The 57,671-nt window shown below is 40.8% G+C and carries 41 protein-coding genes; 11 read left to right on the top strand and 30 right to left on the bottom strand.

Features of this window, described 5'->3' with window-relative positions; translation table 11 throughout:
* Positions 1 to 69 precede the first annotated feature (69 nt).
* From prfC to DP117_RS08555, 3 genes are all read left to right on the top strand, one after another.
* On the top strand, positions 70 to 1,704 hold the full coding sequence (prfC, locus tag DP117_RS08565) for a peptide chain release factor 3 (RefSeq protein ID WP_169217897.1): 1,635 nt from the start codon (positions 70 to 72) through the stop codon (positions 1,702 to 1,704).
* Positions 1,705 to 1,727: 23 nt separating this feature from the next.
* Positions 1,728 to 4,004 carry a zinc metalloprotease HtpX gene (locus DP117_RS08560; RefSeq protein WP_169217896.1) on the top strand — a complete coding sequence of 759 codons (2,277 nt, stop codon included), beginning with the start codon at positions 1,728 to 1,730 and terminating at the stop codon, positions 4,002 to 4,004.
* A gap of 840 nt (positions 4,005 to 4,844) precedes the next feature.
* Positions 4,845 to 5,345, top strand: coding sequence for an RNA-binding protein (locus DP117_RS08555; protein WP_169217895.1), 501 nt, complete (start codon positions 4,845 to 4,847; stop codon positions 5,343 to 5,345).
* A gap of 72 nt (positions 5,346 to 5,417) precedes the next feature.
* Here DP117_RS08555 and DP117_RS08550 read toward each other — a convergent pair whose 3' ends face one another.
* The 4 genes from DP117_RS08550 to hetZ all read right to left on the bottom strand — a co-directional run bounded on the left by DP117_RS08550 (position 5,418) and on the right by hetZ (position 9,360).
* Positions 5,418 to 5,810: a hypothetical protein gene (locus DP117_RS08550; RefSeq protein WP_169217894.1), complete on the bottom strand. Its 393-nt coding sequence runs from the start codon at positions 5,808 to 5,810 to the stop codon at positions 5,418 to 5,420.
* A gap of 827 nt (positions 5,811 to 6,637) precedes the next feature.
* Positions 6,638 to 6,886 (bottom strand): hypothetical protein, encoded by a 249-nt coding sequence (locus tag DP117_RS08545; RefSeq protein ID WP_169217893.1) that lies wholly within the window; start codon positions 6,884 to 6,886, stop codon positions 6,638 to 6,640.
* A 310-nt stretch (positions 6,887 to 7,196) separates the two neighbouring features.
* On the bottom strand, positions 7,197 to 8,177 hold the full coding sequence (locus tag DP117_RS08540; RefSeq protein WP_169217892.1) for a PatU: 981 nt from the start codon (positions 8,175 to 8,177) through the stop codon (positions 7,197 to 7,199).
* The gene (gene hetZ, locus DP117_RS08535) at positions 8,170 to 9,360 is read right to left on the bottom strand and encodes a heterocyst differentiation protein HetZ (protein WP_169217891.1); all 1,191 of its coding nucleotides are present in this window, start codon (positions 9,358 to 9,360) and stop codon (positions 8,170 to 8,172) included. Before hetZ ends, DP117_RS08540 begins: the two co-directional genes overlap by 8 nt.
* A gap of 205 nt (positions 9,361 to 9,565) precedes the next feature.
* Here hetZ and DP117_RS08530 point away from each other — a divergent pair, with 205 nt between their 5' ends.
* The gene (locus DP117_RS08530) at positions 9,566 to 10,039 is read left to right on the top strand and encodes a hypothetical protein (protein WP_169217890.1); all 474 of its coding nucleotides are present in this window, start codon (positions 9,566 to 9,568) and stop codon (positions 10,037 to 10,039) included.
* A 111-nt stretch (positions 10,040 to 10,150) separates the two neighbouring features.
* Here the strand turns inward: DP117_RS08530 and sds are convergent, their stop codons facing one another.
* Positions 10,151 to 11,122 carry a solanesyl diphosphate synthase gene (gene sds / locus DP117_RS08525; RefSeq protein WP_169217889.1) on the bottom strand — a complete coding sequence of 324 codons (972 nt, stop codon included), beginning with the start codon at positions 11,120 to 11,122 and terminating at the stop codon, positions 10,151 to 10,153.
* 1,187 nt (positions 11,123 to 12,309) lie between these two features.
* On the opposite strand from sds, the gene DP117_RS08520 reads away from it, so the two are divergent.
* The gene (locus DP117_RS08520) at positions 12,310 to 12,492 is read left to right on the top strand and encodes a hypothetical protein (RefSeq protein WP_248277588.1); all 183 of its coding nucleotides are present in this window, start codon (positions 12,310 to 12,312) and stop codon (positions 12,490 to 12,492) included.
* Positions 12,493 to 12,548: 56 nt separating this feature from the next.
* Here the strand turns inward: DP117_RS08520 and murI are convergent, their stop codons facing one another.
* The 5 genes from murI to DP117_RS08495 form a co-directional block, all read right to left on the bottom strand.
* Positions 12,549 to 13,409 carry a glutamate racemase gene (gene murI, locus DP117_RS08515; RefSeq protein WP_169217887.1) on the bottom strand — a complete coding sequence of 287 codons (861 nt, stop codon included), beginning with the start codon at positions 13,407 to 13,409 and terminating at the stop codon, positions 12,549 to 12,551.
* Between the two features lie 126 nt (positions 13,410 to 13,535).
* Positions 13,536 to 15,548, bottom strand: a complete 2,013-nt coding sequence (locus DP117_RS08510) for an N-acetylmuramoyl-L-alanine amidase (protein WP_169217886.1) — start codon at positions 15,546 to 15,548, stop codon at positions 13,536 to 13,538.
* 804 nt (positions 15,549 to 16,352) lie between these two features.
* Positions 16,353 to 18,311, bottom strand: a complete 1,959-nt coding sequence (locus DP117_RS08505) for an N-acetylmuramoyl-L-alanine amidase (RefSeq protein ID WP_169217885.1) — start codon at positions 18,309 to 18,311, stop codon at positions 16,353 to 16,355.
* A gap of 1,976 nt (positions 18,312 to 20,287) precedes the next feature.
* Positions 20,288 to 21,712, bottom strand: coding sequence for a cation:proton antiporter (locus DP117_RS08500; RefSeq protein ID WP_169217884.1), 1,425 nt, complete (start codon positions 21,710 to 21,712; stop codon positions 20,288 to 20,290).
* A 159-nt stretch (positions 21,713 to 21,871) separates the two neighbouring features.
* Positions 21,872 to 22,288, bottom strand: a complete 417-nt coding sequence (locus DP117_RS08495; RefSeq protein WP_169217883.1) for an EVE domain-containing protein — start codon at positions 22,286 to 22,288, stop codon at positions 21,872 to 21,874.
* Between the two features lie 514 nt (positions 22,289 to 22,802).
* Between DP117_RS08495 and DP117_RS08490 the strand changes: the two genes are divergently transcribed.
* Positions 22,803 to 23,558 (top strand): SIMPL domain-containing protein, encoded by a 756-nt coding sequence (locus DP117_RS08490; protein ID WP_169217882.1) that lies wholly within the window; start codon positions 22,803 to 22,805, stop codon positions 23,556 to 23,558.
* Between the two features lie 163 nt (positions 23,559 to 23,721).
* Here DP117_RS08490 and DP117_RS08485 read toward each other — a convergent pair whose 3' ends face one another.
* On the bottom strand, positions 23,722 to 24,078 hold the full coding sequence (locus DP117_RS08485; RefSeq protein WP_169217881.1) for a single-stranded DNA-binding protein: 357 nt from the start codon (positions 24,076 to 24,078) through the stop codon (positions 23,722 to 23,724).
* Positions 24,079 to 24,407: 329 nt separating this feature from the next.
* Here DP117_RS08485 and DP117_RS08480 point away from each other — a divergent pair, with 329 nt between their 5' ends.
* The 3 genes from DP117_RS08480 (at position 24,408) to mreD (ending at position 26,964) form a co-directional block, all read left to right on the top strand.
* Complete coding sequence (locus DP117_RS08480) at positions 24,408 to 25,451, top strand: rod shape-determining protein (RefSeq protein WP_339381098.1); 1,044 nt, start codon at positions 24,408 to 24,410, stop codon at positions 25,449 to 25,451.
* A gap of 76 nt (positions 25,452 to 25,527) precedes the next feature.
* Positions 25,528 to 26,346: a rod shape-determining protein MreC gene (mreC, locus tag DP117_RS08475; protein WP_169217879.1), complete on the top strand. Its 819-nt coding sequence runs from the start codon at positions 25,528 to 25,530 to the stop codon at positions 26,344 to 26,346.
* Between the two features lie 3 nt (positions 26,347 to 26,349).
* The gene (mreD, locus tag DP117_RS08470; RefSeq protein WP_169217878.1) at positions 26,350 to 26,964 is read left to right on the top strand and encodes a rod shape-determining protein MreD; all 615 of its coding nucleotides are present in this window, start codon (positions 26,350 to 26,352) and stop codon (positions 26,962 to 26,964) included.
* A gap of 241 nt (positions 26,965 to 27,205) precedes the next feature.
* Here mreD and hepA read toward each other — a convergent pair whose 3' ends face one another.
* The 19 genes from hepA to DP117_RS08375 all read right to left on the bottom strand — a co-directional run bounded on the left by hepA (position 27,206) and on the right by DP117_RS08375 (position 53,242).
* Positions 27,206 to 29,074, bottom strand: a complete 1,869-nt coding sequence (gene hepA / locus DP117_RS08465) for a heterocyst formation ABC transporter subunit HepA (RefSeq protein ID WP_169217877.1) — start codon at positions 29,072 to 29,074, stop codon at positions 27,206 to 27,208.
* A gap of 184 nt (positions 29,075 to 29,258) precedes the next feature.
* On the bottom strand, positions 29,259 to 30,125 hold the full coding sequence (gene hepC / locus DP117_RS08460) for a heterocyst development glycosyltransferase HepC (protein ID WP_169217876.1): 867 nt from the start codon (positions 30,123 to 30,125) through the stop codon (positions 29,259 to 29,261).
* 1,618 nt (positions 30,126 to 31,743) lie between these two features.
* Positions 31,744 to 33,978: a polysaccharide biosynthesis tyrosine autokinase gene (locus tag DP117_RS08455; protein WP_169217875.1), complete on the bottom strand. Its 2,235-nt coding sequence runs from the start codon at positions 33,976 to 33,978 to the stop codon at positions 31,744 to 31,746.
* Between the two features lie 24 nt (positions 33,979 to 34,002).
* On the bottom strand, positions 34,003 to 35,103 hold the full coding sequence (locus DP117_RS08450; protein WP_169217874.1) for a glycosyltransferase: 1,101 nt from the start codon (positions 35,101 to 35,103) through the stop codon (positions 34,003 to 34,005).
* Between the two features lie 158 nt (positions 35,104 to 35,261).
* Positions 35,262 to 36,023 (bottom strand): PIG-L family deacetylase, encoded by a 762-nt coding sequence (locus DP117_RS08445; protein ID WP_169217873.1) that lies wholly within the window; start codon positions 36,021 to 36,023, stop codon positions 35,262 to 35,264.
* Positions 36,016 to 37,224, bottom strand: a complete 1,209-nt coding sequence (locus tag DP117_RS08440) for a glycosyltransferase (RefSeq protein ID WP_169217872.1) — start codon at positions 37,222 to 37,224, stop codon at positions 36,016 to 36,018. Before DP117_RS08440 ends, DP117_RS08445 begins: the two co-directional genes overlap by 8 nt.
* Before the next feature lie 185 nt (positions 37,225 to 37,409).
* Positions 37,410 to 38,720, bottom strand: coding sequence for a Gfo/Idh/MocA family oxidoreductase (locus tag DP117_RS08435; RefSeq protein WP_169217871.1), 1,311 nt, complete (start codon positions 38,718 to 38,720; stop codon positions 37,410 to 37,412).
* Positions 38,721 to 38,916: 196 nt separating this feature from the next.
* Positions 38,917 to 39,468, bottom strand: coding sequence for a dTDP-4-dehydrorhamnose 3,5-epimerase (gene rfbC, locus DP117_RS08430; RefSeq protein ID WP_169217870.1), 552 nt, complete (start codon positions 39,466 to 39,468; stop codon positions 38,917 to 38,919).
* 153 nt (positions 39,469 to 39,621) lie between these two features.
* Positions 39,622 to 40,473, bottom strand: coding sequence for a phytanoyl-CoA dioxygenase family protein (locus DP117_RS08425; protein WP_169217869.1), 852 nt, complete (start codon positions 40,471 to 40,473; stop codon positions 39,622 to 39,624).
* Positions 40,474 to 40,498: 25 nt separating this feature from the next.
* Entirely contained in the window at positions 40,499 to 41,512 is a 1,014-nt protein-coding gene (locus DP117_RS08420; protein WP_169217904.1) for a glycosyltransferase family 2 protein, read from the bottom strand.
* 164 nt (positions 41,513 to 41,676) lie between these two features.
* Positions 41,677 to 42,609, bottom strand: coding sequence for a glycosyltransferase family 2 protein (locus tag DP117_RS08415; RefSeq protein WP_169217868.1), 933 nt, complete (start codon positions 42,607 to 42,609; stop codon positions 41,677 to 41,679).
* 432 nt (positions 42,610 to 43,041) lie between these two features.
* Entirely contained in the window at positions 43,042 to 43,944 is a 903-nt protein-coding gene (locus tag DP117_RS08410; protein ID WP_169217867.1) for a glycosyltransferase family 2 protein, read from the bottom strand.
* 225 nt (positions 43,945 to 44,169) lie between these two features.
* Entirely contained in the window at positions 44,170 to 45,195 is a 1,026-nt protein-coding gene (locus DP117_RS08405; RefSeq protein ID WP_169217866.1) for an SDR family oxidoreductase, read from the bottom strand.
* Between the two features lie 180 nt (positions 45,196 to 45,375).
* Entirely contained in the window at positions 45,376 to 46,317 is a 942-nt protein-coding gene (locus DP117_RS08400; protein ID WP_169217865.1) for a glycosyltransferase family 8 protein, read from the bottom strand.
* 125 nt (positions 46,318 to 46,442) lie between these two features.
* Positions 46,443 to 47,660, bottom strand: coding sequence for an L-2-hydroxyglutarate oxidase (gene lhgO, locus DP117_RS08395; protein WP_169217864.1), 1,218 nt, complete (start codon positions 47,658 to 47,660; stop codon positions 46,443 to 46,445).
* A 98-nt stretch (positions 47,661 to 47,758) separates the two neighbouring features.
* Complete coding sequence (rfbF, locus tag DP117_RS08390) at positions 47,759 to 48,532, bottom strand: glucose-1-phosphate cytidylyltransferase (RefSeq protein ID WP_169217863.1); 774 nt, start codon at positions 48,530 to 48,532, stop codon at positions 47,759 to 47,761.
* A 954-nt stretch (positions 48,533 to 49,486) separates the two neighbouring features.
* Complete coding sequence (locus tag DP117_RS08385; RefSeq protein ID WP_169217862.1) at positions 49,487 to 51,673, bottom strand: tetratricopeptide repeat protein; 2,187 nt, start codon at positions 51,671 to 51,673, stop codon at positions 49,487 to 49,489.
* A 67-nt stretch (positions 51,674 to 51,740) separates the two neighbouring features.
* Positions 51,741 to 52,520, bottom strand: a complete 780-nt coding sequence (locus DP117_RS08380) for a PP2C family serine/threonine-protein phosphatase (protein ID WP_169217861.1) — start codon at positions 52,518 to 52,520, stop codon at positions 51,741 to 51,743.
* A gap of 47 nt (positions 52,521 to 52,567) precedes the next feature.
* Positions 52,568 to 53,242 (bottom strand): VWA domain-containing protein, encoded by a 675-nt coding sequence (locus tag DP117_RS08375; RefSeq protein WP_169217860.1) that lies wholly within the window; start codon positions 53,240 to 53,242, stop codon positions 52,568 to 52,570.
* Positions 53,243 to 53,860: 618 nt separating this feature from the next.
* On the opposite strand from DP117_RS08375, the gene DP117_RS08370 reads away from it, so the two are divergent.
* Positions 53,861 to 55,279, top strand: a complete 1,419-nt coding sequence (locus DP117_RS08370; protein ID WP_169217859.1) for a response regulator — start codon at positions 53,861 to 53,863, stop codon at positions 55,277 to 55,279.
* A 415-nt stretch (positions 55,280 to 55,694) separates the two neighbouring features.
* A complete protein-coding gene (locus tag DP117_RS08365) occupies positions 55,695 to 57,344 on the top strand; it encodes a GMC family oxidoreductase (RefSeq protein WP_169217858.1) in 1,650 nt (549 codons plus the stop codon).
* Positions 57,345 to 57,671 lie beyond the last annotated feature (327 nt).

Below are 57,671 nucleotides of genomic sequence, written 5' to 3'. Positions count from 1 at the left end.
AAGATGAAAAGACTTACTAAAGTTGGAAAAAGTTAAGTTAAGTTAAGTTACAAACCATCAAATAACATTATGTCTACTGAACTTCAGTCGGAACTGCACAAAGCAGTTGATCGCCGTCGCAACTTTGCAATTATTTCTCACCCAGATGCTGGGAAAACGACACTGACAGAAAAATTACTACTGTACGGAGGAGCCATTCATGAAGCTGGCGCAGTGAAAGCAAGACGGGCACAGCGTAAAGCAACCTCTGACTGGATGGCAATGGAACAGCAAAGAGGTATTTCGATTACTTCTACAGTATTGCAGTTTGAGTATCAAAATTGTCAGATAAATTTGTTAGATACGCCTGGACACCAAGATTTTAGTGAAGATACCTATCGTACCTTGGCAGCGGCAGATAATGCTGTGATGCTGATTGATGTGGCAAAAGGTTTGGAACCTCAGACACGGAAGTTGTTTGAAGTGTGTAAGCTGCGTGGGATACCCATCTTCACATTTGTGAATAAGTTGGATCGTCCAGGAAGAGAACCTTTGGAACTGTTGGACGAAATTGAACAGGAATTGGGCCTCGTAACTTATGCTGTTAATTGGCCTATTGGTATGGGCGATCGCTTCAAAGGTGTGTATGCTCGTGAGAAACAACAAATACACCTGTTTGAAAGAAGCGCCCACGGTAGTCGCGAAGCCCTAGATACAGTCGTTGACTTAGGCGATGCGAAAATAGAAGAACTTTTAGAACAAGACCTTTACTACCAACTCAAAAACGATTTAGAACTTTTAGAAGGAGTGGGACCAGAATTAGATTTGGAATTGGTTCATCAAGGCAAAATGACACCCGTTTTCTTTGGTAGTGCCATGACCAACTTCGGAGTAGAGTTATTCTTAAGAGAGTTTCTTGAGTATGCTCTCAAACCAGGTCCTCATAATAGCACCGTTGGTGAAGTTACCCCAATATACCCGGAGTTTTCTGGGTTTGTCTTCAAACTCCAAGCAAACATGGATCCCAAACACCGCGATCGCGTCGCCTTTATTCGTGTTTGTACTGGTAAATTTGAAAAAGACATGACTGTCAATCATGCCCGCACTGGCAAAACAATCCGCTTGTCTCGTCCACAAAAATTATTTGCCCAAGAACGGGAATCAATAGATGTTGCTTATGCTGGTGATGTGATTGGTTTGAACAATCCTGGTGTTTTTGCAATCGGCGATACTATTTACACCGGACAAAAGCTAGAATATGAGGGGATTCCCTATTTCTCGCCTGAGTTATTTGCAGTTCTGCGTAACCCCAACCCTTCTAAATTCAAGCAGTTTCAAAAAGGTGTTTCTGAATTGCGCGAAGAAGGAGCTGTGCAAATAATGTACTCCGTAGATGAAGCCAAACGCGATCCGATTTTGGCAGCAGTCGGTCAGTTGCAATTTGAAGTGGTACAATTCCGCTTACAAAACGAGTATGGAGTCGAAACTCTGCTAGAAATGTTGCCTTACAGTGTCGCCCGTTGGGTAGAAGGCGGCTGGGAAGCGCTGAATAAAATAGGACGCTTATTTAATACAACTACAGTCAGAGACAGCATGGGGCGTCCAGTGTTATTATTCCGCAATGAATGGAACTGTCACCAATTACAGGAAGACCATCCAGAATTGAAACTCAGTAATATTGCCCCCGTCGTTTCTGGACAACAACCGACAGATTCAAATAGTTAGTTGTTAAGAGTGAGAGAATATTTATGCCTTCACATCCTGAACCATCTTTGGAGGCAGGGTTATCCGCAGTCAAGCAAGGAGATTACCAAAATGCGATCGCCACTCTAGAAGCAGTCGCCGAAAGAGATGGTAACAGTAACATTGGGTTACAAGCACAGATTGCCTTAGTTGTAGCTTATACGAAAAGCGGTAATCTCCCAAAGGCGATCGCTTTATGCGAAACTCTCACTCAAAGTCAAAATCTCGAAGTACAACAGTGGGCAAATCTCACCTTAGAGCAGTTGACACTTCCCCGTCAAGTTAGTAACGTGACGAGTTTAGTGCCTCCTGAAAAGGAGAAAAAGACAGAGGAAGCAGAGGAAGCAACAGACAAGCAGACAAATCAATTCAAACTTCAAAATCGTGTAGCGTTGCCAGCCAAAGCCGCGAGGCGAAGCCGTGGCGGGAAGCGACGCAATCTCAAAATTCAAAACCTGGAATCTTCCTCTACTTCCTCATCTTCCTCCACTCCCTTAACTCACTCTCTTCCTCCTTCATCTTCCTCTACAAATGATGAAAAATCTCAACTACTGACAATTCATTGGCGACAAGCAACAAGAGCAAAGACTTGGCAACAAAAGCAAAAGCTGAACTTAATACCCTTTCGGCTGCTGATACTAGGAACGTTTATTGCTCTGTTTTGGGTGATACGAGAACTCGTTGTCTTAATAATATCTTTTCTCAACACTATCCTCGTAAAACTCCCGTATTTGGAACCGATACAGCTTTTGTACGCTAATCCTACTTTATTCTTGCTGCTTGTCCTGCTTATCTTATTAGGTTTTTCTCCGTGGTTGCTAGACCGAATATTGACAGATTTCTATGGTCAGCGAAAACTGGAAACAGACATATTAAATCGGTATAGTCAAGAAGCTGTCGAAATTTTACAACGCCATTGCCAACGACAAGGTTTGCAGTTACTTAAGCTGGGTGTTTTGCCATTAACGGCACCTTTGATACTGACTTATGGTAACTCACCTCGTACTGCTCGAATTGTGGTGAGTCAGGGGTTGTTAGAGCAACTTGCAGATGATGAGATTGCTACAGTGTATGCCAGTCAATTGGGGCATATCATTCATTGGGACTTTATTGTTATGTCTTTGATATTAGTTATAACAATCCCAATCTATAAAGTATATCAGTTTTTTTATCAATGCGCAGACAGAACAACAGTAAGAATCTGGCGTTGGGTTGTGGGTATTATGGCAAGCCTCGCCTATGTCGTTTGGTGTTTGTTGAGTGGAACTGGATTATGGTTGTCTCAACTGCGGCTCTACTACAGCGATCGCTTGGCTGTTGACATCACTGGTAATCCTAACGCTCTTGTCCGTGCTTTACTGAAAATTGCGATCGGTATTGCTGGTGATATCCAAAAACAAGAACACACCAGTTGGCAGTTGCAAAGCTTAAATATAATATCGCCTGTAGGGTATCAGCAAAGTATTTGTTTGGGTAGTATTGCTCATAACACCACCTTTGAATCATTTTTGATGTGGGACTATCTCAATCCCTATCGCTGGTGGTTTGTCCTGAACAATACTCATCCTTTGATAGGCGATCGCCTGCAACGTCTGTTATCAATAGCCCGCTATTGGCATTTAGAAACAGAATTGAATTTGGTAAACCAAAAGCCTTTGAGGATTAAGAGTCAATCTTTTTTCATTCAAATTGCTCCCTTTTTAGGAATTTCTATAGGTAGTGTGTTTGCCATTCTCATCTGGCTTGTTTGGCAAACGACATATACACTGAAGTTTTTGAACTTAAAGTGGATATACGATGATTGGTCTTTTCTGACAGGTTGCTTCTTGATTGGATTTAGTATCGGTACATTAGTCCGGATCAATTCTTTTTTCCCAGATATAAAACCTAGTACGATTCAAACAGATGAGCGATTGCCTGAGTCGTTATCCAACCCAGCAGTCTTTCCATCTGATAGTATCAGCGTATGTCTTGTCGGTAAACTATTGGGTCGCCGAGGGACAACTCACCACTTGGGACAAGATTTTATCCTGCAATCCAGTACAGCTTCGGTAAAATTACACTATATCTGGTGGCTGGGAAAACAGGTCAATCCTCAGGACTTAATTGGTCAGCAAATTACGGTAACAGGTTGGTTACGACGAGGAGCAACACCTTGGATTGACGTTCACACTTTGCAAACTCATAACGGTACAACTATCTACAGTCCTCATCCCATTTGGTCTACAGTTTTAGCTGTTGCAACAGAGGCTTGGGGAGCTTACATCTTGTTAAAAGGTTAGTCAAGGGCTAGGAACGGTTAAGAGTCAATTCTCAGTAGTTATTTTACCAAGAAAGAACGAAGACGTCAGTCGCTCCTAAGCTGTGAATGACCTAAGGCTCGCGCCTTCAAAATCTTCTGCCCGGCAAACTTCACTAGTGTACGACGTCTAGACGAGTCAGATCTCAAAAAAGCGAATTTCTTCGTAGAAAAAACGAAAAGCGGAGAATTATAATTCCTGACTTGGTGACTTGGTGACTCCTGAATTCTGACTCCATAACTTCGCACAGCGATTTGTAAATAAAAGTGGCGCAAATCTCAATAAAATGTTACTATTCTTAATGAATGCAGCCAGAATTGATATACTTTGGTTACCAAACTTAGTGATCGCTGCGGCTGCTTGTGCCTATATATACTCTTTTTCTCCCCAACACAGCACTTAATCAGCCATCAACTGGCTGGTTTTTGTTTATGTAACACTAAACTTTAGAAAAAGTGTATTTTATGCTACCATGTTATGATGCTATTGCTAAAAATGTCTAACCTGAACTAGCTGCGTGTAAAATAGCGTGATAATGTAGGGAATAGTGTTTAATTCTTTAGAGAAAAAGTGTAGAAGAACTTTCCAATTGTCAGCAGTAGGCTGTAGAATTCAAAATTCTTAGAATAAAGGTGTCATTAGAGTTGTGCGCTTTTGTATTAAGCAAGCTTTATCCTGGTAAAAAACTGTATTGTATAGGTTAACAGTTTGGAGAGAAAAATTGGTTGATGGCAGCGTTGGTCAATAATATCTATCGAAAGCCAGAGCCAAGCTACTGTTTTTTGCCTGGTCGTTTTCACTTAACTTGTGGAGGTGTCGTTCATGTCCGTTCGCCTATACATAGGTAATTTGCCCAAAGAAGAAATAGATCGTCAAGATCTGCAAGCAGTTTTTGCAGCAGAAGGCGATGCTGTTACGACTAAACTGATTAAAGACCGAAAAACCGGCAAATGTCGTGGATTTGGTTTTTTGACAGTAAACAATGACGAACAAGCAGACCAAATTATTGAAAAGTACAATGGTCACTTGTTCAAAGAGTCTCCGATCAAACTCGAGAAGGCATTGCCTCGTACAAAAGGAGAGGAAAATAGCGAGGAGCAACCTGCTAAAGTTACTAGTCATGCCACAACTAGCAACCCTAGCCCAGCTCCAACAAAAGAAAACAACCGTAAAGAGAAAAACTCTAAGAAGTCTCGTCGTAGTGGCGGTGCCAGAGAAAATACACCAGCCGCGAGTACGGATGAAGCTATTCGTCCAGATCCAAGGTGGGCTAATGAGTTGGAAAAACTCAAGCAAATGCTCGCTGCACAAACGACGAGTTAATCCTTATGAAGGAGAGATTAAAAATTAAAAATCAAGCTTTTTTGATTTTTAATTTTTAGTCTAGATATCTCTTTAACTGTTAAAGGGAAGCTGTAACCATAGTTGTAAGTGCGATCGCAACTGTTGGGCGAAATATGACCGCTGAGTATACTTTTCTGTGCGAATAGGCTTGCGTTCTGGATCGAGCGTCCATCCATAATCGCTACTCAGACGTAGTTTATCTTGCCAGTCTGAAATGGAAACAACAAGTCCAGAAGCAGGACTATTGTCTATACCTTGTACATGAAATACATAGTTAAAAGTATTTTGTTTACCAGGTGCGACAGTGGAAGGTTGACCGCATTCTACCAACAGTCGCGATCGCACCTGTTCAACCAAACCTGGTTTTTCCAATTCTTCCAGAGTGCGAACTGCTAAAGTTAAGACAAAGTAAAATTCTTCAACAGGAACAAATTCTAGTAGCATAGAGTATCTTTCAGAAGATTGTTACAAACTAGAGTCGTGACATCCTCCCCCACTATACCTGCAAGGCTATAGTGGGGATTTTGATCTGTTGTTAGAATATCTGGGTTTTGCGAGATTTACCAAGACAGAATCTTGCACAACCAACCAACAACGAAAGATTGATCAGCATTTGGAGAATTCGCCTCCGTTAAAAGCAGTGAGCCTGAATACAATAAAGGCAGCGGGAGAAAGAAGGAAAAATACGATCAGTTCACACAGATATTTGTCACAGGCGATACAGACTGCAAGTTAGTTCTATAAATTGGTTAGCAAATTGGAGTTTTTTTTTAAATTAGTTTTTATATGTACTACTATAGATAGAGGTACATTGTCAGCTTTATAAGCTAGCGATAAACAAATTAACTGCAGTAAGCGTAACTTCTTGATTTTTCTGTGTCTCCTAACCGGAAGCCTGAGAACAATCTAGTGCATGAGATTGTCACCCAGTACCAAAATATGGAAAGACTGCATTTGTCTTTTCAAAAAAGGTGGATTCAGCGGAGTTTGTACAAGTCTGGTACGAGTTGATTAATCAACGCTGATGTCAACGGAAGTTTGAGTATTGGACACAAAGTCATTCCTAACTTTATGGAGGGAATAGAGGGTAATTTCTAAAAATAACAGCAGCACTGGGGCGGATGCAAAAGTATAACTCAGCATAGCGGCAACACCAAGCAATACTAACCTGATAACATATGGAGTATCCCGAGTCTTAAGGGCAAGGCGTATCAAAACTAAACATTTGGAGTTGTCATGAATCACTCCATTTGGGTTTGCCGCGTGTCATTTCAATCACCAAAAATCGCCCCAAGAGAACCCAGTGCTGCCAAAATTTCTATGGAAATACAGAACTGAACCGAGACATTAGAACTGTGGCGACGATAGTAACTCCAAATGGCGTTTACCGTCCAAAGCGGTAGCAACCAAAGACTGAATCTAGTTTCAGTAACAGTGCTCGTCGCCACAGTTCTTACACATACAATGACCAACGCTAGCACAAGCACCTGCAAGGTAATCGAACCTTTCAGTTCCATCAATAGCGACGTTTCCTGCATATTTTGCCGCTAGAAAAGACTTGCAGGTAGACGCCAACTTAATCCTGGCTCCTGAATCTGTTGAACATCTTAATGAGAAAGCAGTCTATGGGTATGTAAGTCAAGCAATGATATGGACGCTACAGATACAAAACGAGTCGGTCAAACCACACTCGCAAGTATTTTTCTCACAACAGCTTTCTGTAGACGCCCTAATGATCGCTTATGTAAAAATGAGGGTTTTTCAAAACCAGGACATTCATTTGATATTAATGGCGTTTATCAACGTGATTGCTAGCGATGGCAAACTTATTTACACGGTGGGAACAATCACAAATAAAAGCGACCGTTGGTCTATTTCTTTTAACTGAACTTCCAAGGTATAAGTCTGATTTGGTTGCGTGTTATGTAATTCCACACTCAAGCATCCTGGGCTGGATGACTCAGCTATTGCTTGCGAGGCATCTCCTTGGAGCTTTACAACCGCTTTAGAAGGCAGCTCAGTTTGAACTCTAAGCTTCGTTACTTGACCTTGAGTTTTATATTCTACCTTCAGGGTAATAATACCTAGACTCGTTAGCCATTGCCTTTCGACAACAGGATTGCTAACTGAAACTGGTAGAGTAAGATTTTCTAGCAGTTGTTTTGCCGCTAGCAACGAAAGCGCCATCTGTTGCCGTGGCTGTAAATCTGAATAATCATTCTCTAGATTCGGCATAGTTTCTAGAGTATCCACAGAACGAGAAGGAGTTCTTAGCACTAATCCTGCTAAGTCATTCAATGTTTGAGAATCTTCAGGGAAGAGGCTGTCTACAGCCTGAACAAGTTTTGCCCCTAATGGCATAGAAGAGGCAATCATCGCCTGACATTTCTCGAGCAAATGCTGGAAAATTTTTTCTGGTAGTGGAACCGGCAGATTCAGCTTAGATAGCTGTGCTGCCCAGCTCCAAACCGGAACTAACTCAACCAGCGGTTTGTCTACGCACTCAGGATAGTCTGTAAGTTGCGTTTCCCAAGGGAATAACGGTGGGTGGTTTTGAATTTGAGTTTGTAGCCGACGCTTAAGGACGGCTTGAAAACGTTCTTGCACAGTAGGAATTTCTCCCAGTTGAAAGGTTTGGGGTACGCATTTTAACTCAAAAGCGCCACCGTTTGAGGTGGCGGCTGTTTGATGAAAATGTTTTCCCCCTTCATTGTCCTCACAATTGACCAATTTTGGATCGTTAGTTTGGGCATTTTTTGCCAACAACCAAGCGATTAACTGGTGTTGTGAGGATTCTGAGTCACTATTCATGAGTCGATGCACCTGATCCGGAAATTAAGGAGTTACGAATTTCCCAAGCTTGTTCAAGAATTTTAAACCACTGTTTTTGCATTTGTGCCATTGATAAGCCCAAGGTTTTAGCAATTTTTTCATCGGGCTGACCTTGTTGTTTCAACTCCAGTAGAGAGCGTTGTTTATCGTCCAGTTGAGTTGTATAGACTTCCCATTGCTGAGGAGTTAAACCCAAATTTGTCTGCAAATCTGCTTCTAACCACTCGTGAACTAACTCCCAACGATGCAATAAGGCAAACCGAATTAAATGGTATTTAAAGCGCTGCTGCAAATAATCCCGCTGGCGAGCAGTTAAGCCCAATATAGACTCTATTTCCTGCGCTGATAAGTCCTGAAGGCGTAAAGCAAAGTAATCAGCACAATCTGATTGTTGCCGCTCTTCTAAATAACTTATTAGTTCAGTAATCACGACGGAGCGTAACGTGTCTTCTTGGGGTTCTGGCTCTGGTTGTGTCGCCATCGCACTTCGCAATTGTTGCACCGCAGGATCTTCCCAAGAGCCATCCGCTTCGTTACCACTACCTTCTGCTGCTTGTTCTATATCTACGCAGGTTTCTGGCGGTTGTTGTTGAGAAAATGTTTGCGCTCGAAGAATAATGAGCTGTTGTTGACGTCCTGGTAAAGGAATCCTTCTCTTGGCATAGCGTTCAGTGAATGCCATGTATTCTGCTAATTCTAAAAGTGTTTGAGGACGATAGGTTGTGCCTAGTTGATTCTCTCGTCGGCAGGCGTTTAATGCCTCCAGGTAAAAACTCTGCAAGAAATCTTCGATGACGACAAGCCGCCCTTGATAACTTAATTGCCTTTGGGGAGGATTAATGTAGCGATAAATAATCGCACTCAAAGTACTGTGTAACTCTACTCTGCCCCGATTGGAACCCAGCTCATAGTACCTCAAACACTGTTGTAATCGATGTCGGGCAAGGGTCATTGCAGAATTTTCTACAGTACCAGCAGCTTGGATACGCTTGCTTTCACTGCAAATTCTATAAACCTCGGCAGCAATTCGTGTTGCCACATCACGGCAATTTTGCTCCGAAGCTTTGGTTGATTGCTGAAGCTCCTTGAAAAGGAGTTGAAATATCGCCTCCACGCCGATAGAACTGACTCCCTGAATTGTTATGGTTGCGGCTGAATTCATAGTCTGGTGTTTAGAAAGACCCTAACATACTTGTGTACCACCTGTAAGACTGAGGGTATTGAGTCGAGGATTTTACGTACAACTCAAACGTACCTAAATCGTGTGTTATGGAATTAGGCTTAATTTACAATTGCCAAATTTCGTTTGATTGTTCGCTTTTCATAGATGTTATTGCCACTACCCATTCTTCAGTTTACAGGTCATTATGGACTTAAAAGCACAAATTCAATTGCTAATTGACAATGCACCCCAAGATGGTGTTACTCCGCAACTTGTCACTGCAATCGCTCCTGTCCTTCACGCGATCGCTCAGAAATTACGTCATTCCCAGTACTATATTCTCCAGAACATGGAACAGAGCTGGGTTTTGACTACATTGAGCAACCGCGCAAATCCACAGTTGGAAAAGCGCGTTATTTATGCTTTCCCTACAATACAGGATGTCCCACACAGATCATCTGCTGGGCTTGACCCTCAATTGATAGCTGCACCCATCCCTGTCATTCACATTTTGTTCCAATTGGTAGCAATGGAACCCGTAGATAGTATAGTTTTTTTTGAAACTTCTGGCATTCCCACTGACTCAATCGAAGTCCAACGAACCGACCTGCAACACTTAATTCAACAACAGTTACAGCAAAACCGAGTCAAAAAACAAATTCCTCCAGATATTGCCTAACAAGAGCAGTAGGAGCCATATCAGGAATTAGACTTAGCAGGTTAGGAGGACAAGGAGGCAAAAACCTCCCTTGTCCCCCAAGTCTGTCTTCTCTGGGCTTCCCCATTTCTCCTAATAAAGTCTACTCAGTACGTAATCAGCCATTTTCATCAGGGCTTGCCAAGAATCAGAAGGTGGCAGATCACAAAGATGCTCAACAGCGAGCTTTGCATGGTGAGCAGCTAAGTCTCTTGAGCGCTGAATACCTTGACTATCGTTTATCAAGGACATAGCTTGCTCTAAGTCGCCTTTGTGGGCAAACTCTCTGTCTATCAAAACTTCCAAATATGGTTTTTCTTCCAATGCGAATAAAACTGGCGCAGTTAAATTACCACTTTTCAAATCCGAACCTGCTGGTTTACCCAAAGTATCTGTCGAACTTGTGAAATCTAAAATGTCATCTACTATCTGGAATGCCAGACCAAGATGACGTCCATAGCTGTATAAATGTTCAGCTGTTTCTTGGGAAACGTTGCTCAATAATCCAGCTGCTTTTGAGCTATTAGCAATTAATGACGCCGTTTTGTAGTAAGTTTTTTTCAGGTAAGTGTCAATTGAAATATTTGTGTCGAAGCGATTCAAGCCCTGCTGAATTTCACCAGTAGCCAGATCCATAATCACCTCCGACAGAAGTTTCACCACCTCCAAATTGTCAAGATTGGCTAGATACCAGGAAGATTGAGCAAAAAGAAAATCTCCTGCTAATATTGCTATTCTGTTGCCAAATAAACTGTGAACTGTTGGAACACCGCGTCGTATCTCAGATTCGTCTACCACATCGTCGTGTACCAAGCTTGCTGTGTGAATCATTTCCGTAATCTCAGCTAAGCGTCGGTGACGAGGCGTGATGTCTTGTTCAAGCATAGTCGCCCGCGATATCAGGAGGACGATTGCCGGTCTTATGCGCTTTCCCCCAGCTCCAAATAGATGTTCGGCTGCTGCAAAAAGAATGGGATGACCGTTTCCAACTAGCTGTTTCAAATTATCTGCTAGTATTTGCAGGTCAGCTTCCACTGGGGAAAAAAGGGAGGTGGCTGGGGTCATGGATTGGCAGACTCTGGCTTTAGTTACGAAAGTTTACATATCCTACACTCATTTTAAGATAACCCTGTGCCAGCGCAAAGTTTTCATGATTGAAAAGAATACAGAATGGGTGAATATGCCCGTTTGATCACTCGTACTGAAAAACTGCAGTGGCTGATTATGCTTCGCGCCTCACCAGTCGCCTGCTGCGGAAAGCTTCTCCTGTAGCGCGCTGGACTGACTGTTATTCGCGCCACTTCACAAGTGGCGTAGTCGGTTATTCCTTTTCATAAGGACCGGAGATTTATTTACCCGCTATGTGCCTGAGTTCTTTACTTGGTCAGCAAAATTTTGATACTGTTCTTTATTTTCTATGTATATAGAAAAATATACTTTTGCGAATCCTAGTATATTCTCTAATAGTTGTGATATTTTGAGCACTTGTTGTTCAGGAATCATAGTTCTTAAGCAGTAGACAAAAGCTTTTCATCTTTACCAAAACTTCATTTTATACTGTAAACTATTTAAGTAAAGGTAAAAACTACCCCTAGAAAGTCCTACATCCTTTACTCATCACCTATGACACACGACTTATTTTTTCAAAAAAGAATTTAGCTAATTCTTGTATAACTCATACTAGAAAATTTCAAATTTAGCAGAAGAATTAGCGAAAAAGTCAGGGTCCTTGTGTTACGCTAAGATCAAGGGATTTAAATTTTTTGGGATATTCATACCACTGGAAAAAAGTACCCAATCAGTATTTTTACCTATCTAGTGTTGTGATTCTGAATAAAGTATCGCGGACTGTCATCAAGAGATATATCTCGTTGGTTAAGGTCTCGGTATCCGAACCTCTAAAGTTAGAACCATGCGCTTCTCCTTGAGGGGAAATGCTGTGTTTGATTAGCATAGCAAGAGCGCAAACCTTACGCAACAAGGTAAAGTGTTTGCGGGAAAGTGCAGACTAGGTAGACTGCTTCAACAGTGTTTCAGAATTGCTGTTTGGTAATCTGACTGCTGTTGTAAGTGTAGTTTGCAACAAAAGTTAAATATAAGTAAGTTTAGCGCAGAGAGATAAAACTCTACCTATAGTTTTGCATGGAAAAACAGCCACCAAAAATTCAGTTTGTGTTGCTGTCATTTTGCTAATGTTATTCGATTTTATATTTATTAAACAGAAGTGTTGGTAAAAAATGATTTACGGAGAAATGCCTACTATGATTTTTATATTAGCTTCCGGTTATTTGTTAGCAGTTTATCTCCTATTAGCTCTAGCAAAGAGAACGGGAAAGAAAACCACTGCAACAAATGTTTATTTGGCTTCTCAAGGAAAGTACCAGCGAAAAGCCACAGTCAGACCAAATGTGACTGAAGCAACAGGTCTTCATTAGTCATTAATCATCAGTCAAAAGTCAAAAGACTTTGACTAATAGCTAATGACTAGATGTTATTTACTAGAAACTGCCGTATTTGTTAACTGCACTGCCTGAACAACAGGGCTACAACCCAACCATTGTACAGAGGATTTCGCGAATTGCTGTGGACAACCGCTGACGGCAAAGTAAGTTGGCAAAGGTGGATAGGTGTTTCTTAAGCCCAAGATATCTAAATCTTGGGCACAAGCACCAACGACATATTCTGCTGGATCAACTAGCTTCACGTATGAAGGCAGAAGCGATCGCAAGATTGGTGCCAACAGAGGATAATGAGTACAGCCATAGACCAATGTGTCTATCTCGTGCTGTAATAACGGTTCTAAATATGAGCGTGCCACTTCTACTGTGTAGGGATCATGAATGCGGTTTTGCTCAATCAGCGGTACAAACTCTGGACAACTCACTTGCCAGACTTGGACCTGGGGATTTATTTCTAGGATAGCACGGCGATAGGCATTGCTTTTGGCTGTCGCGGGTGTCGCAATCACACCAATGCGCTTTCCACTTTGTACTGCAGCCCTTGCCCCTGGCAGGATAATGTCGAGGATTGGTAGAGAAAACTCTTCACGTACTGCCTCCAGCGCCAGTGCAGAACTGGTGTTACAAGCCATGACCACCATCTTAACACGCTGCTGTTGCAGCCAGGTGAGAATTTCACGCATAAATTGTATGATCTCTGCTTGCGAGCGAATACCATATGGAAGCCGATCTGTATCCCCAAAGTAAATAACTGATTCGTTTGGGAGTTGGCGGTAGAGTTGACGTAGTACTGTTAAACCACCTACACCACTGTCAAAAATGCCAATTGGGGCACGTTGGGGTGCTTCAGAAAAATCGTCAAGATTGCCTTCAAAAGGAGAAGATGGAAACACGGGCAAATATCGTTAATGTGGTAGTTGTTAATTGTTAGCTGCTACGAGCTTTATTCATGATTTCTGAGTAGTTAGCTGGTAGTTGTTAGTGGTTAGCTTTTCTCACGACTACCCACTACCCACTATCTATCTTTGGCGCAAGTATAGTAGTATACCATTAGCAATCGCCTCTGCCATGCGATTTTGATATTCAGGGCTTCCCAGTCTAGGATTATCCTCCTGACCACTCATGTAACCTGTTTCTACTAAAATCGAAGGCATAGAACTTCTTCTGAGAACGTAGAATCTTGCTTTGCGTACTCCTCGATCTCGCAGAGTCGGGATACTTTGGAGAATGGTATTGTGGACGACACGAGCTAGATCGAAACCGCTGTCATAGTAATAAGTCTCTAACCCATTCACGTCAGGGCGACGAGCAACAGAATTCGCGTGAACGCTGACAAATAAATCAGCATTTGCTTGAGCTGCCATGTCTACCCGTCCCTGAAGGGTAACGAAGTAGTCAGTATTGCGTGTTAGTACAACTTGTACACCATTTTGCTGTAAAATTGATGCTACTCTTGTGCCAATGGATAAAACCACATCTTTTTCCAGCAGTCCACCTAAACCTGGAGCGCCAGAGTCTTGACCTCCGTGTCCGGGGTCAATAGTGACGACAACACGCCCATTAGGTACCCGAGGGCGCTGCTGTGGCTGTGGTATGAATGAGGGATTGTTCGTGATTGGCGGTAATGGTCGTGGGTTTGATCGTGGTAAAGGAGGTAAACCGACACGAGGAGTTAACGGAGAAAACGAGCGTTGTAATTCCAAAGACAAAAGCTGACCACTCAGTTGATTGAGTAGCCCAATTCGAACTCCTGATGCTGGTTGGATGTAGACAGCAACCGTACGGGGGTCTTGTTGTTGCAGGCGGATGCGCAGAACAGGGCTACTCGCATCAAAATTTGGACCTCTAACGCTAGGAGCTAACTTAGCATTGGGAATGATGATGCGATATAAACCAGAAGCCCTATCCCAACCACTATTGGTAGATGAGAGAGGTTGATCGCCTCTAATCAGCAGTTGTGTACCAGTAGCACTCAGTTCTACAGACTCAATTGTAGATAGTGAATTACTAACTGGTGGTGAGATGAGGTTGGAGTTCCGGGGAGTGAAACTCTTAGAGTCTGGGTTAGGAAGTGAACTACTACTATTATTATCTGTACTATCTCTGGACAATTTGCTTGTGTCACCATTTGGCAGAATGATCAAGCCACCGAAACCGCCAAAACTACTCACGCTTGCTCGCCAGTCTGGGCTATTTCTGTCTACCAACAGCGTCATACGAACACCAGATGGTGTTGTGTTTAATTGAGTGAATTCAATACGCTTAATACCATGCTTATTGACTGGTCTATTTTGCTGCAAGAAACGTGGTGAGAAAGTAGCACCAAGTATATCGATGTTAATGGCACTTTTGTCAGAGCTACGAAATGTCTGGATTTGAGGATTCCCGCCATTTGTGCGAACATACAATCCATCACCAGTCACACGTAAGCTTTCAATTTGAGTTAATCCTTGAGTGTTGTTGAGCTGTGTTTGTTTTTGGGTCGGTCCATCTATAGTAGTATTGACAACTGTGTCTTCACTTGGTGGACTACTCTTGACACCTATATCTTGAGCGGTTGTCGAGTCAGAACCAGACCTCACTACGCTGTAGACATTAAAAGAAGTGTTTGGAGAAGATGAGGCGACTTGTTCAACTTGTGGTGTTGGTAATTGCACCATCCAGTTATTAGAACTTTTCCCCTCAAATTTCACCTGCTTTGGATCGAGGGTATAACCTGGACTCAGTTCAATGATTATACGAGTTGTTCGTCCATCAAACTCACTGACACGAATGGTACGAATTGAACGACTATTTACTGGCTGAATCAACTGCGAACGTCCAGGATCAGTTTCTGGCAAATCGATAACCAGTCGCGTGGGATTGAACAGGAGTTGCGCTTGAGGTTGAACAGAACCTTCGGTGTTGATTTCTAATCGGTTTTGACTCGCATCAAAACGCCAGAACTGTAGTTTTGCCGCTTGAGCTTGCGACTGTAGCATGAAAATAGTAGTAGTTGCAACAGTAATAGGTAATAACCAATTTATTTTCACAGTCTTTTCTCCTGATTCATACTTGTGAGAGCTGTCAAGATATCAAAGTTTCGGAAAATCCTCACACTATCACCGCTCAAATCCTAGCTGCAAATTACGTTGTTAGTTGGTATAAAAATGTTATCGCGCTCAACTGTGACATGCTCCTCTCAGTTTTTGTATGCCTTTATGGCACAAAAAATACAGTTTGCAAAGCATTAGGTTACACCAATTTAGAAATCATAGAATAGTCAATTTTGGTCATTCTTCCTTAACTTTGTGAGAACTTTATATGAATTTGTGTCATTCCTAGATATCTTAGAGGGTGTCAGCTCATAAGGTAAAGGAAACATATTGTCTAAAATCAAATCCAAGGTGTAGGACTTGTCCTGTTGCTTAGAGTCGCTCTGTGACTTCCTTTGGTTCCTTTTTGAACAAAGGAGAAATTTATTTTAGAAACCACCCATATATAGGCGATCGCCCCCTGTGAGTACTCCACACGCTACACCCCAGAGTACTTGTCTTTTGGACTTACGACACTGAGGTTTCCTCAATTGCATAAACAAATGACTAATGTTGTCAAAAATTATATTTAATAATCAAGCAAAAGAGTAGTTTTAGGTAAGCCAATGTTTCAGTGTCAGTTGGTAAAAAGCTGGAGACATGATGTCTTGCTTCTGAACAAGGGTCAGGATGTAAGATGACTTAAACACATTATTCCCCTACATCTCCATAAACAATGTCACAATAAAAACCGGAACTAACGTTCCGGTAAAGGAGCTGGATGAAGCCAGTACCAATTGATAGTCTGGCATTTTAAGTGCTTTACTTTTGTTTTAAGTACTGAAGAACACCACGCGCGATCGCCTCTGCCATTTGATTTTGATACAGTCGGTTTGATAGTTTAGCAGCGTCTTCTCGACCAGTGAGATAGCCTGTTTCAACCAAAATAGAGGGCATAGAACTTTTTCTGAGGACGTAAAATCTAGCTTTGCGCACGCCACGGTCTTTCACATTAACACTTCGGAGAATGCTGTTATGAACAATGCGAGCTAAGCTTAAACCGCTGTCATAATAGTATGTTTCTAAACCACTCACTTCAGGACGATCTGCACCTGCTGAGTTAGCGTGGATACTAACAAAAACATCAGCATTAGCTTGGTCTGCCATTTCTACCCGTCCTGGAAGGGTGACGAAATAGTCAGCATTGCGGGTGAGTAATACTTGTACGTTATTTCGCTGTAAAATTTCAGCAATTCGTTTGCTGATAGGCAAAATGATATCTTTCTCTCGAATTCCCCCAATACCAAATGCTCCAGGGTCTTTACCACCATGTCCTGGGTCAACAACAATAATAACTCGTCCCTTAGGAGCGCGAGGCTTCTGGGCTGGAGGATTGCTTGCTACGTTCGGTGATGTCAAAGGTCGTGGGTTTGGTCGTGGTATCGCAGGTAAAGCAAGTAGAGGTTCAATTGAACGGTTACGTTCTAATCCTAAAGACAGAAGCTGACCACTCAGTTGATTAATTTTTCCAATTCGCACTCCCGCTGCTGGTTGAACGTAGACGACAACAGTACGTGGGTCCTGTTGTTGTAAGCGGATGCGAAGAATCGGGCTACTCGCATCCAAATTTGGACCTTTGACGGAAGAAGCCAACTTCGCATTGGGAATGGTGATGCGGTACACACCAGATGACTTCTCCCAAGTCGTATTAGCAACAGAAGAGAGACGTTGGTCTGCTTTAATCAGCAGTTGCGTACCAGTCGCGCCGAGTTCTACAGACTCAATTGTGGAGATTTCGTTGCTTGTTGGTTTCTCTACAGTCGCAGTCCAAGAGTTAGCTGAGGAAGGACCAGAATCATTGTTTCTAGGCAAGTTGTTACTTGCGTAACGATCAGGTAGAACGACTAAACCACTGGAATCACCAGCACTGCTTGTGCTTATGCGCCAGTCAGGGCTGTCTTTGTCTACTCGCAACGCCATCCGAACACCAGGTGGTGTTTTTTGCAGTTGAATCATTTCAACACGGTTGACACCATGCTTATTGATAGTTCTATCGCGATCGCCAAAATTAGGTGACAAAGTGGCACTAGGAATGTCAATAAAAATGGTCTTGCGATCGCGACTGCGAATAATTTGAGTCTGAGAATTTCCACCACTAGTGCGGAGAAAAAAGCCATCTCCTGTAACTTGTAGACTCTCAACTTGAATTGTTCTTTCTGCAACAACAACAGCCTTAGAGAACTCTGGTTTTTTCTCAGGTTCAGAATCTATTGTCACCACACTGTAAATATTTCTTGGCGGCGAGATGACAACTTCTTCAGTTTTGGGGCTTGTAGTTTTTGGGCTGGAAGATGGTGGCGAGGAGGCGATGCCCTCAGCTTGTGGTGTTGGTAATTGTACCGTCCAGCGACTTGCTGTTTTCCCTTCAAATTTTACCTGCTTGGGGTCAAGGGTATAACCAGGACTCAGTTCAACGACTATACGAGTTGTTTGTGGGTCAAATTGACCAACACGAACAGACCGAATTGCACCGCCTACCGACTGGGTTAACTGTGGACGCCCAAAATCAACTCCTGGCAAATCAATAACCAATCGCGTAGGGTTAAAGACAAGTTGTGCCTGAGGTTGAACTGGACCTTGAGTATTAATTTCCAATCGGTTTTGATTGGCATCAAAACGCCAAGATTGAAGTTTTGCTGCTTGTGCTGCTTGAGCAGGCGACGATAGCATTAACAGACTAGTCGTTACAAAAGTACCAGGTAGTAACCAGTGGGTTTTCACAGTGTTTTCTCCTGATTCGTATTTATCAGAGCCGTCATAACTTAAAAAGCACCCAGAAAACAAAACGTAGAACTCAGCACAGCGAACAGTTATCAGTAAACAGTACACAGTGAATTGATAACTGTTAACTGTTAACTGATAACTGAATTCTAAGTTCTTTGTTGATCAAAGTTTCGGTAAATTCTCACACTATCACCGTCCACATCTTAGCTTTAGTGGCATAAGCATCATTTTCTGCTCTTATCAAGACACAGTTATAGTGGTGATTTTTGAGATGCAATCTGATTTTTGTGATAGGAAAGCGTATCATTTACCTAATACTTATTAAGGTTTTACCATTAGGAGTAAAAGTTGTTCTGTATTAATCTTTATCAGGAACTCAAATGCATGAGTAGCGTCAAATTCTAGCACACTGCCAATAGTTTTTCTTGCCGTTATGGCATTTTTGATTTGTTAGGTGTTTGATTTTAGATGATCGATGATCGATTGTTGATTGACTTATGAGTTACTAATTTTTTGGAATTTTCACGCTTTGTTCTTCAATCACAAATCTAAAATCATTAGTCACTCCGAGTCAGTACCTGAATCAAAGAATAAAGTATGAAAGATACAGGCAAAAGATTAAGAAAGACTTTGTACTTTACTTTATACTTCATACTACCCTTTGCAGAGCTCTTTGGAGAACACTTGTACAGGCCTGACATGAGGAGGGAGTTCATTGCCTGGAGTTTGTTCAACCCCAATACCAGTCTGCACTCTTACGAGAAGCCCAACGGGAAAACCGTCATTCGGGCTATTTCATCCCTGCCTTGTCTATAAGTAGGGCATTTCCTCCGTGGTGACACATGAGCCTTTGGAATTTTCCTGTTGATGCTCAGCTCTAGGAGGATTTTCCTCTATAGGTGAGTACATGTCTCCTAAGGCACATAGTGCCTCAAGAAATCAAAGCGCCTTGGTGGTTTTACTGTGGGCGTAGTCGGGTATTCGTTTTAATAAAGCGCTTTGATTTATTTTTTTGGAGTTCCCTAACACAGAGCGTACAGTACAGGCAAAGCCGTACCCGAAACATAAAGCTTCAAGCAGGATAGCAACTCCCGTTAAAGTGTTTGTTGGTAGCCAAACACTTCATCCTCAAAAAGGGATTTTTTACAGAGTCTAATTTGGTGGTAATAAATACACCAACTGATAACACTGCTACTGTTTCCTGATGTGATGTTGACTGATAAGCGCACCTGTTTCACTGCTAATGAAATAGCCAAGATTGAATGAATGAACAAGAAAGAACTTTGAGCAAAAAGAACATTCCCAATCTTAGTGGTGTTTTAGAACAAACTCCTTAAAATTTTAATTTTAGAGGACGAAGATTTAAGGATAAAAGTTTCCATTAGTCATAGCAAAGTTACACATTCTTCATATTCTAGAGTTGAAATTAAAGACTGACTTGACTCTAGCAATTGCAACAGGGAACTGCGGCGAGAAATTAGACAGATTCAGGTAAGTAAGTTGGCGTTAAACAATCAAGTTATGTAACAAAATGTAAAATTACCAAATAGCATAGAAATGCCTCATTCCACAGTTTTTACAAAACTCAACATACATTGGATTGATCATGCCAACTTACTTACACCTCTAATACAGTTCGGATAAGCAAGGGAAGCACGGGAGTAGGGGGAGAAAAAACGTTGATCACCAACCGTATTGACCCATAGCCAACCTGCCTAGCGTACGATGCCCTGAAGGGGCATCACATCCCCATAAGAAATAATACGGATATTAGATGAATGTGCCCGGAAATATTGGGGATTTTTCGCCGGTACAAACTCCAATAATCGCAACAGAAATAAAGCCATTGATGGAGTAAACTGTTGCCACAATTGATGGAGGAAAATAGACTGAAAACCTCAATCGGAGAAAATAAGAACTCAGTACAGAGCTAAATACAGACGCTGTAAATCATGCGTCTGTACTTTAGATTTTTATTTATCGTCTTGAGAATCTGGTGGTTGCATGACTAATGATTTTTCCGAAGAATCGTCTAAAACCAGTTCCTCTGTGACTGTAGCAACACTTGGTTCTGGAAATACGAACCGCAGAAGGGGAGGTGCGAGAAAGGTTGTTAGGATGACCATCATAATAATTGCGGCTTCCAAAGGTTTCGAGAGAATGCCAATGGAGGAACCGATACCGAGAAACACCAATCCAACCTCGCCTCTAGGAATCATACCCACACCAATTGCCAAGCGGTTTATTTGAGGTTGACCAAATACACTCAAGCCAGTGACAACTTTACCCAAGATGGCAACAACGATCAGAAAAATCGCCATCACTAAACCTTCGCGGTTACTGGGGATTGCTGGATTTAAAACTCCTAAATCAGTTTTTGCACCAACAGTCACAAAGAAAATGGGCACCAGCATATCGGCAATAGGGACGACTTGTTTTTGCAGTTCTACACGTTCATCTGTTTCGTCTAAGACTAAACCAGCTGCAAAAGAACCTAAAATTGCCTCTAATTGAATAGTAGCAGCAAAGTATGCCATCACAAAGGCAAAGACTAATGCTGGTATCACTAATCCACCACGAGTTTTTAACTTGCTAGCAATTGCTACAAAGGTATTACTGAAAAGATTTCCTAGAACAATTGCCCCTAACAGAAAGCTACTCGCACTAATGATCAGATAAATGACTTTGCCTACATCCACTGAACCTTCTTTTGCAAGACTTGCCACTACTGCTAAAACGATAATTCCCAACACATCGTCAATAACAGCAGCGCCTAAAATAATTTGCCCTTCTTTTGAGTTGAGACGCCCAAGTTCTGATAGTACCTTGGAAGTAATACCAATACTCGTAGCAGTCAAAGCTGCACCAGCAAAAATTGCTGGTACTGCTGGAATGCCAAACAAAGTCATTAATCCTACAGTACCAGCAGTAAAAGGTACCACTACCCCCACTACTGCGACTACAGATGCTTGGATACCAACAGCTACTAAGTCTTTGATGTTTGATTCCAAACCAATTTCAAACAGCAGAATGATGACACCAAGTTCTGACAATACTGAAATGACCTCAGACTGCTTTGTAAAAACAGCATCAGCAGCGTCTGGACTCAGACCTGCAGTGCTTTGAAGGAAGGTCATGATTAAAGAGTTGGAACTATCTGCCCCTCCTTCTGGAAAGACTAACAGATGGAGGACAGAGATACCAACTACTACACCTCCTACCAATTCCCCTAATACTGGGGGTAACCCAAAGCGGTTTGATAGTTCCCCACCAACTTTACTGGCAAGGTAGATGACAACTATACTGAGCAGCACTGCTGCTAGTACTAGTGAACTATCTGCTGTTTCTGTCGCTGTTGCGAACAAGGGAAATGAGAAGGTTATGAGATTTAACTGCATTGGTTATTTTGGAAAATCCTTCCCTTTCAATTTACAAGTTTGTTGAAAATAAGGTTGTTGAAACTACTTTTTCGGAGTTTACGTCCTGGAACTCAGTGGCTTTGTTTACCTTGCTCGTTCGCCAATAGCCGTAACATACGCACTCTCGCGGGTGATAAATTAATTTATGCCACTTGTTAATTCCAGAAGGCGTTGCCAGTGAGATTCTGACACAGGTACTACAGATAGTCTCGTCAGGCGTAGTAAGTCAAAACCTTCAAAATTTCTTCCATCCTGCTTAATTTGGGTGAGGGTGACTGGCTGAGGTAATCTTCGTACAGCTCGTATTTGGATAACGACTCGTTTACTATCATCTAATTTTGGGTCAGGATAAGGTTGAGTGACGACTTCTGCTAGACCAATGACTCGCCGCTCTTTGCCTGTGTGATAAATAAGTACCAAATCACCAATTTCCATCGTACGCAGATGCTTAAGAGCCAACGGATTGCTCACTCCATCCCAAACTGTACTGCCATCCCGTTCTAAATCGCAGTAAGAATACTCTTGTGGTTCTGTTTTCAGCAGCCAGTATGGCACAAATATTCTCCTTTATTTGTTTGTAGTTAACAATTGACTTTCAGTTCACTCAAATTCAGAATATGGCACTATGTCCAGAGGACATGCTGCTTTGTTGGTGTAGCCTGCACTTTGCGCATACGTGCCACGCTGCGCGCTTCACGCATTCGCAATCCGAAGAAATTAGTCGGGTAAGGTTCGAGCGTCGCCGCTCTTCCCTCCCCGCGCGAACCGTGCATGAGACTTTCGCGCTCACACGGCGAAAGTCCTACTTCAAGCGAGTTGACTTGGATTTAGTTTCTAAAAATGTAACTGCTCAGACTTTTGACAATGGTCGTGTCAAAGTAAAAAGATACCACCCGTATAGATGCACTGCTAGCTGTGTCTTCAAGAGTGGATAGGGAGTGTAAGTTGTTAATTGTGTATTGTTTTTTGTTAGCGATGAAAGGTTAGTTGTTGATTAGAGCTAACCTCTCGCGACTTCTTACAATTTAACCAAATCCCCATAAGTTAATAATTTTTAGAGGAGTGTTTTGTGAATACAAATGCTGTATTTGGTTCTCAGGTAAATACTGGGAACTGGTTGAAGTTTTTATCTTTAGCATTGCTTGTATGTGTCAGTTGTACGCAACCTGCGTTGGCGCAGCAGAAAGAGAGAATGTTGCGTACTCTAACTGTTAATGGTCGCGCAATGGAGGCAATTCCTACAACGTTGTCTCAAGTCAGTTTGGGAGTGGAGGTTCAAGGGAAAACAGCACAACAAGTTCAACAAGAGGCTGCTCGCAAATCATCGGCTGTAGTCGCTTTACTCAAGAGCCGTAATGTGGATAAACTACAAACTACTGGCATTAGTCTTAACCCAATTTATAATTACGACAATAAAGTGCAGCGTATTACAGGGTATGCGGCTTCTAACGTTGTGAGTTTTCGCATTCCGACTGAGCGCGCTGGGACTTTGTTAGATGAAGCTGTCAAGGCTGGTGCGACTCAAATTAGCAGCATTAGTTTTGTTGCTAGTGATGAGGCGATCGCCGTTGCTCGACAGCAAGCTTTAAAGGAAGCTACTCAAGATGCTCAACAGCAAGCTCAAGCTGTTTTGAGTGCTTTGGGTTTTCAGTCGAAAGAAGTCGTCAGTATTGAAGTCAATGGAGCCAGCGCACCTCCACCGCCACCAAGACCTGTTTTGCGTGCTGAATATGATGGTAAGCTGGCAACACAAAATGCTTCCACCCCCATAGTTGGTGGTGAGCAGCAGGTGGAAGCTACGGTAACGTTACAAATTAGTTATTAGTCATTAGCTTTACCTATTTTGACCAAGAAAGGGGTGTAGGGGTATAGGGGTGTAAGGGTGTAGGGGACCCAGTACTGCAGGAGCGTCTCCCTCCGTAGGTACCTGGCGTGGGGGAGAGGATTATCTAGCCCGTGACCCCCCTAATTTTTGACGCTTGACTAAATTAGAAGTTCTCAGGGCTGAGATCTACGTCTGCTTCATCCCGTTTAGAACCTAATAATTGCAGTTGCTCCACAATAATAACGGGTGTGGAGCGATTTGCTCCTGTTGCGCGATCGCTCCAAGTGTCAAATTTTAAGGAACCTTTGACAGCAATTTGTTTGCCTTTACGCACGTAATCACCTGCTATCTGCGCTGTTTTTCCCCATAATTCGAGATTAAACCAATCAGTATGTTCGTTGTCTCTTGTGCGCCGATTGACAGCAAGTGTTAACTTACACTTTACACTACCTGACTCGAAATATTTCATATCCGGGTCAGTTCCTACACGACCGATGAGGGTGACGATATTTATACTCATGTGCTTATTTAGTACAAGTGTACTTAATTGTCATTATCATAATAGCGAATTGCTAAGCTACGAGTGGAGCTTCAAAAAAAATAATGACAATTACTGAAACAAATGATATATATTGCTCTGTAAAAACTCTAAAACAATACGGATAAGCTGACACACTTAGAGAAAATAGAACAGTAGAAGCTTGAGACTGGTCAAAGATTACAAAAATATATATAACAAAACTAATCTAGTTTACTAGACTCAGGTTAAAAAACGTAATAGGATTCTGCACAATTCTCACTTCGTGTTAATAGTCAAAAAATTATTGTAATAAGGGGGCGTAGAGACGCGTGGGTCTTTTTAGTAAATTTTCCTTTTCGCGGGATATGGGTATTGACCTTGGTACCGCGAACACCCTCGTTTATGTATCTGGTAAAGGCATTGTTCTGCAAGAACCTTCTGTGGTGGCGATTGACCAAAACGATAAGGTTGCATTAGCAGTTGGCGAAGAAGCAAAAAAAATGCTTGGTCGGACACCGGCGAATGTGATTGCGTTGCGCCCTTTGCGCGATGGTGTGATCGCTGACTTCGATACGGCTGAGCTGATGTTAAAAAGTTTTATTCAAAGAGTCAATGAGGGCAAATCCCTAGTATTACCTAGAATTGTGATTGGTATTCCTAGTGGAGTCACAGGTGTAGAAAGAAGAGCTGTCATGGATGCGGCTTCTCAAGCTGGGGCAAGAGAAGTTTATTTGATTGATGAACCAGTAGCAGCAGCTATTGGGGCAGGATTACCTGTGGCTGAACCAACAGGCAATATGATTATTGATATTGGTGGTGGCACAACAGAAGTTGCTGTGTTGAGCCTGCAAGGGACAGTGCTTTCTGAATCAGTGCGTATTGCTGGAGATGAGCTGACTGAAGCCATTATGCAGTATATGAAAAAAGTTCATAACTTGGTTATTGGGGAACGTACTGCTGAAGACATCAAAATTCGGATTGGATCGGCATATCCAACTCATGATGATGATGACGCCATGATGGAAGTCCGAGGCTTACACCTGCTTTCTGGTCTACCGCGAACTGTTACAGTTAAAGGACCAGAAATACGTGAAAGTATGTCAGAACCGTTGTTGGTGATTATCGAAGCGGTAAAGCGGACTTTGGAACGCATCCCGCCAGAATTGGCAGCAGACATCATTGACCGAGGAATTATGCTAGCTGGTGGAGGTGCGCTGCTCAAAGGGATAGATACTTTAATCAGTCATGAAACTGGAATTGTTACACACATCGCTACTGATCCATTGTGCTGTGTTGTGATGGGAACAGGTCGTGTGTTGGAAAATCCCAAGCAGCTAGAAAGGGTTTTCAGCGGACGCTCTCGCAATATGTAACACAACCAGAATGAAATATTGGGTTCTTTATAGAATCCAATATTGTAAATTATATTACAGCTAGAAAAGGTTTCTTATGTTTACGGCACGTCGCTGGTGGGAGCGCAGAGGCTTACAAATAGGTTTGGTAGGTATTATTGTTGGTGGTGCTTGGGTTCTTCGACAAACTCAAGGTGTACTTTTGTTTGAGATGTATCAAGAGATAACTCGTCCAATCCAAATGTTGCAGACACCACCACCTCAAGAAGATCGTCTGAAGGATGCTCGATTTGCAGAATTGCAAACTCAAATTGTAGAACTGCAAAGGCAAAATAAAAAGTTAAAAGAATTATTACGCTATGTGGAAAAAGAACCCAAGTCATCGCGCCCAGTTCTGGCGCGTGTGATTGCACGTGGTGCTGATAATTGGTGGCAACAAGTGACTCTCAATCGTGGAAGCCTTGCAGGACTTCAGGAAGGTTATGTTGTCAGGGCTGAGGGTGGATTGGTGGGTTTAATAGAAAGTGTGACTCCCAATACCAGCCGCGTGCTGTTAATTAGTGACCTTAAGAGTCAAGTTGGTGTGACAGTGAGTCGCACAGGGGCAAAAGGTGTTTTGCGAGGAGACTCCTCAGCAGAAGCTGTTCTGGAATTTTATGAAAAAGTTCCAAATGTAAAACCAGGAGATGTAGTTGCCACATCTACCTATAGTCAGAAGTTTCCTTCGGGATTAGCTGTGGGACGAGTGAAGTCACTGGATCTCAAGAAACTTCCAGCATCAGTTGCGAAAGTGGAAGTTTTCCCGTCAATACGCTCTCTAGATTGGGTAACAGTATATCCTAAACCAGAAAACCCACAGTCAGAAAATATCGGTTCTGCAAATCAACAGTCAGAAAAATCAAAAAAACCTAATTAAACAATGAGGATTCCTCAATTACATAACAGTAGACAAAAAAAGCCAAAATCGCCAAGACGAAAATCCAAAATTCAAATGACTCCCCTTTCTCGTTGGCACCCGCGCCTACGTCAACTCACTGATTGGGGGATAATAGCAGGGTCAGTCATGTTATGCTTACTGATGTTGCTAGTTCGAGTTCCCGGTATGGAATTATTGGGAATTGGACCAAACTGGCCAGTGATTTGGGTGGTTGCTTGGAGCGTTAAGCGTAGTGCTTTAGCTGGCGCATTGGCAGGAGTTGTTCTAGGTCTACTGCAGGATGCAATGACATCACCAGACCCAACTCATGCTCTAAGTTTAGCTGTGGTAGGAAGTCTAACTGGTTTGCTACAAAAGCAGCGTTTCATACAAGAAGACTTTATTTCTATTGCCTTAATTGTATTTGGTATGGCTCTGTGGTCAGAGACAATTTTTGCATCGCAGTTAATTTTAATGGGCGATCGCAATCCGGCAGATGTTTGGACATATTTCCAGAAGGTGGCTCTTGCTTCTGCCATTCTCAGTAGTCTCTGGGCACCTGTGGTTTATTTTCCCCTAAATCGTTGGTGGGAGCAGTTAAAAATAGCCCAACAATGAGCCAAATTCAATGCTTGTCGGTGAAGGGGAAAAGGGGAAAGAAAAAATCTTTAACCCAAACCCAGTAACAATTTTCCAAGTTAAGTTGAAAGTTCAAGGTGTAAAACCCTCCCAGTTATTGATATCAAACTATCGCTGTGTTAGCGCAACGCCTCACTCCTCAAAGGAGCGAGGCGCGCTGTAGCATAACTCTCAACCAGAAACTTGTCTGTTTATGATATAAGATAAGTCGTGTACTTTTTCAGCTTGTCTGACCCAACTCATGCTGCATTTGGTGATATCTCCAAAGCTTACCGCGTTGTTGCAACAATTCTTGATAATTTCCTTGCTCAACAATATGTCCCTTCTCAAGCACGACGACTTTATCTGCTTTAGCAATTGTTGAGAGTCGATGGGCGATCGCAATCACTGTTCGTCCAATTGAAAGCTTTTCTATCGATTCCTGAATTAACCGTTCTGATACAGAATCTAAAGCGCTCGTTGCTTCGTCTAAAATCAAAATTTCTGGATCGCGTAACAAGGCGCGAGCAATAGCAATCCGCTGTTGCTGTCCTCCTGATAACCGACTTCCGCGATCGCCTAATATTGTATCAAAGCCTTCCGGCATTTTTTCAATAAATTCTAGTGCATTTGCTAGTCGAGCTGCTTCTCTAATTTTTGCTTCTGTTGCTCCTTGTGTACCGTAGGTAATATTCTCCCAAACAGAAGTATTGAAAATAAATGTATGCTGACTAACTATAGCCATTTTGCGACGTAGAGAGTTAACCTCAAACTGCCGCACATCAACTCCATCAATAAAGATATGCCCTTCTGTGGCATCATAAAATCGAGGAATTAAATCCACTACTGTTGTTTTACCAGCACCAGAGGAACCCACCAGTGCCGTCATTTTTCCCCGCTCAATTGAGAGGGTAATATTATGTAACACTAAATGAGTGGGGTCGTAGCCAAAATCAACAGATATTAAGTCAATCGAGCGCTTGAAGCCCAAAAATTCAATATTGCCGTTCTTAAAGTATACTTTGTTCTCCTCTGTCAAAAGTTCTTTAATGTTTTCTAAAGAACCACTCAATGTGCTGAGATAGGCTAGTGTTCCGTTCATGTCTTGAAGCTGTGGTGCAACGCGAACAAGAACAAACAAAAATGCCAATAATGAAGCAGCTTCTAATCTCAATAGAGTGAAAGAGATAATGATTATACTGATAAGAACCGTAGTGACTACACCTTCAGCTATTGGTTTCACCAGTGTCCAAGCATACACAACTTTGATAGAAGCATTCAGTAAGTTTTGACTTACTTTGTAGAAACGCTGTCTCTCAAATTCTTGTGTTCCAGATGCATGTACAGTACGAATTCCATTAATAAATTCTAATGCTGTTGAGTTAAACTGACCGTTAGCTTTAGAAATTCCAAAACTGGTTTCTCGTACTCTAGAATTTAACGTTGTTAAGCCTACTGCTAAAAGTGAGAATACTGGAACTGAAATGATAGATAACTGCCAAGATATGGCAAACATAGAAATAAAGTAAACAGTTACCATCACTAGCCTAGTAAACACGAAAGCTACTCCACTGAAACCCTGTTTCAGCCTCTCAATTTCTGTCGTCATCGTATTCACGATTTCGCCAGACCGAGCTTCGGTGAAGTAACCTAATGGTAAAGCTTGTAACTGCTCAAAAATCTGCTGACGTAAGCGGTTTGCAAGATTTAATTGAGCAGATTCTGTATAAATTCCTGCAAAGTAATTAAAGCCTGCACGAGTCCAAGTACTCAATAAAATCAAAACAGATATTACAGAAACCTGTATCTGCTTTATCTTCTGAGGATCAATGTTTTCTGCATTTAAAGATTTTATCCAACTATCCAACCAGATAAAACCTGTTGTGGGTGAGGCAGCATTACCCGTTAAGCTTTGTAAAAAGGAAAGTAGAAGCCCAACACTGAAACCCTCAAACGTCGCTGCTAGGAGGGTAAATACTATAGCCAATAGAGTTAACTTACGAAAGTGTAGTAACTCTCGTAAGATTAAATGGTTTTCTTTCCAGAATTTAGTCGTCTGGAGCAGACTTTTGAACAAATTACGAACTGGTCTGGAAATTGTAACATGCATTGGTATTGTTCAATAGTAACGTAGCATAGTAAAAGATTATATTCAATGACTCTGACTTCTTGGGAAAACGAAAAACTGTAAGTTGTGTTTGCCAATATATGCTCGTAGATAGTATTGCTGTCATTAACAAAATTTTGAGACATTTTTTGTTGCTAACAGCTCATACTTACTACGCACTAGTCGATCACAATATTTGGCTATCCAGGTGTAACAGCTTCGACTCTGCTTCAACTTCCCATGACCTCACTATTCCTGGTAGTCTGTTGAGCTGTCGTTGTGCTTCTGGACTTAGCCGTACTGCATCTTCCAAAGTCCAGCAACGAGGTCCAGTCAGACTCATTTCACCGCGTAGTACATTCAATAGCTGTGGCAGATTATCCAATCCATACTTACGCATCCATCGTCCTAGTGTTGTCAAATTCTGACTTTTTTGCCCATCACACAAAGTGTCTTGATAGGCGATCGCCTTTTGGCTAACTCCTAGAGGGAGCATAGCTTGATCCACAATTGCTTTTTTGGTAACTTTAGTTGTGCGAAACTTGAAAACCTTAAAAAGTCTTCCCCGCTCTCCAACACACCATTGGCTGGAAAAAAGCGAATTTTCTTTTGGTGAGGAAACACGCATCAACAAAATTAATCCCAACATTATTGGACTTACGGCAAGCAAAAATATCAACGCTGTGAGCCAGTCAGTCAAACGTTTTAACCACCACAATACTGAGTCTACTGATTTTGAGTGTTTTTCACTAGAAGGTATGCGCAGGAATATAGGTTTGTTGGCTTTTTCGCATGCATCTGCCCAAAATTTTAACCTTGCTTCACCAAGTTTTGGATCTATGCGTACTAAATTTGTGGGAGAATGTTTTAGGCACTCTACTAACGATTCTTTTCTATCCAGTGAAGGCATATAAGGTTGCTTTATCACTCCAATAGGTCTAACCAGCAACTGTCCCTGTCGCCATTGAAGCGTGCAGTACTGGGAAGGATTATCTTGTTGCTGCTTCACACTATAGTAATTCTGTAATGCCGGTATTCTTGGAGTAGTTGTCATATGTATTTTCACTCATAGTATAGTAGATTGCTAACCTCATGCTGCTCTAATATCAAAAGCTGTCAAACGTAAAAATATCGAGCGGCATTTTAAATTGCTGACTCAAAAACTGAAAGTCGTTAAGTGGAAAAAGCTAACACTAACCCCTACTAAGAATTTCACATCTCGGTTAATTTTTTTACCGCTGATGTATATGAAACAACAATTGTAGTTTTCAAAGAAATTTCAGAAACTCTACCCTTGTGTTTTTTTGGGGTATTTAATAACTAGGATATAAGATGCCGTAAGAATAACGGTTGCAGAAAAAAATTCTTTATTTACTCTTTAAACATTCAGGACTTTTTTCTGAGAATTATTAAGTTCTCGTGAATAAGAGAATTTTTGTAATTACGAAAAAAACTTCTTGTTTGTCAGATGATGCAATGATAATCAAATTTGATTTAAGCAACTCAAAAGCGAGCATCCCAATGCATGAAAAAAGACGAGTCGTGGGAGCATCTTGCTCCCACATTTTCATCAAAGCGTGCTATTAGACCAAACTGCAAAGGTTCATAATTCTAAACATTTGGGATGTACCCATTCAAAAACGCTTAATGAACACAAGTCAGAAAAATCTATAAATTTTATACATTTATTTAAATTTTTATTGATCTTTTTATTGACATTATCTTCAGAAAATGATTGGAAATCAAATAAAAAAAACTGATTCAGATATCAGACTTTTTTAATTTTAATGAAAAACAATTCCGCAACCCAGTTGTCACAATTCCTTCTTAAGAAGTTTTTTAAAAGGAATTCTGTAGAATTGGGTTGCAGAGTAAAAGGGTAATTTACAGCAGAACTCAGAACACAGAACTCAGGAGTAAAATAGCCTTCATACCTGGCGCGTGAAGTTTAGGTTCTGTACCTCACGCACGAACAAACTGCTGTATATCTTGCACTTTTGTCAAAAAGCGCGGGTTTCTTGAAAATGATGACGCAAGCCTGACCTTAATTTTCACCTCAGTTATCCGGTTTTTAGGTCTTGTTGAAAATGCTACAAGATGTCAGGTAACAGTTTCTCACCAGAATATTATGCAGATTTGGTGGTCAACAATGAGGTGGTGGTTTGAATCCCCATCTGATTGCATTCTGAGGGAAGTCACCAAATCCTCCTCCTGCGCTCAAGAGTTACTGAGTTGTATTTTCAAGTTAGTCATTCATGGGTTGGGCACTCCCCTTGGCTTGGGTGAAACCATGACAAAACAGGACTTCCTTTGCTCGCGTGTACTCATGGAGTGCTCCCACAGAACTTTAGGAGAGGCATGCATAGGCGGGTTTTTTTAAATGACTCTTGCGAATTTCCAAGTTAACCCGCCAATGAATAATGCGTCAACTCGTTTTACCCAAGTTCGTAGGCGCTTGCTTTAAAAATACACCAGAAAAAAATATGGCATATGCTACTTTAGAAGAGCATATGCCGTTATGAAGTAGCCCAACTAAACAAAGACTTAGGACGTGCAATGCCTCCTTGTATTGCTATAACTCGGTCTTACTCGGCGTCCACAGCCAGACATTCTGCTTCCCAAGGCGTATATAATTTCAGTCATGCTTAAAAGTCACGCTAGCTTCCGTAGTTTTATTTCTCCATTGCTTGTTGCAGTGCAAATCGCTGTTGATGAGCATATGGCACAAATGTACTAGTAGAGTTTGAGACTCCATTTGCCACAACTCCAAGTAAGTTTAATCTGCTGAGCATAGCTGTCGCTTGTGTCAGTTGAGCTCGAGTCACTCTACCGATGCTAGCGACCATAACCACTCCACGACAAGATGATGCCGTAAGCATCGCATCCACTAAACCAATCACTGGAGTTGAATCTACAAGTACCAAATCATAGTTGTTCTCGAATGTTGCCATTAATTGCTGCATTCGAGGTGAACTCAACAGATGAGCTGGGTCAGCAGGTGTTGGTCCTGCGGTCAAAATGTCGATGTAGGATGAGCCTGAGGATTGGATACCAATCTGATTCGGTATTGTGGTGTCACCTGCTAAGAGTGTTGAAAGCCCCTGCTCGTTGGGAAGATTCAGTTGTTTGTGCAGACTGGGAGCACGTAGGTTGGCATCAATTAGGAGGACCCGTTTATGTAAACGAGCAGCACTCATTGCCAAACCTAATGCCAGACCGGATTTCCCATCATCTGATAAAGCTGAGGTAACCATCAAAGATTTGAACGAAGAAACAGAGTTCAAAAGTTCAATGTTTTTATAAATAAGATCTAGAGATTCCCAACGCGGTGAGGATTGCAAGACTTGAATTGTCCAAGGAGCTGGAACGTCTGGCTTACCGAAAGGTAACTTGATAACTGATTCTCTGGTTTTAGCAGGTGGTAACTTGGGAGTGGTGCCCAGTATTGGTAAAGCAATCTGTTTCTCCAACTCAGCTGTGGTATGAACAGAATCATCAGCTGCTTCACGGATAAAGGCAGCAATACCTCCTAACATTAACCCAACCACTGCACCTAACATCAGGTTCTGCTGGAGGTTAGGACCTAGTCGTCCACCCATTTGGGGTTCTTCCACCATTTCCCAGTTAAATCCTCCTTTGGCAAGTTCTTGCTGTAGTCGCTGTTCTGCTTTTCTAAGCTCCTGCAATCTTTCGCGGCTAAGTTGTACTTGCGGCTGTAGGCGACCGTACTCAGCTAATAAAATGGGAAATTTTTTCAGTGACTCAGTTAGTTCTGCTTCTTTCTTCGCCAAAACCTGGTCTTTTGCGCTTAAAGACAGTAGTGTTGTTTGTGTGTCCACTAACCTCGTTGCCAGAGTCAGATCAATTTGGCTCTTCTGTCCTTGCTGTAGCAGAGAGGATGATTGACCACTGATTGGAGTAGACTCTGATCCTAAGGTTCTTCTTTGTTCTTCTTGCAATAATGCCTTTTGGCTTTCAAGTTGCGCTGCTAACTTCTGTACGTTCGGAGCGTCCTCTGTAAAGCGCACGCGTTCCTGTGATAATGCTATTTCTGTTTTTTGGTATTCGTTCAGTAATGCTTGATAGCGAGTCGATTGACTCAGACGAGCTTCAACAAGAGCGTTCTGTGGACTACTTTGAAGTAGCTTTTGTAAATTTTTATACGTTTCCTCCGCTTCTTTAAACAAGGAGCGAGTTGTGCCACGCTCTTGCTGAATTCTGATCAATTCGTCCTGTATAGCTTTTGACTGGGACTCTGGATCTATCAGTTGCTGTGTTTTGCGAAACCTTTGTAAGTTAGCCTCAGCTGCGCTAACTTCTTCAGTCGCTCCCTTTAACTGCTTTCTAATATTTCTAAGCCCTTTTTGTAAACGGTCACCCTGCTGCTGAATGTTGTAATCTATATAAACTTTCCGAACTGCTTTGAGAACTTTATATGTTTTATCTGGATCTTTCCCAGTATATTGCACCTCAAATATTTTCGTCGCAACATTATCTTCTTTGTTTTTTATTTGACTTAAAGCCAAAGAGCTTTGCAACTGACCGACACTCATATCTGGATATTCCAGCTTGAGTAGATCAACTGCTCTTTTAAGTAGACTAGAACTTTGCATTAACTTCAGTTGGGTTGCAACGTCTACCTCAACATTAGGGTCGGTAAATTGACTGTCTACGCCATTCCCACCACCTTCTTTTGTTCCTTGATAATTAGGTTCTACCAACAGCTGCATTGAGCTTCTGTAGGTAGGAGGTGTTCTTTTTGTGATCACACCTGCAACAGCAATAGAAGCCACAAATGCTGCTAAAAACCAAGGAAATCTGCGTATTAAAACCGCAAACAGTTGTCCGTAACCCGGTTCTGACTCAGTGACTGGATTTCCATATGGACTAAGACTGCTCTGAACCACTTTTACTATCCCTCAGCTAACAAATTAAATGAATAATGTATTTACAGTACAAGCTTGTCCAATAACTTGCTCGACTTTGTTAAAGAAAGCCTCTTGTGAAAAGTTTGTCACTGCATGATTACGAATGTTTTCGTAATCCCAATAGATTTCCCTGGCTTCTAATAGTGCAGCTTGCAGCGATTCGGGTGTTTGTCTGTTAAAAAAGACTCCTGTTTTACCAGGTATCTGAGTATCTAATACCCCACCCGCTCCAAAGGCAATGACAGGTGTTCCACTGGCATTTGCTTCTACTGGAACTAATCCATAATCTTCAAGGGCTGCAACAATAACAGACTTTGCTTTAGAAAACAACTGAGTGCGTTCTGTATCAGTGACGTGTCCTAAAAATTCAATATTAGATAGTGCTTGAGACTGTAACCTCTCTTTTTCTGGACCACTTCCTGATATTAGCAACGGCCATCCCAGCCAGTTAAAAGCTTCGACTATTATATCAAGACGCTTGTAGCTGATCATCCGAGCTGAGGCCAGATAAAAATCTTCTTTGGTATCTGAAAAAACAAATTTATTTGTGTCAATCGGATAGTTAATAACAATAGCTTTTTTCTTGTAGGTACTTTCAATACGACGAGCGACAATACTGGAGTTAGCAATGTAAAGGTCAGGTTCCTGTGCATAGGCAAGGTCTACCTTTCTCATCATTTCAAAGACTTGTTCGATTAATGGAGCAAAATATCGATAATCTCCATACTCACGTAAATACGTTTCTGTATCCCACAAAAAACGGGTAATATTATGACAGAAACAAATATGGTACCCCTTCGGATTCTTTCGCACTGCTTTAGCAAAGCTTGTGCTACTGCTGATAATCAGGTCGTAGTTTTGTAAATCTAAGGCGCGAAAGGCTGGAAAATACAGGGGAGCCATCAATCGAAAATACTTCGCTGCTCCTGGAATATTTTGCAGGAAGGTTGTGTTGATGATGCGCTCACCAATGTCAATGGTTTTTTCGGGGTCGTATAAGGAAGTAAAAACGTCTGCTTCAGGGTAGCGCTTACAGAGTAATTCAAAAACGCGCTCTGCCCCTCCCTTCTGGGTTAAATAATCATGCACCAAAGCAATTTTCATATGATTCCTGAATGGATTGACTCCATATAACTATCTACAAGTGGTGATAGGTTTGTTCCGAATACTGCACCCACTGTTAGCAGTTCACAGACTTTAAATGCAAATCTGACTCACGCCCCTACTTGTTCCCAAGATACTAAAACGTGATTTTTATAGTGTTAATTTTTAATAAAAATTTCGTAAGGAGAGAAGAAAGAAGTTAATAATCCTTTGGGTAAATCGGGAAGTTGAGACTTATATTGGCTAATTGCTTGCTTTTTCTGTTGATGAACTGAACTGATACACAGTCGGTAAGTGTGAGTTAAGTGCTGGAAAGAGAATTTAAAAGGCAACAAATTATACCAAAATATCCAAATCGGGTACTGTAACAGTTCTGAAAGAATTTTAGATTCAGCGATCGCCTTCTGAACTAATTCATAAGTCCCTTCATGGTCTGGGTGACCATCTTTACTGTGAGGTACGTAAATCTCTCCTGGCTGGAAGGATTTCAAAAGTCCAACTAGATGAGCAATTAACTGTTGGCGTTGCTCGCCCTCTAGCTTTGCGAGAGAACCATCGGTATGATCTAAAAAGTGTATTGCCGATTTTTCTATACCTAAATTCTTAAGAGCGCTGATCGCTTCTTGCTGGCGAACTTGGATAATTTCTTCCGGTTTCACCCATTCTGGTCTACCGTAGCGTCCGTCTGTCAGAAATATGACCGTGACAGGTATTCCTTGGGAACGTTTAAGAGCAATCATGCCTCCACAACCGATTGTTTCATCATCTTGATGTGGAGAAAACACCATGATCGGTTTTTCACTTACTGTGAGGGGCTTGCTTTTAACTCGTAAAACCCAGTTACAAACTCTACTATTGATATCTCGAACTTTGTATTCAACACGATACTTCAGCTTTCCTAATAATGGAATCTTAGACATGAACCAATACCTCGTTTTTCTGAGAATGATTTATGATAATTTTTTCTATAGTCTTTCTATAATTCTCTGTAAACTTTTCTTTGGTATGATTTTCTCTGGCAAATTCCCAAGAACCTCTTGCCATCTGCTTTAATTTTTCTTTAGGTAGGCGAGAAATTCTTTGGACTTCTTGCTTAATTTCTTGGATGGAACTGTCTTTAAGAATGATACCGTAATCTTCTTTTATATCTACACTCGCTTCATAGCTGACAATTGGTATTAAACCTGCATGCATACAATTAATCACGCTACCACCTCCGCCTTCAGAACAAGAAGGATAGACGATGCCAACGCAGTTATTCAGGATATTTACAAATTTTTGACTGTTGACATCAATCCATCCTATTGTCTGAATGTTAGGGGTTTGATAAAGTTCTTTATAGAAAGCATTGACAAAATCTTCTTCTTGACTAATTGGTCCACAAATAGTTAAATGGCAATCAGGCATTTGGGCAAAAGCTTCTAATACTAAATCTAGTCCCTTATGTACGAGACCGCCACTGCCAAACCAAAGAAAATTCTTGCGGCAATTGTCAAAATCTTTTTCTTCTAACCAAGGATAAACAACTTGTGCAGAAATAGGAACGCGATAAATTGGTTTTTTAGCATATTTTAGGGTACTGATAGTAAAGTCATTGCCAAGAACAGTAGCACAGTCAGCGTGTTCTAGAGCTTGATTGGGTAGTTCAAATCTCCGAGGACGGAGAGTGACGCCTCGCCTTTGCTGTAGTGCTAGGAGTCTGTTGGCTTCTGCTGCATTATGAAATAAAAGATGAGCTGTGTCAGCATGAAAGATTTTGATACAATCTCTATTAAGGAATGGCGCACATCTTTGCAAATTCCAACGAGTTTCTATAAAAAATGCATATTCTTTTTGAGGAAGAAATATATCGTTATAATATTGGATAACATCAACACAGTAGCCCATATCCAAGAAAATCTGAGCCATCTGGTAACATTCCCAAAAACGGGTGTGAGAATCTAAAATTGATTCGCCCGATTTTAAAACAAATGGCTCAACGGCGTATGAAATAAGTACGTTACCGATAGCAGATTTCTCTGGCTGGAGTGAAACCTTTCGGCGCATTTGTTGACGGACTTTAATTTTGTTTGATAAACGATTAACAATACTAACTGTACGTTGAACGAGTTGAGGTGGCATAAATGTACCCTTGTTGGCAGAGTAGTTAAAATTTTTTAATGTTTGGAATAACATCACATTGAAAGAAAAACCTCATAGCCTTGACATAAGACTAGAGATTCCTTACTACTCAACCTATGCTTTTTTTGCTACCGAAGTCAACCTAGTAATATTAAGTATGAGTTAACTTCGGTTAAAGATGTTACCTAAACTGCGGCTAATGTTTTGGATTGGCTGAAATAAGCGTTCTGCTCAGTTCGCAGTTTGTCGCACAGTCTACCTTCAGGCAATTCTACATCATCGTAGGTTAAAACTTGGTCTTTTGGAATATCTCGTTTCAGGCGACATCCTTCTGCTAAACCTATGGGCAAGAGGTTTTGCTGTTGAACAATCGGAGAATTTTCACACTGACCGTATGTCATGTAATATCCGATACCATCCAAGCTTTCTCCAGCTTTGAGGTCAATTTTGGCGGTGGTGATTACATCGACCAAAGGACCACCTAAAGGACTTAAGATGTCATCTTGGAAGAGGACAACGCGAGCAACAGACAATGGTACCTCAAAGTGACAGAGGTGGTAAGGAGTGTAAAAGCTGTAAAGTGGACCTTCACCTAACTTGTACAAGTTGAGGTAGTGACGTTGCTTAGGATCGTCGTGAGTTCCAAAGACAAAGACCCCTGGACCTGGTTTTGCACCAACGACATAATCAACGATACCGCCTAGTTCCTTGAGTTGTTCAACGTCGTACATGTTGGTCATTTCATCGACATGACCTCTAAAGTCGTATCCCAGCATTCCTCGCTTAGCAACTTGCATACCTGTGGCGTTAGCAACGATCGCCTGCTCAAACGATATCTTTGTTCCATCAGCAAAACTGGTGACCATGTGAGCTTTTTGACCCCAGCGTTTAGCAAATGCTTCTTGTGTTGTCGGATTGCGATAAGGGTCTTGTAAGCCTTTGATATTACCACATAACAGCGGAGTCAGACCGATACTTTTAACAAAACGATAGAGATTCAATTGCACTCCTGGCTGATCTCCATCACAAGCGGTGAGAATAACTCCTGCTTTGTCGGCGTAAACTTTGAGAATGGGACCGATAGTACCATCCAATTCAGCGTTCATCATGATGACGTGCTTGTGATGGGCGATCGCCTCCATCACGACATGAGCACCAAATTCTACTGCGCCTGTGACTTCAATCAGAGCATCAATTCCTTCGGCGCGACACAGTAACATTGCATCTTCTGTGACTGCGTATTGATTGTGGGCGATCGCGTCTTCTAATTCAGTGACGTTGGAAACGACTTTGCTATCTTCAATACCTGCTTCTGAGTATGCTCGCTTGGCTGCATCAATACTGCGGTTGGAAATAGCAACTAACTCCATACCAGGAACTGAATTCTTAATTTGATTTGCAATTCCCCGTCCCATAAAGCCAGCACCGATCATCCCAACTTTGATGGGGTTACCTGCTTCGGCACGAGCTTGTAAGGCGCGATCTACAATAATCATTGGTTAATCTCCTAGAATAATATTTGCGAGTTATTCCGCCAGTGAATTGTTAATTCCTACTCTCTTTCCGCCAGAAGAATATTTAATTTAACGAACCGCAAAGGCGCAAAGGACACTAAGGAAGAAAAAAAGAAGATAAGTAATCTTGGGGTGGGAAAGGAGTAGTTGTCTTTCCATCACCTTTCGGGACTAACAACTAAACATTTCCTCCAACAGTCATCATTTTCATCAAAGGCCAATTCTTATCTTTTTCAGAGATTTCAGTCACATCTATGGGCCATTGAATATTGAAAAATGGATCATCATAGCGCAATCCCCGCTCATATCCTGGTGTGTAAAATTCTCCTACCTGATAAGCAACTTCAGCAGATTCTGTCAGTGTTTGATAGCCGTGGGCGAACATTTCTGGAACATATAAAGCGCGATGGTTTTCGGCTGTTAATTCCACACCGATATGTTGAAGGTAAGTCGGAGATTCGGGACGCATATCAATAATCACGTCATAGATCGCGCCTTGAGTACAGCGAATTAATTTCGTTTCTGCTGCTGGTAGAATTTGGTAATGCATTCCCCGCAGCGTTCCTTTTTTGTAGTTAAAAGATAGATTACATTGGGCAACCGTTGGCTTTAAACCATGTGCCTCAAACTCTTTAGCGCAGAAAGTACGGGCAAAGAAACCACGATGGTCTTGCTTCTGTTCTAAGTCAATGATGTACGCGTCTTTGAGTTCGGTTTCAGTAAAAATCATGGGTAACCTCGCTATAAATTCTGACTACATAGTAAGAGTCAATCATTTCTGATTGCCTTCGTGCTCTTCATCAAATCTTTAAGAAGTCGCATAGAAGCGTAGCGACTTCAATCAGAGAAGAACACAAACAAATTCTTCAACTAGACAATCCGACTATCTGAAGACTGTTACAGAATTCGCTTCTTGATATGGTTCTGGTTTGGCAAAAGTATCATCCCAGTACTGGGTACAAAGTTCTGGGCGCTTCGGTGGATTTGCGGTGTAAACGTAAAATAGTGCTGATCTGTCTTCTGACCGTAAGGTTCCGTGGTGTAAAGCAATTTTTGGATCTGTAAAAATCACGGTACCTGCTGGTCCTGGACATGATTTCCATTTGTGTTCTGGGATAACTTCCTTGAGCTGTTCATCAGTGATTCCTAAGTAGCCTGATTTCCAAAGCTTATAGTATATCCGGTAATAATTGAGACTGTGTAAAGGAGTCAAAGATAGCGGAACGTATTCAAAAGGACCGTGTTTTTCTTCGACATCGGACAAATAAATGATGATTTTGACCATCCGACGGTCTTCTGAGTCTTTATGCCACAGCAGTGTTCCAAACTGATTTTCGTTCGGAAAATCTTTACGTAAATGTACGCCCTGAAAGGTAACAGGAAGACCAATATAATTTTCCGCGATGTTCAGTAGCTTTTGTTCTTGTCCCCATTGAGAAAATTCTGGGAAATCTGTGACTGTATAAATTTGTGGCAGTCTTTTCGTGAGGTGGCTATTGTTTGCATCTGTCATTCTAGACAGTTGATTGTAAGATGCTTTAAGAAGATCAGATGTAGAGCCAAGTCCTAACTTTTCGAGTGTTGTGACATAAACACCATCGCGTTTGAGATGATCGACAATCAGGCGATCGCTCGCTTCCAAAGCAGGCAATTTTCTGGCATGGTTTAGAAGTGCTGCTTTGTGACCTAACTCGGATTTCAACTCAGATATTTTGTTGATAGTACTGTTAAACATAAAATAATTTCCTTGTTCGTTTCATTCATTGCAAGTCGTATTTTCGTAAGTCTTGAGTAGAAGATTCCGTTGTTTGTGCCATTTTGAATTCTTTAGTAGCACCTCCTGTGTCAAAAGCACAGAGAGTGACTGAAGTCAAAAAGGGAACGATTGTCCGAACAGTACACACAGGCCATCTTCTCAAAGCACCTAAGAAAACTTTCAAATTCGCTTCTTTGAAACTCTGGAAAATCATCCGGCGGTAGAATTGTTTAGAGTATCCGTTTTCCTCCAGTTTCGTTATAACTTCAGGCAAGTGCTTGTATTGCATTAACAGTGCTGATTTTGGCTCTTTTTGCCAATAACTCACACCAACAATACATTCCATGTAGGTATCTTTAGTCACAATTATCCTACCATTAGCAGCGCAATACCCAGCTAAATATGCTAAAGATATCCAGTTATTCTCAGCTTCTGACCAAATTTGAAGAGCGCGTTGTACCAAATCAGTACGGTATACCGAAGCTGTCAGAAAGATGACTGCGCCAATGCTTTTTGAAAAACAATGTTCAAATATCGCTTTTGCGTCACCACTTCCATCTTCAGTATCAACATCAAACCAACGGTTACCAACTATTGTAGGCGGATGTACGGGTTCTCCAGTGATTTGGTGACGACCGGAAAAATTAAGGAACAATAAAGATAAATCTTCATATTGTTTAAGTTTATTGATGACGTAAGCGATTGCTCTATCCTGAATAGGATCATCATCACCAATTGTCCAAACATATTTGGTCGTTGCGGACTTCAAACAATGAATGATATTCCGCATGACACCTAGATTTTCGGAATTTCTGCTAGATTTAAATGTGAACTGACTGAGATTTTTTTGCCATTTCTTAATGATTTCTTGAGTATTGTCAGTTGAACAATTATCTGAAACAAAAATTTCACATTCCGATTCAAAGCCAATGATAGCTTGAGCAACCCATGCCAGTTGCTTATCAAGTCGCTGTGCGCGGTTGTAAGTTGGAATGGCGATAGTGAGTAGTTTCTTCATGGTGGACTGTACATCAGTTTGTCTCTGATGTGGATTGAGTTCTTGGGGATTTTGCATATGTCATTATCAGTCGCTTTCGATTTGAGTGAGCGAAGGTGTGATAAGAAAATGAGATGAATACTTAAGAATGCGGCAACACACATAACTCAGGTATCAATATATTATTACTTAGTCCGAGGGAGAGTTTTCCAAACAGATGAGCTGACCATACCCAAATATGGTACAAATATGTTGATTGTATACAGTGGCCATCGCCTGAGTGCTCCTACGATAGTTCTCCAATTTGTTTCTGCAAAGTGTTTAAATATAAATTCTTTGCAAAGTTTTTGGTTGTATCCAATTTCCATCAGTTTTATATAGACTTCGGGTAAATCAGAATAACGCATCTTGAACCATAGTTTTGGATCTGCTTGTGTAGAATTCATTCCACAAGCATATTGAACATAAACATCTTTAGAAATTTTTACACTTCCTTGAAGGGCGCAATACGCAGTCCAATAAACTTGTCCTTCTCTGTTATTTGCACTCTGCTCCCACTTTTGCAGAGCTTGTTGTGCTGCTTGTGTTCGGTAAACTTGAGCAGTCATGAATGCCAAACCGCTAAATCTGTCTTGCAAAGAATTTTCAATTAATGTTTTGCCATCAGTACAGATTTCGTCATTCTCAACCACAAACCAACGTTCATGAGCTAACTCACCAGTCAGTACATAAAGCCAGGAGAAATTAAGAAGTAATAATGCTAAATCCTCGTGCTGTTTCAGATTAGTTATGACATACGCAAGAGCGAGTTCATGAATAGGATCATCATCGCCAATCACCCAAACATATTTACTTGTTGCTGACTTCAGACAATAAGCCAGATTTCTCATTAAACCAATGTTATTGCTGTTTCGATGCGATTTAAATGTGGTATTTTGGAAAACAGATTGCCATTTTTTGACAATTTCCTGAGTGTTGTCTGTTGAACAGTTATCGCAAATCAAAACCTCGCATTCAGACTCAAAACCCTCTATTGCTTTAGCTAACCACGTCAGTTGTTGTTCTAGAAAGGTTGCTCGATTATAGGTGGGAATAGCAATTGTCAGTAATCTCGTCATATCTCAGTTAGCTTAAAGAAAAAGGGTATTTTGTCATCATAATGTTGGGAGATAATTAAGTAATATCAATCTGCCTTTTAGTTTTGTGAAGGTTAGCAGAAGATAATGAATTCCTGATGTTTCATATGGATGGAGTTGCTCTGGCTTTTACATATTTCACTATGAATTGCTTTTGATTTGAGTCAGCGAAGGTGTGATTATAAAATGAGATGAATACCCAAGAAATCCATGAGTTACGCTCACAAGGAACAATGAAAATAGTTATTCTTTGCTTCTGCCTTCTGTCCTCTGTCTTATTTTCAAAGCAGTCTAGAGCGCCGGTACAGTAATCGCAAAAACCCGGTTTCTTTAGGGTGGCGAAACGAAAAATTAGTCTTTTCGACAACAGAAACCAGGTTTTTTACCGCAATGCCTGACTAATGTACCAGTCCTCTAGGAATACGCATAACTCACGTATCGAGAGAATGCTTTAACAGCTACCAAAGGCCATCTTCTGAAAGCTCCTAAAAGAACCCTCCAGTTAAACTTCTTCAAGCATATGTAAAGCATTTTTCTACTAAAATCATTGGGGTATCCTATATCTCTCAGTTTGACCATAATTTCGGGTATATCTGCATATTCTAGGGTGACTAAGAGCTTGGGGTTTTGCATGAAATAATGAGTGCCAGCAACACATTCTAGGTAGTTGTCTTTAGTCACTAAGGTATCACCATGATAAGCACAAAAAGCAGTCCAATATATTTGAACAGCTAAGTTACTTAAACCTTCAACCCAATTATCAATAGCACGCTGTGCCAAATCTGTTCGGTACACTAATGCGGTTGTCAACCCTACACCACCAGTACTTTGCTCCAGACAACGTTCAAACACAGCTTTTCCATTGGAACTGACTTCATCATGCTCTACATCAAAGCATCGCTGCTCAAAGACTTCACCTGTCTTGGCATTACTTTTGGAAAAATTTAAAATGATTAATCCTAAGTTTGAATGTTGAGTTAGGGTGTTCACAATGTAGGCTATGCTGTTGTCGAATATTTTGTCATCATCGCTGATTGTCCAAACATACTTACTATTAGCAGCCTTTATACAAGAAGCAATATTTCTGACAGCGCCAATATTTTCAGGATTTCTCTTGTAGTTAAAAGTTGTATTGCTAAAAATTGATTGCCATTTTTCAACTACCTTTGGCGTATCATCGGTTGAACAATTGTCTGAAACTATGATTTCACATACAGATTCAAAACCTTTAATGGCTCGAAAAAGCCACGCCAGTTGATTATCTAATAACTGGGCACGATTATACGTCGGGATGGCAATTGTGAGTAAGTTAGTCATGTTATGTGATAGTTTGATTCGAGGTAATGTTCAGCCTAGATTTGTAACTCCCAGATGATGATTCAAATTATCCCTCATAATTAGCACTATTTAGCTAATTAATTTTGCATCAATACTGTGGGCTGTAAACTTATTTTTTCATAAGAACATTACTGATAAACTATATCCCTAATGGCTTTTTAGCCATTAGGAAAGTGACATTAAATTACTTTGTTGTGATACCTCTTACTTACTCCAGAAGAAATCTTTGTCAATTTGTTGTGTACGGATGAGATATTCTAATTGCTTTAAGCGAGTGAAGCCTCTATGCAAGAAAATTTCTTCAGTCATATCAATTTGCGAGAACAAATCATACAACTGTTGCGCTCCACGTTGAGCATTCCAATCACACTTAAAGCCGGGTAGAACGGTGTTAATTTTCTCAAAAGAAACCCGATAACTACGATTGTCTGCGCCTTGGGTACCAAAGCTTAATTTGCAGTCTGGGAAAACTTGAGCAATAATTTCGGCAACTTCTTTGACTCGATAATTATTTGCTGTATCTCCTACGTTAAAAATTTGGTTGTGTACGATATCACGAGGAGCTTCTACTGTGCAAACAATTGCTTTGCAAATATCCAGCGCATGAACTAATGGACGCCAAGGCGTACCATCACTAGTCATCTTGATTTCTTTGGTTGTCCATGCTAAGCCAGCCAAATTATTCAAAACAATATCAAAGCGCATTCTGGGGGAAGCACCAAAAGCTGTGGCGTTCCGCATAAAGGTAGGAGAAAAGTCATCATCTGCTAATGGCTTGACATCTCGCTCTACTAATGTTTTGCATTCTGCGTAGGCGGTTTGAGGATTGACAGCAGATTCTTCTGTGACATCACCTTCAGTCGCAACACCATAGACACTACATGAAGACATATAGACAAAGCGACGCACACCAGCTTTTTTTGCCAATTCGGCAAGACGAACTGAGCCTTTATGATTAATGTCGTAAGTGATGTTAGGTGCAAGTTGTCCTGTAGGATCATTTGACAGTTCCGCCATGTGAACTACAGCATCAACACCTTGCAAATCTTCTAAGGTGATATTGCGAATATCTTTGTTGAGAGTTTTCGCTGTGACTTGAGTACCGTTGTATAACCAACCTGCTTTATAAAAACCAGTGTCTACTCCGATAACTTCATGTCCTCGTTCGATTAACAACGGAGGTAACAAACTACCAAGATAACCTTCAGTACCAGTGACTAGAACTTTCATTGATTTCAATTCCTATTGAAGTTTAATTTCGTGTTGCCAATGAATAACATTAGTGAGTTACAATGCATAACTCTATATCAGGTGGTTTTTTTGCTCTAATTTATAAGATATTTTTTCGTGTACAAATTATCGCTTTACTTACCTTTGATATATTATGCTATGCACAGTAACACAACATTTTTAAAGTTTTGAAGTCGTTAATGATGTGACTTTCATAAATTTTCTCCAAATCCGTCTCCAAATTGTGTCTCGCCATCCTGACCAGGATGTCATGTCAAGATATTTGAAGAACAAATGTTTCAGAGGATGTTTACATTCTTCTCGCAATCCTGCATACCAGGGTTTGGGAGAATTTGTAAAGTGAATAACGCAAGGGTTTTGTCGCAGTTCGTTATAAATATCTTCTGGGAAAGGGCTTTCTTCCCAAGATGAATATTCATGTATTTTGGGCATTTGATTCCATTTTGGATGAATTTCTCCCCATTTTCCTGCAAGAACTGCGTTTAGCCCATCTTGATCATTGCGTACATAATCTCTGTTTTGTTTGATGTATTCAAGGACTTTTCTGCCAATATCTTCTGCTCGCCACTTATCAAGATTTATGACTAAAAGTCCAGAATTAAAATACTTATATTCTGGAGATAGTCCCACCTCACGATAGTTTCTTAAACCGTCAGACATTCCTATGTACAATTCAACATCGTCTTGAACTGCTAATGCATAGTTATCTCCTATGTCAATAGCCCATAACTCTGCTAAGTCTCCGGTGACTACCATGTCGGTGTCTAAATAAATGGCTTTGTGAAACTCTTTTGGCAAGAATTCGGTAATGAGAAGCCGATAATAGCAAGTCGGTGTTAAATGTCTAGTCAATACTAAGTTTTCAAAAACTGCATTGTCTGGCTGTACCCACGAAATACTGATCGGCTGATTGTTAAAAGATTTACTAATTCTGTCTTTGTTAGCTTCAGTGATACCTCCATCAAGAACATATAATGCTATGTGATGCTTCTCTTTAAGGTTTGCAACTGCTGAACGAACTGTGACAGCAAGGGGCATTGCATAGTTATTATCTGCAGCACAGACAAGAACTATTGGCTGAACATCTGAGTTAAGGAACATTAGTTTTCCCCTGGTAACTAATTACAACCTTAAACTAGATGTTCTTGCATACTAAAGAATGCCAGAATGCCTGTGCTTTTTCTTAACATTATTAACTTATATCTTGCACAGGCAAACGAAATATTCTAGTGTTGACTGACTACAGCTTTGAGATGTGACTGTTCAGGAAGTTGGTCAACAATTGCTTTACCTATTTCTATAGAAGATGTTGCAGCTGGGGAAGGGGCATTACAAACATGAACAGAGTTTTGACCTTGAACAATCAAAAAGTCATCCACCAACTTACCATCATTCATGAGTGCTTGTGCGCGAACACCAGCGTGGGTGGGAACTAAGTCTTGTTGTTGAACTTCGGGAATGAGTTTTTGCAAACTTCTGGTGAAAGCTGCTTTACTGAATGAGCGAATGATTTCTTGAATTCCTTCATCAGCGTGTTTTGCCGCAAGTTTCCAAAAACCAGGGTAGGTCATAACTTCTGCAAAATCACGCAAATCAAAGTCTGTTTTGTTATAGCCTTCGCGCTTGAGGCTCAAGACTGCATTTGGTCCAGCGTGTACAGTCTTGTCAATCATCCGTGTAAAATGGACACCCAAGAAGGGAAAATCTGGATTAGGAACTGGGTAAATCAAACCTTTCACCAAATAGCGTTTTTCTGGTGTCAGTTCGTAATACTCTCCCCGGAAAGGAACAATTTTTGCTTTTGGATCAGTTTTGCCCATTTTGGCAACGCGATCGCTATGTAATCCGGCACAATTGATCACAAACCGAGTTTCAAAACTACCCTTGTTTGTTTCTAATACCTGATGTTTCCCACTGGTGACTATTTTTTCAACCTTGGTATTGAGACGCAGTTCTCCTCCCTGCTGTCTGATAATTTCAGCATATTTGTAGCAAACTTGCTTGTAATTTGCAATACCAGTTGAAGTAACGAGAATTCCTCCGACAGAACTCACATGAGGTTCAACTTCTTTGACTTCCTCTGGAGTCATTCTCTTAACATCAATGCCATTTTCCAAACCTCGCGTGTAAAGATTTTCTAGACGAGGTAACTCTGTCTCATCAGTAGCAACTATGACTTTACCGCAAACTTCATGCTCAATTCCATGTTCTTGGCAAAATTCCACCATTGAACGACAACCGTCACGGCAAAATTTGGCTTTGAAACTACCCGGCTTGTAGTAGATACCAGAATGAATGACGCCACTATTGTTACCAGTTTGGTGAAATGCCCAATTGCTCTCTTTTTCTAAAACGAGAATACGAGCATTAGGATAGCGTTTACCTAAAGCCATACCGGTGGAAAGACCAACAATTCCTCCACCTATGATAGCGAAGTCATACATGAGTACTCTAGCTCCTGGAATATAAAAGTATGAAGAATGAAAAGTGAAAAATCAAGAGTGGTGAGTCAATCATCAAGTTAAATTTTTCTGACTTTTTGTCACCATGCTTTCCAAGGAGCCTTATTATTCTTCCACAAATCTTCGAGATAATTTTTATCTCGTAAAGTATCCATTGGTTGCCAAAATCCTTGATGCTTGTAAGCAGATAGCTGTTCCATTTCTGCCAGCTTTTCTAATGGTGTCTGTTCCCAAACAGTGGTATCATCATTAATCAGATTGATGACTTCTGGCTCTAACACAAAATAACCACCATTAATCCAAGCTCCATCCCCTTCAGGCTTTTCCCGAAAGCTAGTAATTTTTGTTTGTTCTTGTCCTAAGACAATAGCACCAAAACGTCCTGGTGGTTGAACAGCCGTCATTGTTGCTAAAGTATTTTGTTGTTGATGAAAATTAATTAACTCGGTAATATTGACGTTACTGACGCCATCACCGTAGGTGAAGCAAAAAGTTTCATTACCAATATGTTCTCTGACTCGCTTCAAGCGTCCACCAGTCATTGTATTGTCACCTGTATCTACTAAGGTGACACGCCAAGGTTCTGCTTTACCTGCATGCACATTCATCTGGTTAAATCGCATATCAAAGGTTACGTCTGACATATGCAAGAAGTAGTTGGCAAAATACTCCTTAATGACGTAACCTTTATAACCGCAGCAGATAATGAATTCATTAATGCCGTGGGTGGAATAAATTTTCATAATATGCCATAGTATCGGCTTTCCACCAATCTCCACCATAGGCTTGGGTTTGATGCTCGTTTCTTCACTTATACGTGTACCAAGACCTCCAGCCAAAATCACTGCTTTCATAATATGATCTCTAGGTTGTTAGGTAGATGAGTCATTATTTGTTCATCGGCTAAGTTGAGAAAAATTTATTTCTTAATTTTCTCAGTATTTAATCTAGCCGTAATTTCACACCTAAGTATGAAGACAATATAAATAAACCTATCTTGAGTATGAAAAAATGAAAAAGCTTTCTGACTACCTTAAACCTAGATATAACAGCACTTAAAAAGTTGCCAGCAGATGCAATAAAAGAGACAAAATCACTGACTCTTGCTATTTCTAAATAGTCATAAATGAGTTGCTACATCATTCAGAAAATAAAAGATAATCAATAACAAAAATAGTTGTTATGACAATCATCTGTAAACTTGTATTTACAGAACTTTTCAAGTTCTTAATACACAATCCTATATATAACTTTATGTATATTTTGTCAAATACGGCAAATACGCAGCATTGATTGCTGAAAAAATAACTAAAAAACTAGAAAAATTTCAGTTCTTATGGTAAGTCACAGTCCAAGCGTACGGAATGTGGGGAGTAAAGCTTTTTAAAAAGTCGCTTGACTACAAGGAGAAGCGGAAAATAAAAGAATACTAGTACTGCTCCTTTTGAATTCAATATTCGCAATCCGGAGAAATTCAAAATGTTTAGACCATAAGCTTTTCGTCGATTTTTCATTATAGCTTGATTTGCGCGCTCACTGTACTAGCAGCAGTGAGCTAGGCTTCGCTGGCTGCGATACGTTTTGAATGGCGCGGCAAGACTCTATGTTTATGGAGGATAAAATAATGCCCAAGCTAATGATTCAAGCCAAATGTAGTTTCCAAGAACGCGCTTAACCCAAGCTTGTGAAACTTCTGTGTTGAATCCATCCTGTGGTCATGCTTTAATGAGCTCATGTTAGCGTAGCGTGCCGTAGGCAGCTAATGACGCGAAGGGCTGAGGCTATAGATTTGTTGATAAGAATTGCACTTAGTTGCTTTGCGGTGTTCCATTTGTGGTTTGTAAAAAAGTATCACATTTGTTTTCTACAACAACACAAATGCTGCTTAATGCTTGTTGGTAATTCTCCATATCTTCTTGTTCCAAAGAGATTTTGGCAGCTTTTTGCAAATCATCAACTGCTTGCTTATGGTACTGGCTAAATTTACCACCTCCATATTGAGCAAGTTCATATCGTATGACAGCTCGTTTTATATAAACTTTTGGCAGTTTAGGATTGATATTCAATGCTTGGTTAAAGTCCGCAATTGCTTGTTTATATTCTTGTTCAAAATCATTGCTATATTGAGCAATTTGATAACGCGTCAAACCTCGTTCAAAGAAGGCTTCTGCTCTGGATGAATTCAGAGTGAGTGCTTGGTTGAAGTCAGCGATCGCTTTTTGATATTCATTTTGAGAATCGCCACTGTATTTAGCAATTTTAGCACGAACAACACCTCGTCTTATGTATGCTTCTACTTCCTTGGAATTAAGACTTAGAGCACGGTTATAATCGGCAATGGCTAGACTATACTCTTTATCTGGATCGCTGCTATATTCGGCAAGCAAATTGTGGGCATTCCCTCGATTGACATACGCTTTCACTTCTTTGGGATTGATGCTAATTGCTTTATTGTAATCTGCAAGTGCTGCTTCATACTCTTTCAAGTTGTAGCGAGCATTGCCACGGTTGACATAAGCTTTTGCATGTTTTGGCTCTTTTTCTATTGCTTGAGTGAAATTTTCAATTGCTTGTGCGTAATCTCTGATTTTGTATGAAGCATGACCTTGTTTGTAGTAATCAGCAAAATTTTGATTTTTGGAGTTTTTATCCTCTTGTGAAGAAAGCAAATTTTGTTGAGCGTAAGGACTTTGAGCAATAAAGGGGCGACTTGTGAATTTCACCATTAAATCCAAATACCCCAATATACTAAAAAGACCAACTATGCAGAAAACAATCGGGTAAAAATTTCGCTTTTTCTGAGGTCTATAGTAGGGGACATTTTGGGGAATGTGATGACGATAATGAGTGCGAGTCGATGGAGTTACTGGTTGTAGCGTACGAGGAACTTGGGTTTGGCGTCTTTTCTTTTGGACTCGCGGTTGTAAATGTTCTTTATTTGCTATAGCTTTGAGAGAAGGAAATGGATCACGTCCACCTAATCGCAATGTACGTTCACACCAAGGACATTTATCTAGGTGGTTGCTATAGCGATGCTGAGGGTTGACAGTGCAGCTGATGAGGCTATTTTCAGCATCAGCGAGTGCTGTGAGCCAAGTTTGAGCACTCGGGCGTATCTGCGGGTTGTTGTGACTATCCTCAAAACAACGTATGAATAGTTCTTGCAAACCTAGAGGAAGAATGTCCCAAGGAGGTGCAATCGGTGTCGGAACGTAGGGTACGCGGCGCTTTTGACTGTAGGTAAAATGTCCTGCGACAATACGCGCTTCATATGGCGGAGGTTCACCAGCTCCTTGATAAATGCCTGAAAATGGGTGTGTTCCTTCCATTAACAGTTGAAATATCAAGACTGCTAACCCAAACAAGTCATGGGTAGAATTGCGATCGCACTGAGCAAAAGTTTTGTTATGAAGTTCTGGTGGGGTAAATTCTGGTTTCCCGACATGACAGCGGTAAATAATTCCATTGTCTGGATCTTTTACCTGGAACGAATCGGTGTCTACGATTGTTACTAATGCCATGTCACTAACAAGGATGTTAGACTCATTCACATCGCCGACACAGTATCCGCGCTCGTGTAATGCGGCAAAAGCTGAAGCAAGATTGCGAGCAGTGCGGATTAAGTACTGATAGTTGAACAAAGGACACTGCTGGCGGCGAGTTCTGGGATTGTAGAAGTCGATGATTGGACGCATTCCTTGAATGCGTGGCATTAAAAAGCCTATCACCTCACCGCTTCCGTCGGGCGATCGCAACAACTCAACAGGCCAAGCTATAGAAATATGCCCCAAGCTCGCAGTTGGGTTTTCCGGCGGGTGGGTTAGCATAACCTCTAGTTTACGAGCTTGGGCAGGTGTTGGCTTGTGATATACTTTAGCCACTAAGCCAGCATCTGTTGGCACTGTGTATATACACGCTTCACCGCCTCGTCCCAAACTTACGGAGAGGCTGACATTGCTAATTTTTTGATTGGGAAGACAACGTAGTACCTGCATGATATATTATTAGGGACACCTATCAATGTATACACTTCCACACTAGACAATTTCGCTCTAGACTCTATCAATTGCTTAAAGCAGCAATTATAAGTGTCAAATCATCATCTGTACGTTGCATAATCCGCTCTGAGCGTAAAAATCTCACTAACTGCTCTTTTGCTGCTGTCTTGTCATCTGCATTCGCTGCAAACTCGAAGAGTGGAGCAAAGAAAGGTTTGTGAGGGACTCCCACAGCCATATTCATGGCAAGCATTTGTAGTCCATCTGTGAGAACACCGACATTGACGACTGCTTGACGCCACAAATTCATTTGTAAAGAATCTAGAGCTGTGGGTGAGGTCAAAAAAACTGTTTCGTTAATATATTCACCACTATCAGGTATAGTCAGCGCAATCAGGTTCCCTTGAACATCCCTTGCGACTGCTACACCATCCCCGATTTGTGCAACCGCAACAACTTCTGGTGTTGCTAAGGCAACAATTAAGGTACTTGCTAAATCCGATGACTGCTTTTGGCAAGCAAGGGCTTCTTCTTCGACAGCTTTTTTGGCACAAATGATTGCTTCAATCAAAAGCGATCGCACAGCATTATCATCTGCCAGTGTTCGTCGAGAAAATTCTTTGATGGATAGATTTTCTATCGCTGTTTCCACAGCAATCATTGCTCCTACCTTACCCATGCTTGCACTACCAGCACCATCTGCTGCTGCAACAACTAGAATATTATCTGGCAAAATGTGCCAGTGGTGAGCATCCTGACACAACTGCTTGTTTTTTATGTGGCTCGTACCACATATTGATGCGGCTACCACCCGCCAGTGAGGTTGCTGTTTAGAAGTGTTCATAAATCATATTCCGTTACTGCTCTTTTTTTGAGCATTCAATCACATCACTAAACAGAACCCCAGCCAATCGGTGGTAGTGCTACCTGCTCATCGACTTTAGAATGAGAAACAGCTGACATGCTGGCTGATAGCCAAACAAACATTTCCACAAAATTGAGTCCTTGAAGTTTCAAGGGTGTACGTACAGCTATTTGACTCAAGCGCGTCATATTTGCATTTTCAACTCCAACAGTAAAAAATGCAACACGTTTACTTGTTTCATCTTCTTGTAGACGCCGCGATGCTTGCTCGACGACATCTTCAAACTCGCCTTGTGGCTCACCATCAGTAATCATGAATACCCAAGGACGATAGTAAGCAATACCGTTGGCACGATATTGAGCTTTTCGTTCTTGGATCATGTCCAAGGCTTTATGAATTCCAGCACCCATAGTCGTTAGTCCTTGTGCTGTCAGTACCGGCGGATTGAATTGATCAGCAGTTACAAAGTCTTGTACTATATTGACATGACTATCAAAAGTAACTATTGCTACTTCAACCCTCCTTGCAGCCAAGGAATTTTTCGTTAATTCTTCTTTGAAACTCTGCAAACCTTGATTTAATGAATCTACTGCCATACCTTGCATTGAGCCAGATGTATCCAGAAGAAGTACACATGGACAACGGGGTTCTGGATTCTCAGCAAACTCTACGACTTCATCAAGTTTTAATGTATCCGGCATAACTTTTTGTGTTATGTTAAAGTCCAAAGCTCAGCTTTCCTTTTCCTCAAAGTATATAGTTTCTAGCACCGACAAAACTATCTGTAAGTTATTTAATCTTAGATAGTTTACTATTTCTTCTACAAAACTCGGCTGCCAAATTCCTTACAGATTTGTGAGATCCTATCTGATATATCTTTATATAAAATTAAGTCAACAAAGAGTCGGGATAACCTCCTTGACAATCTATAGTAAATTTTATACATAACACGTATACTCTCTAATAGAGTAGTACTTTTGCTGACACATAAATTTAAAGATTCGATGTAGAAAGGTCGTATTTTAGATAAAAGTAACTAAGTGGAGTTTATTCAACCCAGTCATATAACGACACGTTTGTTACCTTAATTAACTTATGAAAATTCAAATTAATTGAAAAATATCTCTTATTTGTTATGTTACGAGAAAATGTGACAGATTACCTGTAATATTTTCTTGACAGATTGTAATATATGTATACAACCAAAATTCTGAGAAAATTTTTGTATAGAGAAATCTCAAACTTAAAGAAATACCATTATTACCGATCACTCGAAAATTCAAACAATCGGTCTCTTTTTTCCGAAAATCTCTAGAGAAATGAATAATTTTGGCACATTTACTAAACTGCGTCCTTTGAGTTTATTGAGACACCTATCTCATTCTTCTGAAAGTACTTGTTTACAAGCACTTAGCAACTCTGTTTCTTGGTCAATCTATCTAGAGCAGGGGAGGATAACATACGCAACCCATTCAGTTGAGCCTTTTGACCGTTTGGAACGTCATTTGCGTCGCTTAAGCCATCATGTTCCTACCATCATCGGTGAAGTCCGTGTTCAGTTACGTTTAATGTTTGAACCGGATACAAAAAGTCAATCAGTAGTATATCACAATCATACTCACGAGCAATCAATTCCTCCCCCACTACCTCCTGAGTACCAAGCTATCTGCTGGTTAGTAAGCGAACGATATTTGCATTCTACACAAGCAGCTATCCTGATTCAGGAATTAGTCAAAGAAGTACTAGAGTCATATCTTTTAATCAAACAAGGAACTTTTACATTACATAATTCTCATTATCGAGTTCCAACGATTTGCAGGCTGGATGTAGAAAAAATTGTGGAACGTTGCCAAAACAAGTTGCAGAATTGGCATTCATTAGGTCCCCAAATCTCTTCTCCTTATCAACGGCCTTATTTATTAATAAAAGGCACAAAAAATCCCGCACCAATATCAGGCATAGATCCTCAGTTAACTGAGTGGATGAAAGGTTTTAGCTTACGACATTTGTCAGTGATTATGAATCAAGACGAAGTTCATCTGGCTAAAATGTTATACCCTCATATTTTAAATGGCACTATATTATTACATGAACCAGATCCACCCTTCGATCAGTTACCAAAGACATTTATAGATTTAGTACAAGCTTCTAGTTATGTGACTAAACCTGTTGAGACTACATTCGTTGATTCAACAGTAGCATCAAATCACACCACTTCTCAAGAGAACTCTACGACTTCTACGAATCATGTCGTTATTCATCAGCAAAAAACTCCGATTTCTCCTCGAAAAGAAGAAGCTCAAAAATTAACAACACCAAATCAAAACAATTTTGAATATCAGCAAGAAACTCCTCCTACTATAACTCCACGAAAAGTCTACAAAATTATTTCCGTTGATGATAGTCCTACTATCCTGAAAGAAATTAGTCGCTTCTTAGAAGATGAAAATTTTTCTGTAGTCACAATCAATGACCCACTCAAAGCAGTTATGTCAATTATTAGGTACAAACCAGATTTGATTTTGCTAGATTTGAATATGGATGGTATGGATGGTTATGAATTATGCCGAATTGTCCGAAATAATTCAATTTTCAAAAAAACTCCCATAATTATGGTCACAGGCAACAAGGGACTTGTAGATAAAGTAAAAGCAAGATTAGTAGGAGCTTCTGGATATTTAACTAAGCCTTTTACTCGTGCAGATTTACTCAAAATAGTGTTTACGCATTTGGCTTAGTGATTTTGAGTTATTAAGCGAATGTACATCCAAGTTGCACAAAGTAGACACTGAAGCTGATATATATTTTATATAGTCAAAAAAGAGAACCTATTTCCCCTTCCAGACGCCATAGACAAAGGAGCAAGAATTCAACTCAAAAGACTCTTCTTTCCTAGAGTTAATATCGCTTCAAGCTTAACCAAACCCGATTGAATTATGTCTTTGGCTTATCTTTATAAAAGATAGTCTCTTCTTTATGATTTTGATATAAAATTTGAAATCTTCACTGTTAAAGTCTATTTAAAGTGACTGGGTAAAACTACAGTCAAATGTTTTGCTTGAATAGCTTTTTCTATTGTTTGTAGAAAAAGCTGTGACAAATAGCAAAACATTAATTTTTGTTTGATGTTCAATGAACAAGGGCAATTAATTAATGCTAATTGATAGTCGCAATTTACCGAAAGATGAAGTTATTAAAACTGAAGTTTGTATTGTTGGCACTGGACCCGCTGGGATGACACTAGCGCGAGAATTTCTTGGGCAAGACTTTCGAGTTTGTCTACTAGAAAGTGGTGATTTAGAATTTAATCAACAGACACAATCTCTGTGTGAAGGTGAAACGGTTGGAGATAATTTCGCTGAACTACACGAGATACGTCGTCGCCAGTATGGTGGACTAGCTCATGCTTGGTGTATTGATATAAATAACAAGCAAATTGGTCTTAGGCATGTACCTTTGGACGAAATAGACTTTGAAAAACGAGATGGGTTACCATATAGTGGATGGCCTTTTGATAAATCTTATCTTAATCCGTTCTACGAACGTGCTCAATCGGTTTGCAAACTTGGACCTTTCACTTATGAAGCCCAAGCTTGGGAAGATACGGAATCTCCTAAGCTACCCTTGAGCAGTGAGAGGGTTAGCACTAGCATGTTTCAGTTCGGACCTCGTGATATTTTTATTAATGAATATCGGCAAGAAATCAATAGCTCTACTAACATTACTACCTATTTGAATGCGAATGTCGTAGAAATTGAAACTGACGAAACTGCTAAGACTGTAACCCGTGTACGAGTGGCTTGTCTACAAGGAAATCAATTTTGGGTGAGTGCCAAAATTTTTATATTAGCCACTGGTGGGATTGAAAATGCACGTTTATTATTACTATCGAACCAAACTCAAAAGACTGGATTAGGCAATCAAAACGATTTAGTCGGGAGGTTCTTTATGGACCATCCTTTAATCCTTTCTGGTATACTTTTTCCTCATAATCGCAAAATCTTCAATTCGACGGCTTTATACGATTTACGCTTGGTAAATAATATACCAGTCATGGGAAAACTTACCCTCGCTCAAGAAGTGATACGCCGTGAAAAATTGCTCAATATGAGTGCGCTGATATTTCCTAGACATAAGGAATTTAGAACGGCGGGAGAAAAGTCTCTAAAAACCTTGCTCGCAGCAACTCGACGCGGGGAAATACCTCAAGATATTTCTAAACATTTAAAAAATGTCATACAGGACATTGATAGTCTTTTTGTCCATTGGTACAAATATCACTTCAAAAAGCAACCTCTGTTCCCGAATTTAAATCAGGGAGGGTGGTCTTACCTCAAAGGCAACGAAAAGAAATTTACGATGTTTGAAGTGGTGAGTCAAACTGAACAAGCTCCCAATCCTGATAATCGGGTGACGCTCAGTCGTCAACTTGATAAGCTTGGTTGTCCGAAAGCTCAGCTACACTGGCGTTGGACACAAACAGATCTTAGCAGCATCAGGCGATCGCAAACAATTTTCGCACAAGAGATTGCTCGTGCAGGACTAGGACAACTAAATATTGAACAGGATGGAGAGCTTCCAGAAGTTCTATCTATTAGTACACATCATAATATGGGAACAACCCGAATGCATAATGACCCTAAGCAGGGCGTTGTAGATGCAAATTGTCAAGTTCATGGTGTTTCTAATTTATTTATTGCAGGTAGTTCTGTTTTCCCTACAGGAGGTTACGCTAATCCCACACTGACTATTATCGCTCTGGCAATCCGGTTAGCAGATCATGTGAAAACTCACATTCGCTAGAGCAAAAACTTTTCCTTGTCAAGCAGCACCGCTTCTTTTTGCAAATAAACACCTTAGGGACTGACTTTTAATGAAAAAAATATCCACTCATTTCCAGTAGCGATTGTTTTAAAAGTCAAGCGATCGTCAATATAAAAGCGGGGATTGCAGCTTCAAATCTCTATCAATAACAAAACCGCACTCAAACACTCTCTTGTACAAGGTGAGTGTTTTTTTTGGTTCCGCAATTAGAGCAAGTTTTGCGGGAACCAAGACAACGGGCAACAAGCGCCACAAGTGGCGTTAACTTCTTCATGGAGAAGTTGGGCAGGTGGGGAGGTGGGGAGG

It is taken from the genome of Brasilonema sp. UFV-L1 (genome assembly GCF_012912105.1).
GTDB lineage: Bacteria > Cyanobacteriota > Cyanobacteriia > Cyanobacteriales > Nostocaceae > Brasilonema.
This window is presented reverse-complemented; position numbering and strand designations above follow the sequence as displayed.

What these genes read in the sequence shown, in the direction of transcription:
- prfC (WP_169217897.1), top strand. Translation starts at nt 70, where the DNA reads ATGTCTACTGAACTTCAGTCGGAACTGCACAAAGCAGTTGATCGCCGT.
- DP117_RS08560 (WP_169217896.1), top strand. Translation starts at nt 1,728, where the DNA reads ATGCCTTCACATCCTGAACCATCTTTGGAGGCAGGGTTATCCGCAGTC.
- DP117_RS08555 (WP_169217895.1), top strand. Translation starts at nt 4,845, where the DNA reads ATGTCCGTTCGCCTATACATAGGTAATTTGCCCAAAGAAGAAATAGAT.
- DP117_RS08550 (WP_169217894.1), bottom strand. Translation starts at nt 5,810, where the DNA reads ATGCTACTAGAATTTGTTCCTGTTGAAGAATTTTACTTTGTCTTAACT.
- DP117_RS08540 (WP_169217892.1), bottom strand. Translation starts at nt 8,177, where the DNA reads ATGAATAGTGACTCAGAATCCTCACAACACCAGTTAATCGCTTGGTTG.
- hetZ (WP_169217891.1), bottom strand. Translation starts at nt 9,360, where the DNA reads ATGAATTCAGCCGCAACCATAACAATTCAGGGAGTCAGTTCTATCGGC.
- DP117_RS08530 (WP_169217890.1), top strand. Translation starts at nt 9,566, where the DNA reads ATGGACTTAAAAGCACAAATTCAATTGCTAATTGACAATGCACCCCAA.
- sds (WP_169217889.1), bottom strand. Translation starts at nt 11,122, where the DNA reads ATGACCCCAGCCACCTCCCTTTTTTCCCCAGTGGAAGCTGACCTGCAA.
- DP117_RS08520 (WP_248277588.1), top strand. Translation starts at nt 12,310, where the DNA reads ATGCCTACTATGATTTTTATATTAGCTTCCGGTTATTTGTTAGCAGTT.
- DP117_RS08500 (WP_169217884.1), bottom strand. Translation starts at nt 21,712, where the DNA reads ATGCAGTTAAATCTCATAACCTTCTCATTTCCCTTGTTCGCAACAGCG.
- DP117_RS08485 (WP_169217881.1), bottom strand. Translation starts at nt 24,078, where the DNA reads ATGAGTATAAATATCGTCACCCTCATCGGTCGTGTAGGAACTGACCCG.
- mreC (WP_169217879.1), top strand. Translation starts at nt 25,528, where the DNA reads ATGTTTACGGCACGTCGCTGGTGGGAGCGCAGAGGCTTACAAATAGGT.
- mreD (WP_169217878.1), top strand. Translation starts at nt 26,350, where the DNA reads ATGAGGATTCCTCAATTACATAACAGTAGACAAAAAAAGCCAAAATCG.
- hepA (WP_169217877.1), bottom strand. Translation starts at nt 29,074, where the DNA reads ATGCATGTTACAATTTCCAGACCAGTTCGTAATTTGTTCAAAAGTCTG.
- hepC (WP_169217876.1), bottom strand. Translation starts at nt 30,125, where the DNA reads ATGACAACTACTCCAAGAATACCGGCATTACAGAATTACTATAGTGTG.
- DP117_RS08450 (WP_169217874.1), bottom strand. Translation starts at nt 35,103, where the DNA reads ATGAAAATTGCTTTGGTGCATGATTATTTAACCCAGAAGGGAGGGGCA.
- DP117_RS08445 (WP_169217873.1), bottom strand. Translation starts at nt 36,023, where the DNA reads ATGTCTAAGATTCCATTATTAGGAAAGCTGAAGTATCGTGTTGAATAC.
- DP117_RS08440 (WP_169217872.1), bottom strand. Translation starts at nt 37,224, where the DNA reads ATGCCACCTCAACTCGTTCAACGTACAGTTAGTATTGTTAATCGTTTA.
- DP117_RS08435 (WP_169217871.1), bottom strand. Translation starts at nt 38,720, where the DNA reads ATGATTATTGTAGATCGCGCCTTACAAGCTCGTGCCGAAGCAGGTAAC.
- rfbC (WP_169217870.1), bottom strand. Translation starts at nt 39,468, where the DNA reads ATGATTTTTACTGAAACCGAACTCAAAGACGCGTACATCATTGACTTA.
- DP117_RS08425 (WP_169217869.1), bottom strand. Translation starts at nt 40,473, where the DNA reads ATGTTTAACAGTACTATCAACAAAATATCTGAGTTGAAATCCGAGTTA.
- DP117_RS08420 (WP_169217904.1), bottom strand. Translation starts at nt 41,512, where the DNA reads ATGAAGAAACTACTCACTATCGCCATTCCAACTTACAACCGCGCACAG.
- DP117_RS08415 (WP_169217868.1), bottom strand. Translation starts at nt 42,609, where the DNA reads ATGACGAGATTACTGACAATTGCTATTCCCACCTATAATCGAGCAACC.
- DP117_RS08410 (WP_169217867.1), bottom strand. Translation starts at nt 43,944, where the DNA reads ATGACTAACTTACTCACAATTGCCATCCCGACGTATAATCGTGCCCAG.
- DP117_RS08405 (WP_169217866.1), bottom strand. Translation starts at nt 45,195, where the DNA reads ATGAAAGTTCTAGTCACTGGTACTGAAGGTTATCTTGGTAGTTTGTTA.
- DP117_RS08400 (WP_169217865.1), bottom strand. Translation starts at nt 46,317, where the DNA reads ATGTTCCTTAACTCAGATGTTCAGCCAATAGTTCTTGTCTGTGCTGCA.
- lhgO (WP_169217864.1), bottom strand. Translation starts at nt 47,660, where the DNA reads ATGTATGACTTCGCTATCATAGGTGGAGGAATTGTTGGTCTTTCCACC.
- rfbF (WP_169217863.1), bottom strand. Translation starts at nt 48,532, where the DNA reads ATGAAAGCAGTGATTTTGGCTGGAGGTCTTGGTACACGTATAAGTGAA.
- DP117_RS08385 (WP_169217862.1), bottom strand. Translation starts at nt 51,673, where the DNA reads ATGCAGGTACTACGTTGTCTTCCCAATCAAAAAATTAGCAATGTCAGC.
- DP117_RS08380 (WP_169217861.1), bottom strand. Translation starts at nt 52,520, where the DNA reads ATGAACACTTCTAAACAGCAACCTCACTGGCGGGTGGTAGCCGCATCA.
- DP117_RS08375 (WP_169217860.1), bottom strand. Translation starts at nt 53,242, where the DNA reads ATGCCGGATACATTAAAACTTGATGAAGTCGTAGAGTTTGCTGAGAAT.
- DP117_RS08370 (WP_169217859.1), top strand. Translation starts at nt 53,861, where the DNA reads ATGAATAATTTTGGCACATTTACTAAACTGCGTCCTTTGAGTTTATTG.
- DP117_RS08365 (WP_169217858.1), top strand. Translation starts at nt 55,695, where the DNA reads ATGCTAATTGATAGTCGCAATTTACCGAAAGATGAAGTTATTAAAACT.